Below are 57,671 nucleotides of genomic sequence, written 5' to 3'. Positions count from 1 at the left end.
ATTTCGAAAGGATCCTGCAGGGTGTAACACTGGAAGATGGCATCGCAAATGTGGATGCATTGGGTTATGTGGAAACAGGCGATAAAACCCAGGTCGGTATTGAGATCCATAGTGGTAAGAACCGTATCGTTCGCCGCATTTTCGAACATCTTGAGTATGACGTGGAAAAGCTGGACCGTGTTACTTATGCCGGTCTTACCAAAAAGAATATCAATCGTGGTAAATGGCGTTTCCTGACTGAAAAAGAAATCATTTTGCTGAAGCACTTTAAGTAATCTATGCGCATTAACGACATCATTATAAAAGAAACACCCGATTTTGTTATCCTGAACAAACCGGCCGGCATGCTCACCATTCCGGACAGGCATGACAACCAGCTGCAATCCATCCAGGGACTGCTGAAAAAGCATTACGGCGAGATATTTACCGTACACCGCCTGGATAAGGATACCAGTGGCCTCATCCTGTTTGCAAAGAATGAGGCAGCCCATAAGTACTATTCCCAGTTGTTCGAAAGCCGTAATGTGAAGAAATTCTACCAGGGGCTGGTGAACGGACAGCTGATCCCTCCTACCGGCAGCGTGGATGAGCCCATTATGGAACATCCCGTTGTAAAAGGTAAAATGGTGACAAACAGGAAAGGTAAAAACGCCCTGACGGATTATGAAGTACTGGAAAGCTTCGGACTGTACAGTCTTGTGAAACTACAGATCCATACAGGCCGTACCCACCAGATCCGTGTGCATATGAAACACCTGGGACATCCTATTGCGGTAGATGAGTTATATGGCACCAGTGTGCCGGTATTCCTGTCTGCCATTAAGAAAAATTACAAGCTGGGGAAGAGAACGGAAGAAGAGCGTCCATTACTGAGCAGGCTGGCATTACATGCCTGGCAGCTGCATTTTAAGGACCAACAGGGACAAGAACAGGTTATTGAGGCGCCTTTGCCGAAGGATATACAGGCAGTGGTGACGCAATTGCGTAAGAATAGTGGTCAGAGCTCAGAGCTGGTGTTATAGAATATTATAAATCAATATATTGAGAGGCGATTTCCGGAAACGGGGATCGCCTTTTTCTTTATCCCATTGCCATTCCCGGGTTCCGCATACCATCTGGCATTTCGCCATTTTCATTCCGGGGGTTCACCCGTCCACTGCGATGCGTCCGTCCCTATACCCGTCCCCGGGGTTATCACCCCATTTATGCCGGTTCCCCATATGTTATGAAATAAAAAAAACGGGGAGAAATCCCCGTTTCGTAAAAATCAAAAACCAACCATTAAAAACTCTTATGAATAAAAACCTGACACGCAAATGGTGCAGGTTTTAAACGAAATCTTGTATTTGACTCACTTATAACAGCGACCCGCCTTATTTGTTCGGCTGAGGTGTTGTTCTTAAGTAAGGCTTGATGATTTTGTGGCCTTTCGGGAAACGCGCAGGAATATCCTCGGTTGGTACCGCCATTGTCACAATTACATCTTCCCCGTCTTTCCAGTCAGCTGGCGTAGCAACGCTGTACTTCGCTGTCAGCTGGAGAGAATCAATTACACGCAGTACTTCAACGAAGTTTCTGCCTGTAGAAGCCGGGTAAGTGATCATCAGTTTAACCTTCTTATCTGGTCCGATGATGAACAGTGACCTTACTGTAGCGGTCTCTGATGCATTCGGATGGATCATATCGTAAAGATCGGAAACTTTCCTGTCCTGGTCAGCTATAATCGGGAAATCGACATTAGCGTTCTGTGTTTCGTTTATATCGCTGATCCAGCTGGTGTGTTTATCCAGAGGATCCACACTCAAAGCCAGTACTTTTACGTTACGTTTTGCAAATTCTTCTTTTAACTGCGCTGTCCTGCCTAATTCGGTAGTACAAACCGGCGTAAAGTCTGCCGGATGTGAAAAAAGAACTCCCCAGCCATCGCCCAGGTACTCATAAAAATCAATATCTCCCTGTGATGTCTTTGCCTGAAAGTTCGGTGCTATATCCCCTAATCTTAAGCTCATAAGGTCATGTTTTTTTAGAGTATTCAAAAATAGGATTTTCCTACAAATATTATAGACTTTGCACCTATTTTTTGAAAAAATAATTCCCCGCCTGTAGATCAGGCGGGGCGGAGCTCAAACAAACAACTGGATGTAAGAGGTATCAGGGATAACGCTTACGAAGCACAACACAACACCGTAGGGGTTACCGGGTCGTTTTTCGGGGTTACCAGGGGGCTTTTCAAGGGTACATGAGGATAGTATGTGGGAATAACATTACAATGTCCGTTCTTTCCATGCGTAATATGCCAGGGTATACTTAAGGTCATCTGTCAGATCAGCTTTTTTACGTGCTGCGTCTTCATCAAAGTCAAGTTCTATATATCCCAGGTACAGTTCATAGCTTTTGTGAAGCATGTCCATACAGTGATCTATTTTCCTGACATAAAGGGGCACTTTTGCCGATGGTAATGGGGTTACCTGTTCTATATAGTAACATTCTCCGTCTGTGTATTCAATCCAGTTACCGTCTTCCCTATGTCCGGGGCGGGTTAACCGGAAATGCATGTTATCAAATACGACAGCCTTTCCCAGCTCCAGTTCCAGGTCTATCATGTCCGGGATCTGTTCCATATTCTCCAGCTTCTGCACAATGGTCATCTGCACTGCATCACTTCTGTCCTGTACGTAGCGTAACATAGTGTTCAGCACTTCGTAGGTAGTGATAAAGTCACAACGTTGCCAGGTATCGTCCTTCCGGATATGGCCCCAGAAGGTTAAATAATTGGTATCATCCAGGATGATCTGGCCAACCGAGATGGCCTGCGAGCTGGTTACTGTAGCGGTATTTGTCTGTTTCATAACCGATTCGTTGTTGATAACAATACAAAGATAGCAGGCCAAAACGCAGAGAATTTGCGTAGCGAATTTTAACTACTTTTATCCTCTAAATATTTCTATGCATGCCTAAAAACAAGGATGCTGTTTCGCGTTATCGCTGGATCGACGAGCGTTTACGCAACAAGCGTTTGAGAAAACCCACCCTGGAAGATCTTATTGAATTCGTATCCGCGAAAATGGGGGCTACCATTTCCGTACGCACTATTCAAAAAGATATCCAGGATATGCGTCATGACCCCGAATTGAATTACCAGGCCCCCATCCTGTACGATCGTAGTACAGGGACCTATCGTTATGAAGATGACACCTATTCCATCAATAGCCTGCCGATAGATGAAGCTGACCTGCAGGGACTTGAGATTGCCATCGGTATACTGGAACAATTCCGCAGCCTGCCGGTTATTGTACAGTTTGAGGACGCTATTCTGAAAATAGCCGCCAGCCTGAAAAAGAACAGGGAAGTACTGGAACACAAAGGATTGATCAAATTTTCCCGCGCCACACAATACAAAGGCGCATCCCATATTCCATTCATCGTGGATGCTATCAAAGGCAGGGAGGTAATACGTATTGCGTACCAGAGCTTCGACAGGAATGAGCCCAAGGAACACTGGGTGGAACCCTATCACCTGCGTGAATACCAGTACCGCTTTTACCTGATCGGTAAAAGCCAGAAAGCTAAAGGTGGCACCCTCCTTACGTTTGCGCTGGACAGGATAGTGGATATCTGGCCTACCAACAAAACATTCGATGAGAAGAATTTTGATGACGCCAGTTATTATCAGCACGCCATTGGCGTAACAGTGCCTCAGGGCGCCCCAGAAAAAGTGGAGCTTGCCTTTACACCTTTACAGGGGAAATATATCAAGTCGCAGCCTATCCATCCTTCCCAGCAGATTGAAAAGGACAACGACAAAGAATGCCGGATCTCACTCAACGTGGTGATCAATCATGAATTACAGATGTTACTGCTTAGTTATGGGGCCAATGTAAAAATATTACAGCCTGCACACCTGGCAGAAAAGATGGCAGCAGAAGCCAAAGCGATGCTGCAAAATTATTCATCATAAACGCTTTCTTGCATGACAAACTCATTCCGGATCTCCGGCAACCTGATAGACATCTTACAACAGAAGATATATCCCGCCACCGTTATCGTTGAAAACGGTGTTATAGCCCGTATTACGGAAGATGCGACCACATATGAGCAATACCTCTTACCGGGATTTATTGATGCGCACGTGCACGTGGAAAGTTCTATGCTGACGCCTTCACAGTTTGCCAGGCTGGCAGTGGTGCATGGTACTGTGGCTACAGTATCCGATCCGCATGAGATTGCAAACGTACTGGGTGTAGAAGGTGTAGAATATATGCTGGAAAATGGAAAAGCCGTTCCCTTTAAATTCTGCTTTGGCGCCCCTTCCTGCGTGCCTGCCACCATCTTTGAAACTGCCGGTGCTGAAGTAACGGTTGCAGACGTGGAAGCGTTGTTGCAGAAGCCGGAGGTGTTGTATCTCACTGAGATGATGAACTTTCCCGGTGTGCTGCATGAGCAAGCGGATGTAATGGCGAAGATAGCTGCGGCAAAACGTATCGGCAAGCCTGTAGATGGCCATGCGCCGGGCCTGCGTGGTGAAGATGCGAAGAAATACATCGCGGCCGGTATCAGCACAGATCACGAATGTTTTACAGCTGAAGAAGCGCTTGATAAATTACATTACGGCATGCATATCCTCATCCGTGAAGGAAGCGCTGCACGTAACTTTGATGCGTTGATACACCTGCTGAATGATTATCCGGAGAAGATCATGTTCTGTAGCGATGACAAACATCCTGACAACCTGGTGGAAGGCCACATCAACGTATTGGTGAAAAGGGCGCTGGCACTGAAGATCGATCTTTTCAAGGTATTACGCGCTGCCTGTGTGAATCCTGTTCTTCATTACCGGATCCCATCCGGACTACTGCGTGTAGGCGATCCTGCAGATTTTATTGTTGCAGATAATCTTGACAAATTCAATATCGTAGCTACTTACATCAATGGCATAGCTGTGGCCCAGCATGGTGAAACCCGCATCCCTTCTGTCATTGCTCCTGTCATTAACAACTTTGATTGTGCACCTAAATCCAGCAGTGATTTTCGTATTACTGCCAGTGGTGTTACAGCGAATGTAAGAGTGATTGAAGCATTGGGTGGTCAACTGATCACTAACAGTTTCACAGAGACATTGCCTGTTGTAGATAATCAGTTATTTTCTTCTACTGAGAAAGATATCCTGAAACTTGCTGTGGTGAACAGGTATAATCCTGCTCCTGTGGCGCTGGGTTTCATCAGGAACTTTGGCTTTAAACAGGGAGCGATTGCTTCATCTGTGGCGCATGATAGTCACAACATCATTGCTGTAGGTGTGGATGATGAGAGTATTGCACAGGCGATAAATGCTGTGATCGCGCATAAAGGTGGTGTGAGCGTAGTGGATAACGGTGATGTGTCTGTGCTGGCTTTACCCGTTGCAGGGTTGATGAGCAATCTTGATGGTTATGAAGTAGCTGCCCGGTATAGTGAATTAGATAAAGCGGCGAAGGCACTGGGAAGTAAACTGGATGCACCTTTTATGACCTTGTCATTCATGGCGCTGTTGGTAATCCCTCATCTGAAGCTGAGTGATAAAGGATTGTTTGATGGGGATACATTTAGCTTCACAGCCGCTGTATTGTAAGATTGATCTTTGACTAATGATATGCTTTGATTGCAGGATTAACATGGCTTGTGCATTTTAAACCCTGCAATCAAAGCTATGTTTAACCCCTACACCGCCCAAAGCGCACCACCTACACTGTCTTTCTCAGCGCCTGTTATGGAAGCCAGGGCATTTGTTTCCTGCCTCCAGCGTAAGGCGCCCAGTAATGCGATCATGAGTGCATTACGGAAAGGTTCCTCTTGTACTGTGACGGTAATATTCAATGGCTGTAGCGCTTCCTGTATCACTTTTACCAGGTAAGTGTTTGCCGTACCACCGCCTGTGAGCAATAAGTTGTTTGATCCCTCCTCTCCTTCCTGTGGCTGGAAGTCTTTTACTACATTCCCGATCTGTGCAGCAATATGATGGGTATAGGTATTCAGTTTCCCCTGTGTTGACAACTGATGTTGCTGGATCATTGGCATTATTACACCGGTACCGAACTTTGATGCCAGTGCTCTCGGATAGCTTTCATTGTAGAATGCCAATCCATTCAGTGCTTGCAGCAGTGGCTGATCTGTCACACCACCTGCTGCCAGTTTTCCCTCATCGTCATAGCTACGGCCCAGTGTTTCTGCCAGGGCATCCAGTACATAGTTGCATGGACAAATATCAAATGCCAGGAACTGACCATCTTTCTGCACTGCCATTGTCGCATTCTCGCTCAGGTTGATCCGGTAGCGGTAATCGGGGAATAGCAACTGCTCAGCTATTGGAAGAATAGGCGCTCCTTTTCCTCCCAGGGCAATATCCATAGCACGCAAGTCGCTGATGACAGGCAAACCGGTTACTGCTGCGATGGCGGCCCCATCGCCCAGCTGGGCTGTCATTTTCTGCGCGGGCACATGAAATACAGTGTGACCATGGGCTACAATGAAATGTACCTGGTGGTCCAGCTGGTGCTGCGATATGAACTGATTTACAGTATGTCCTATATAATGCCCGTATTCACTATTCAGCAACAGGTAATCCCTGGCAGGCAGATTCGCTGCTCCCCCCAGTTTTTCCTCCCATTCCGGGGTATATGCCAGGCGTTCTGCCGCCTTTATCTCATATGTCCATTTTCCCCTTACTTCCGTCAGGGCTGCAAAAACAACATCCAATCCAGCAAGCGAAGTACCTGAGGTTACACCTATTACATTATAAACCATGCACTAAAATTTGTGCAAAAGTAAATAATGTGCTGTTTACATACTTTTTTTTCATGTTTTATGGAATCGGGTGGATACGCTGCATCTTATTAGCAGACTAAAAAATTGTGCTATGCAAAGACATCTCTTCCTCCTGCTGACAGGACTCATCATCCTCGGTATATCAAGCATATCTGCTCCCGGACTGGCGCAATCCCAACATAAAATAGAGGGGACTGTCACCGATCATAATACCAAAACACCACTGGCAGGCGCCATGGTGCAACTAACAACTTCAGCTACCAACAAGGCAAAGGTAACTACCAATAAAAAAGGCCAGTTCAGTATTTCCTTTGATGGAAAACAGGCTACTATTTATGTCGCGTTTACAGGTTACAAAACAGATACACTGCTTGTCTCTGCTGACCAGAAAGCTAAACTCAATATCCGCTTAAAACCGGTTCCAGCTACTGCGGATGATATTAAGATCAAAAACCTCAAACAGCGGGTAGTCATGGACAAATCGGTACCGGCGCCAGCACCGGTAATGAATGAAGTAGTGGTGACAGGCTATGCGTCGAGAAAGGACGTGAAGATGATCAGTGGTAACATGTATGGTGCAACGACTGCCTCTACCGGGTATTACGACCATCAGACAGAAGATTACAGCCCTGTGAATGAGAACATCTTCCATACCGTCACAGATCAACCGCTCAGCACTTTCTCCATTGATGTGGACCGCGCTTCCTACTCCAATATCAGGCGTTTCCTGAACAATGGGGATATGCCTCCTGCTGATGCAGTAAGAGTAGAAGAAATGATCAATTATTTCGATTACAAATACGGTAATCCTACCGGCGAAGCTCCGGTTGCCATACATACCGATATGGCTGTTTGTCCCTGGAATACAGATCACCAGCTGGTGCGTATTGCGCTGAAAGGTAAAGACATGTCAAAAGACAATCTTCCTCCTTCCAACCTCGTCTTCCTGATAGATGTATCCGGCTCTATGTCCGGCCCACAAAGATTACCACTGGTAAAACAGGCCTTCAAAGCACTGACAGGCCAGTTAAGGCCAGTTGACAAAGTAGCGATAGTGGTATATGCAGGCGCGGCGGGACTGGTGCTGCCTTCTACCTCCGGAGAAAATAAAACTGCTATTCTCGATGCGCTCGACAAACTGGAAGCCGGTGGCTCTACTGCCGGTGGAGAAGGCATCCTGCTGGCATACAAAACAGCAGCAGAGCACCTGTTGCAGAACGGCAATAACCGCGTGATCATCGCTACTGATGGCGACTTTAACGTAGGCCCTTCCAGCGATGGAGAACTGCAACGCATTATTGAGAGGGAACGTGAAAAAGGTATTTTCCTCTCCGTACTGGGTTTTGGAATGGGCAACTATAAGGACAATAAACTGGAAATACTGGCAGACAAAGGAAATGGCAACTATGCTTACATCGATAACTTCGAAGAGGCCCGCCGCACGTTCGTTACAGAGTTTGGCGGTACATTGTTCACCATTGCGAAAGATGTTAAGCTACAGATAGAATTCAATCCTAAGTATGTACAATCGTACAGGCTGGTAGGTTATGAAAACAGAATGCTGCAGAACGAGGATTTTAACAACGATAAAAAAGATGCGGGAGATATGGGTGCAGGCCATACTGTGACTGCCCTGTACGAGATCGTTACTGCAAGTAAAGGGAGCAATCAACCGCTGGCGGTAGATCCGTTGAAATACCAGCTGGCAAAACAACCCGCAGGAAACAGTTCAGAAGTGCTCACCGTGAAACTGCGCTATAAAGAGCCTAAAGCCAGTACCAGTCAGCTGATCACACAGGTATTATACTGGAAACAGCAGGATATAACAGCAGCTCCCGAAGATTTCCGTATGGCCACTGCAGTTGCCGACTTCGGACTGCTGCTGCGTAATTCAGAACATAAAGGAAACGCTACCTGGGACCAGGTTCTGAAACTGGCCGGAAATGCCCGTGGTACGGACGAAGAAGGATATCGTGCAGAATTCATTCAATTGGTTAAAAAAGCACAATTACTTAGTAACAATCATGGTACGAAATAGTTCTGTACACCGGTCTTAATTCATTGTTTGTGTCAGACCGGTCATGGGTTTCAAGCCCGTGACCGGTCTTTTCGTTACTTTATTGTTATTTACATTTCCAGGCTCTGAAAATTTTGGTATTTTGCATACATGATAGTGAATCTAAGTAGTACCAATTCGTTAGTAGGAAACTGGTTAAGTGAGATCAGAAGCGTGGAAGTACAGACAGACCGCATGCGCTTCAGGCGCAATATGGAAAGACTCGGAGAAATAGCCGCTTACGAGATCAGTAAAACGTTGGAATACGAAGAGAAGGAAGTTCAGACACCACTGGGTATTGCCAATTGCAGGGTGTTGAAACAACAACCCGTTCTGGCTACCATCCTGAGGGCAGGATTAGCGCTCCATCAGGGCTTGCTTCACTACTTTGACAAAGCTGATCATGCCTTCATTTCTGCTTACCGTAAGCATAAACACGACGGCACCTTCGATATCAACCTGGAATACGTGTCCAGCCCTTCCATTGACGGTCAGGTAGTTATATTATCCGATCCCATGCTGGCAACGGGCGCGTCCCTGGTGAAAACCATCGAACACCTGCAAAGTCTGGGTAAACCCAAACATATTCACCTCGTCGTAGCCATAGCCTGTACCGTGGGAATAGAATATGTTCAGAGACATGCCGATAGTAACCTGAGCATTTGGGCCGGTGATATTGATGATGAACTGACAGCCAAAGGATACATTGTACCAGGGCTTGGAGATGCCGGAGACCTCGCATTTGGAAATAAACTACAGCAGTAAGAACCAGGATACCAACAGATAGGATCTTCTTTAGAGGAAATGAGTAGTCAACCAAAGAAAAACTCTTTCGTTTAGTCATTCATTAATAACACTTTAGGGCTTTCTCATAAGCAATGTTATATATTTTTAATTTGAAATATGAGTAGCATTGTGTACCTTCACATGGAACCATGAGAAAACCCTATACTATTAAGTATTGTTTTATGAAAAAAGTGTTGCTGTTTTTCACGATTGCCCTTTATCTGATGAACCCGGCCAGGGCGCAGGACCCGCATTTTTCGCAGTTCTTTGCCTCCCCACTCACTCTTAATCCGGCATTTACAGGCCTGTTTTCAGGCGACTTTCGTGTTTCAGGGAACTATCGTTCACAGTGGAGAAGTATCTCGACTCCATTCACCACCGGTACTGCAGCAGTAGACTTCGGAATCCTGAAGAATGTGCTGTCCTATACCGACATCTGGGGTGTAGGGGTAATGGCTATGTACGACAGGACCGGCGGCGGTGCACTGACCTCTACCTATCTCAGCTTTAGTACGGCTTACCATAAAGGTCTGGACCCGGAAGGAAACCATACCCTGGCTGTAGGCTTACAGGCTACTTACGTACAAAAGCGACTCGATCAGACAAAACTGGTATTTGAAAACCAGATAGACAATAACGGTTACAATCCTGCCATCCCAAGTGGTGAAACTTTTGTAAACCCGACTGTCACCTATCTCGATCCTAATATCGGTATCCTCTATAACGGTCTGGTGGGAGAATCATCCAACATCTACCTGGGTGCTTCCTATTATCACATCACGCAGCCTACGGAAACGTTCATGGCGCAGAACAACAATCGACTGACTGCCCGCTGGACAGCTCACGGTGGTGGTTCCGTTCCGGTAAATGGTACTAATCGTCTGCACTTCAGCGCCCTCTATATGAAACAAAGTACGGCTTCCGAATTCGCTTTCGGCGGTGCTTACGGTTTCAACCTGAATGGCGATGACGAAAACCCGACTACCTTCTACCTCGGTAGCTGGTACCGTCTGAAAGATGCGATCAACCCATATGTAGGTCTGGAGATCAACGGTTTCACCATCGGCGCTTCTTACGATATGAACGTATCTACGCTGAAACCGGCATCTAACTATCGTGGTGGCATGGAGCTTTCCATCATTTACGTACACAGACGCAATGAAGGAAGTAAGTACAGAACCTTGTGTCCAAGGTTCTGATCTGATAAATCATTTCAAAAAAGCCTGCCAGTTGCATAAGCTGGCAGGTTTTTTATTGCCGCCCTATATTTTTTACCATTGTTCCACTGATTTTTAGTTATTTACAACCGGATCAATGCTTATAGCGAATAACTAACACTAAAATTCCAGGAATTTGTTTTCATTCAGAGAAGTGCTGGCCGCCATTCAGGCCTACGGGAAAGCACATCAGTTTATCATGCAGCACAAGTTATGGAAATGGATACTCGTACCCGGTATCCTGTACTGCATATTGTTCATGACAGGAAGTTATTTCGTCTGGGGATATTCGGGAGATTTTGTCGAATACCTGTTTAACCTGCTTCCATTGAAAATATGGATCCAGGACCTTGAGAGCAGCTGGGTCAGCTTCTTCTTTATCCTGCTGGCGTTCTCCATCAGGATCATGATCCTGCTACTGTATTTTTCCTACTATAAGTACCTTTTCCTCATTCTGGGATCTCCCCTGTTTGCCTATCTCTCAGAGAAAACAGAGGCCATCCTGGAGCGCCGGGAATTCCCCTTCAGCATGCAGCAGTTCCTGAAAGATATGGCCAGGGGGATATCTATTTCGCTGCGCAATATGCTGTATCAGACCGTTGCCGTTCTGTTACTGATCGTATTGTCGTTCATACCGGTAGTCGGCTGGATCACACCGTTGTTTGCCTTCTTCATAGAGTGCTATTTCTATGGTTTTTCCATGGTCGATTACAGTTGTGAGCGGCATCAGATGAGCACCAGGCAGAGTATCAGGTTTATCAAAGATCATAGGGGTATAGCGCTGGGAAATGGTATCGTGTTTTATATCCTGATGTTCATCCCGATCCTCGGTTGGGTACTGGCGCCTTCCTATGCGGTGATAGCTGCCACCATCCATTTATCAGACAAAAAATTACTTCATGGCGCAACCTGGTAAAGTATACCTGATCCCTACTGTACTCAGCCCGGATACCCTCCATACTATTCCGGCCTATGTTACACCTGTAATACAGCAGATCAGCGTATTCTTCGTGGAGAATGAACGTACCGCCCGGCGGTACCTGAAGGCGCTGGATAAAAGTATCAACATAGATGCCCTGCAGTTACTGCTGATGCATGAAAATCATCCGCCGGATACTGCATTGGCCAAACAAATATTACTCTCAGGAAAGGATATCGGGGTGATCAGTGAAGCGGGCTGTCCGGCTATTGCCGATCCGGGACATCTTGTAGTACAGGTGGCTCATGCCATTAATGCGCAGGTCATTCCCATGGTCGGCCCTAACTCCATGCTGCTGGCCCTGATGGCCTCAGGCATGAACGGACAGAACTTCCAGTTCGTGGGCTACCTGCCGGTAAAACCGCCGGAAAGAATAAAGGCGATACGCGACCTTGAAATGCAATCGCAAAAGAAACAACAGACCCAGCTTTTTATAGAAACGCCCTACCGTAATAATCAGCTGCTGAAAGATATACTGGATAACTGTAAAGAAACTACGCAGGTGTGCGTAGCAGCTGATATAACCGGACCCGAAGAATTTATCCGGACAAAATCTGTAAAGGCGTGGAAACAGCAATTGCCGGAGCTGCATAAGAAACCGGCCATATTTCTACTGCTGGCACAATAGAAAATCAGGAATGAATTATATCTCCATTCCTGATCTCTTTTCTAATTACCTACTTCTTTCACCGTAATCACACTGTCCACAACGAAGTTGCTGACCCCGCGCCAGGGAAGTGCAGCCAGGTATTCCTTGTAGTGCAGCTCTACGAACTTTCCGCTGCAGGTCATGAGACGTTCGGCAATACGTTTATCTGTCACAGAGAACTGAAATTCATTTGACTGCAGTGCACCGGGCTGTTTAGAGCGGTAGCCGCTCTGGATAAGGCGGCCTTCAAATGTCTTGAAGACATATCCCTTCTCTACGAAATAATTCAGCTCACCGGCTTTTACCCCGCGACCAAATACGAAATAGTATCTATACATGAAAAAAAGGGCCAACACCACAAGTACGCCACCCACCACCATAAAAAGGAATCTGCGCATATTGTTTATTTGATACAGGTAAGGATTAAAGTCCGTATTTATCGATCAGATAGATCAACCCTGCCATACTGAAAGCGCCCAGTTCCAGCTCTCTCTTGTTCACGGCTTCAAAGGTATCATTGGCAGCATGATGCAGATCAAAATAACGCTGGGAGTCTGGCATTAGTTCACCCATTGGGGTACCTATTGCTTCGTACAGTTCTCCTACGTCCACGCCTCCGCCGGCAGATGTAAAGTCATATACGTCATAAGGGCGGAATAAAGGGGCCCAGGAGATGATCTTAGCCTGTTTTTCCGCCGGCATTGTGAATGAAAAGCCACGGGGTGTAAAACCGCCTGCATCGCTTTCCAATGCGAATATATGGTGCTCTCCTTTCGCTTTCGCCTCTGCCGCATATTTCTTACCTCCGCGGGAACCATTCTCTTCATTGGCAAACAGCACTATACGGATGGTACGTTTAGGTTTAATGCCCGCCGCCTTGAAAGCACGTAGCAACTCAACAGACTGTACACAGCCGGTACCGTCGTCATGCGCTCCCTGGTTTACATCCCAGGAATCCAGGTGTCCGCCTACGGTAATGATCTGGTCGGGGAATTCTGTACCGCGGATTTCACCGATTACGTTGTGCCCTGTGGTATCAGGCAGCATTTTACAATTGGTTTTCAGGTACAGTTTCATGTCTGACTCTCCTTTCAGCCTGTTGCTTAACAGCTCAGCATCTTCCAGACCGATGGCCACAGCGGGGATCTTAGGGAAGGAGTCATTATAGTGCATGGCGCCTGTATGCGGTAAGTTGTTGGCTCCATGGGTCATAGACCGTACCACTACTGCCAGTGCACCGTATTTGGCCGCACGGCTCGCGCCCTGTCCGCGGTATCTCACAGCGTCTCCGTAAGACTCGAAAGTGCGGATGAACTCGGGTTTAAAGGCGTAATTATAAAACACGATCTTGCCTTTTACCTGGTCCTTTTTTGCTTCCAGGTCTTCGAAAGAGGATACTTCCAGCACAGGGGCGGTGATCCCTGAAGGGGCACTACCAACAGAGTTACCCAGTGCCAGCACATTCAGCGGTGGAATAAAGTCGCGACGGCGGGAGATGATACGCACCTCTTCCTTAGCGCCTCTTACCCAATGAGGTACCTGGCAGGCCTGCATATAAACAGTGTCTGCGCCGGCATCCTTCAATACCTTTTCACCCCATTTTTCAGCTTTCACCATTTGTGGAGAGCCGGCAAGACGGCCCCCTACCTGCTGGGTAAGATCTCTCAAATTTGAGTATGCCTTACTATGTGTCAGGACTTCGGTTGCCAGTTGTCTTAAAACCAGGGAATCGCTCTCCTGCTGTTGTGCACATACCGGAATGGTAAAGGCCAACAGCGCAGGCAGCAGGTAATTTCTCATAAGCACATCGATTTTGGGACTAAAACTAATTAAATAACATTGTTATTCAAATGGGTTTATCATACATATATTTTACATGACAGGCTTAACACGCCGCTAATACCATTTACCGGCAATGTCAGCTTAAAATGTTATAATTTTGTACCCTGTATTAACGTAAACTGTGTTCTGCGTGAGGCGTTCTGCATTCTGTGCTAAACGTTGGCACTAAGCGTTTGGCTATAAAGTTTTAAACAACAACACATGCGAATTGGAATAGTATGTTACCCAACTTATGGGGGTAGCGGCGTACTGGCAACGGAATTGGGTAAGGCGCTGGCAGATAAAGGGCATATGGTCCATTTTATTACCTATCAGCAACCCGTGCGACTGAATGCCTTTCATGCCAACATATATTATCATGAAGTGCAAGTCCCTACTTACCCGCTTTTCGATTTTCCTCCTTATGAGTCTGCATTGAGCAGCACCATGGTGGATGTTATACTTAACCAGCAATTAGACCTGCTGCACGTACATTATGCTATTCCGCATGCATCTACCGCCTACCTGGCAAAACAGATTGTCAGCAAACAAGGCAGGATTGTACCTTTTATCACAACCCTCCATGGTACAGATATTACCCTGGTAGGTAAGGATAAGACCTATGCCCCGGTGGTGACCTTCTCTATCAACGAGTCGGACGCTATTACCGCAGTATCCAATAATCTCCGGGAAGAAACATACAAATCCTTTCAGATCGAGAAAGACATCGAAGTGATCTACAACTTCGTGGATACCGATCGCTTTAAACGCCGGGAAAAGGAATTGCTGCATTTCAGGAACGCCATTGCTCCCAACGGAGAAAAGATCCTGCTGCACGTGTCCAACTTCCGTAAGGTGAAACGCGTTCCCGACGTAGTAAAGATCTTCCAGAAGGTAAGGGAAAAAGTACCTGCCAAACTGCTGCTGGTCGGCGATGGTCCTGACAGGCCAGCTATTGAAGCTATGTGCCGGGACTTGCATCTTTGCGGGGATATCCGCTTTGTGGGTAAACAGGAGCAGCTGGAAGATGTGATGTCAATTGCTGACCTATTTGTACTGCCTTCTGAGTATGAAAGTTTCGGTCTTGCGGCCCTGGAAGCCATGGCTGCAGAAGTGCCGGTGATCTCTTCCAATGCCGGTGGGCTGCCGGAGGTGAACATTCACGGGAAGACCGGTTACCTAAGCCCTGTCGGCGATGTGGACAGTATGGCGGAGCATGCTACCAGGCTGCTGATGGATGAAGAGCTGCTGGCCACCATGCGTAAGGGGGCCCTGGAACAGGCACAGCGTTTTCATATCGATAATATCATCCCGCAATATGAAGCCCTGTATGAAGAGGTGTTGAACAGGGCGCTGGAGTCGATAGATAAGTGATTTTTATAAAAAAAGGCTGTCCGCGGTGGACAGCCTTTTTCTTTATAGCTTCTTAAGTTATTTCTTCCTGATCCAGAACTCGGGGTTTTGCTTTTGTATTCCCCTATAGATCTGCAGTTCAACCTCTCCCAGGTTCTCCAGTTCATTGGTACCAGCAGTACCGATCACCTGACCTGTACTCACCCTGTCTCCTGTTCTTACACTTACTGTCTGCAAACGGGCATAGTTGGTAAAATACTGTCCATGCCTGATAATCACCAGGGAACCACCTCCCGGAATAACAGCCACAGTCCTTACTTCCCCCTGGAAAATCGCTCTAACGGTGGCTCCACGGCTGGTACCGATAATCACACCATCATTCTCTACAGTAATACGGTCGATCACCGCATGCTGCTGGCGGCCGAAGTGCCCGATGATATGACCGGAGCCTACCGGCCATGGCAGTTTACCACGATTATTTTCAAAGCTTTCTGACAATGCCAGGGCTTCCGGTGTTGCTTCCAGTACGTTCTCTGTACGCACCGGTTTTTCTGCTTCTGGTGCAGGGGCCGGTGGTTTCGGAGCCGGAGCTGGTTCTGCCGGCTTCGTTTCAGGTTTATTTTCGGCTATAGCATTGTTATTCTTAGCAGCGTTGGCAGCGGCATTGGCGGCTGCAAGAGCAGCAGCTTTCCTCGCCGCCTCATCCCGTTTCCGTTTCTCTTCAGCAGCAGCCTTACGTTTGGCAACCGCTTCCTCTTCCGCCTGCCGGCGGGCCATTTCGATCTCACGACGAATTACCGCCTGGATAGCTGCCTGTACTTTCTGCGCGTCTTTTTTGTTCTTGTTGATATCTGCCAGCAGCTCTTTCTCACGCCCTTTCAGGTTAGTAAGTACTTTGTCTTTCTCTTTCTTGTCCACCTCCAGTATACTCCGTTGCTCCTGCTCCACCTTCAATGTACCGGAACGTTTCTCCTTCTGTTCCTGCAGGCTCTCGATTTTCTTACTCAGCAGCACACGTGTTTCAAGAATGTTATCTGCTTGTCTGCGACGATAATCCCTATACTGTTTGAGGTACTGGTATCTTTTTATGGCATCATTGAAAGACTCTGCAGAAAAAATGAAGTTCAGCATATCGTAGGTACTGCGGTTCTTATACGCATATACGACCAGCTGTGCATATTGTGACTTCAGGGTATCAAGGTCTTTCTCGAGGGTCTTAATGTCTCTGTAGGCAGAATTGATATCACCGTTAATGAAGTTGATCTCTTCGTTGATATTGTTGATAAGACGGGTACGCAGCGTAATCTTATCCCGCAGTGCCCGTAGCTGGCTCAGACTTTCTTTTGTTGATTTCTTGGTAGTTTTGAGTGCTTCGTTAGCCTCGTCGATCTCACGTTGCAACTCTTTCTTTCTATGCTCCAATTCTTCCCGCGACAATTGGGGAGCCTGTGCATGCAGCAAGGCCGGTAGTAAACCTAAGATTATTATAAACGGGAAAAACTTCTTCAGATTCAGCATGATGGTTTTAAAGATAGCTGCAAAATAGCAATTTACAAATTTCAGATACATTCCGGAGCACTCCTACTCCTTAGAATAACTGGAAGGAATAGTGAACGGAAAGCTCACTGGCTGATCAAAATCTATTTTGTTAAAATCCATGTTGATCTTCGTATAACTTTTCTCTTCCACAAAAACCCTGCGGCGGGTAGCAAATTTAATCTTATCCAACGACTTGTACTCACCATATGTCAGCTCAACCGAACGCTTACGCGTACTGTCTTTATCCATCACCTTGCTTTGCTGCAGGATATAGTCATCTGCAAAAACGTTGAACAGGCTGGTGAATATTGTGCTGTCGCAGGTAAAAGAAATCACTGCCGGTGTCTTCACTACCTGGTATACTGAATCTGTCAGGTATACCGGATTACCAATAATGAGGTCCTGCAATGTTTTGAAATCGAACGGAATGTTCAGAACGTCCTGTGCATTTCTGAGATCACGGAGATAAGCTATTTTATGAAATTTGTCGATTGCCTTCAGGCTGTCGGGTGTAATGATAGCCCTGGCTACTTCCCCGATAATAGGCGCTGACACTGATATCCAGATGAAACTGTCTTTCTGCATCCGCATGTTTGCGTTGATACCTGACATTTGTTTGGATTCTGTTTCAAAGTCGATTTTTAATTTTGCGGAGAAGGTGTTAAAGGATATGCAGTTGCTGCGTAGTTTTGAGAGCAGCTCTCTATTATAAGTACTGGCAGCTGTCACAGATGCGCTGTCTGTCGTTGTTATAATGTTATGCTGGGTAGTATCCGTTACAGGAAAAGAAGTGCCTGCAATCTGTCGGCTATGCCTGCATGAAAAGAGTCCCGTGCTTACAATACCTAATACTATCAGTGCTAATGTTTGCTTCATCATGATCTTTAATTCAATACATTCCCATTCCCCCCGGGAAGTTCGCTACTCCCTTTCGGTTGCAAGTATATACCGTTTTTCTGCAATTTTACGGGCTAATCCTACTGAATTAGCACCCTTTTGTTTGGCTAACTGCCAATATTCCAGGGCCTTATCTACTTCATGGAGGTTAAACAATATATCTCCGTAGTGCTCCAGCATATTAGGATTCTCACGTGCGTCCTGTGACCGCAGGGCTTTTTCCATCCATTCCCTGGCCTGTTCATAACGGGCCATGCGGAACAGGATCCAGGCGTATGTATCCATGAAATTGGTACTTTCCGGTTCCAGTTCCAGTGAACGTTTGGACATGCTTTCTGCTTTGTTCAGCTGCTCTCCGCGAAGGGAGAGGTAGTAACTGAAATTGTTCAGTACCAATGCATCATCCGGCTTTAAAGCCAGCGCCCGGTCATAACTGCTGTCTGACAACTGATGCTGACCTGTTGCGTGATAAGCATCGCCCAACAGGGAATAGACATCTGCCCGCATATTCTTGTCTCCATTACCATTCCCTATCTGTAATGCAATATTTAAGGCATCTATGGATGCAGGATAATTCTGTAGCAAAAAGTTCGCCACCCCCTTGAAATAATGACCCATAAATTCTTTGGGGAACTTATCTGTCACAATTGAGCTCACTTTCAGCAGTTTATTGGAATCTTCCTTGCGGGAGTAGATCCACATCAGCTGGTACCATACGGTAAAACGTGTGGAATCCAGGGTCACCGCTTTATTGTAATCTATCAATGCACTATCCAGCATACCCGCCTGTGAGTACATATCTGCCTGCAGCGCGTAGGCCTTAGCTTCTTCCGGATGTGCCTCGATGACCAACTGCGCCAACTGCAGCCCTTCCCTCAGTTTACTGCTGTCCACTCCCTGCATTTGCAGGTAGGGATAGACATACGCTACCTTTTCATCAATGTTATAGTCCGGATTGGCAAAAGCACGGGTCAGATAAGCCCAATAGTCGTCGTATTTACCTTCTTTCTTGGCATAACCTGACAACGCTATCAGCGCTCTCGGATTAGACGGATCCCGCTGAAGTACCTCTTTGTAGATGGCTGAGGCTTCCTCAGTACGGTCATTAGAGTTATAAATATCTCCCAGGATGAGATAATACCTGACATCATCCGGGTTCTGATTAATCAACTTGTGTACCTCCGCTGCGGCATCGTCCATTTTGTTCAGCTTGAGATAAAGCCGCTGCTTCTGGAAGGCCAGTTCTTCTATCAACCCTACTTTCACTTCCAGTGAATCAAACACCTCCAGTGCTTCTTCAGATTTATCTGCTTTTGCGAGGAACATTCCTTTGTTATACAGATATTCATCATTGTCAGGATAGGTGACGGCCAGCCGGCTATATACGGCAGCAGCACTGTCAAACTGGGCATTTACCCCAAAAGCGTCTGCCAGTGTGATCTGGAACCACTTGTTGGAACCGTCCAGGCTTACTGCCTTGCGGGCAAAGCCCAATGCATACCCGGGGTTGCGCACCTCGATGAACAGGCGGGCCAGTTCATAATAAGCGGTAGGATTGTTCCTTCTGAGGCGAAGATAATCTGAGAACTGTGTAATAGCCGTGCGGTAGTCGCCCAGCATCTTAGACCTTTCGGCTGAGTAAAAGAGGCTATCCGCACGCTGCTCCAGCAAGGTGGAATCCTTGATGGAATATACCTGGCGGGAAGACGCGCGGGTTGCAACGGGTTTGGAAGAATTACAGGCAGTTCCCACCAGACAACAAAAACCCGCCACTAAAAGAGGTAAGCGGCCTACCAGTCGGTTTAAAGCCGGCAGACCATTCTTTCCAGGCAAGGTCCTATTGTTATTCCGGATTGTGAACATTTATTAAGATTTACCGGTGTGGCCAAAACCGCCGGCACCACGTTCTGTTTCTGTCAGCAGTTCCACCGCTTCAAGCTTAGCTTGTACGAAAGGCGCGATTACCATCTGAGCGATCCTTTCACCGGGAGCTATAGCCTGCGGCTCATTTGACAGGTTGATCATTATGATCTTGATCTCTCCCCTGTAGTCGGCATCGATTGTACCAGGGGTATTCAGCAGGGTAAGTCCCTGTTTGATGGCCAGACCGCTGCGTGGTCTGATCTGGGCTTCATACCCGGTAGGCAGCTCTATGAACAGGCCGGTGGGTATCAGCATCCTTTCCAGAGGCTGTAAGGTAATAGCTGTCTCCAGACTGGCCCTGAGGTCCATCCCGGCCGCTTCTGCAGTGGCATAGGCCGGTAGCGGATTAGCGGATTTATTGATGATCTTTACTGTAATAGCTGCCATTGTTGCAAAGGTATTTTAAATAGTCCATAGTCCGCAGATTATGAACATTTGATTCATTTTTGCCGGGCATCCCGGCACAATCATTTGATTCTTAAACGAATAAGCCATCAGAGATCCGGCAACTTAATTTTTCTCAAGCAGGACGGTCGCATAAGCCACCACTCCCTCTTCACGACCCACAAATCCCAGTTTTTCTGTTGTGGTAGCCTTTATAGATACTTCCTCTGTGGATATATTCAGTATACCGGCGATGGTTTCCTGCATTTGCACTACGTATGGTTTGATCTTGGGCGCCTGCAGGCAAAGTGTGCTATCGATGTTCACCACCTGGTAACCCTTAGCGGTGATCAGCTCCTGCGTACGCTTCAGCAATATCTTGCTGTCAATATTCTTATAAGTATTATCAGTATCGGGGAAATGCATGCCGATATCGCCCAGACTGGCGGCTCCCAGCATAGCATCACAAATGGCGTGCAGCAGCACATCGGCGTCACTATGTCCCAGGGCTCCTTTATGGTGCGGTACCAATACTCCTCCCAGCCAGAAATCCCGTCCCTCTGTTAACTGATGAAAATCTACTCCAAGCCCAATGCGCAATTTAGTCATGACAGATGTATAAACTTTGAAATATAAGCTTTTAACCGCTCAAAATTATCGCAAATTAAAAATCCTCCGGGTATTTCCGGAGGATTCTTATATTTTAAAAAAACATTAACTATTTCAGATCCAGCTATTACCAGGTGTTGCCGCCCTCTTCATCTTTATGACCAAGGTCGAAGACCAGGGAGAAACGCAGGGTATTGGATAATGGGTTACGCTGGATACCATTGCCGGAAGGTACCAGGTAAGAGAAGTTCAGGCCGAACATGTTGTATTTAACACCCAGACCAGCTGTTACATACTTACGGTTACCCTTGTTCTTGTTTTCGTAGAAATAACCGGCACGTACAAAGAACTGATCACTGTAGCTATATTCACCACCCAGGGAAACTGTTACTTCCTGCAGTTCTTCCTTCATACCTCCCGGAGCATCACCAAAAGAGGAGAACATGCCTGAGAGGGTTGACTTTTCGCGGTAAAGTCCAGCGCTATCAGGAGTAGGCACCAACAGTTTATTCAGGTCGAGTGTGAACATCAATTTGTTGGTCTCGTCCATTCCTATGGTGTAGGCGGTGCCCAATCCCAGGTTGGTAGGCAGAAAGTCTTTATTGGTGGCAGATTCTGTATAGGAGATTTTGGTACCAATGTTAGTGAGCGCCAGACCAACGTTCCAGGTATTTACAGCGTTATTGTCTTTCTCGTAATCTTTTGTGTAGAACAGGGACAGGTCAGTCGCAAATGCTTTACCTGGTCTGATCACACGGCCGTTGATATCACCACTGGCCAGGTTGGAGTAAATAAAACGTCCAGCCAGGGCAACAGAGAAGTTATCTGATAATTTACGGGCATAACCTGCATCAAATGCAAATTCACGCGGACGGTAGTCGTAGGTAGGCATACCGGTAACATCCGTAAAGTTGATAGTACCTAAAGAGAAGTAACGCAATGAGCTGGAGATTGTCTGAAACTCATCCAGCTGATAATAACCTGACAGGTTAGCAAGAAACACGTCATTCACGAGTTCTTTCAACCAGGGGGTATAAGTCACTGAAATTGCGGAGCGGGTTGTTGCAAACGGGATCTTGGCAAGGTTCCAGTAGATGGAATTTGCGTCGGGAGAGGTGGCTACGCCGGCGTCTCCCATAGCTCCTGCCCTTGCATCAGGAGAAATACGTAGAAAAGGTACCGCGGTGTTAATGGTATTCGTACGTCCGTCCAGATCACCTGTGGAAATCTGAGCGGAGACAGACAGAGAGAATAGGATGCAACAAATTAAGACAAGGTTTACAGTTGCCTTTCTGATCATGCAATTATACATGCAATAGTGTTTAGAACGAGTTGTAAAAATAGTTCGAAAATCTATATTATCAATAACAGGGGTCTGGTAAGGGACTCGCGAATCAAGTATTTGCTTTTGATGCATAGGTTATAACACAGTTACTTTTCCGCCTAAAACCTTTGTTTTACCATTCGCTGTTACCAAGATACTATATATGTAAATTCCAGGCGACACCCGGGCGCCAGAATCGGCCGTTCCGTTCCAGGATGCCCCTACATAACGGCTACCACCATCATTTATTGTATGATGTATAGTTTTTATTTGTTGACCCATTACCGTAAAAATTCTGACAGTCACATCCAACGCCCGATCTTGCTGATTATGCTCAAAAGTGAACTGTGTCTGGTCATGGAAAGGGTTCGGGAAACAACCGGCCTTTCCTATCGTCATCTCAGATGACTTTACTACCCGGAACTGCAGTGTGGCGGTACCGGAGTTGTTGTGGGTATCCCATGCCTTTATTGTCATAATGTGCATTCCTTCAGACAGGCCATACAGTGGGAAACGGACCGTTCCTTCCTGATAACTGTCTGTTGTGGCCTCAAAGAAGCTGTTCAGGATATAGTATTGACCTTCCTTATTGTCCAGTGTAGCTATCAGATCATGTCCTATGCCATAACCGGAAGTATTGATCCCCTGTTCATCCTTCAATTGCAGCAACAGTACCGGATTTTCTCCTGTGATGCCCCCGTTGCGGAAATATTCATTGTCCAGGTATGCTTTTATAACAGGTCCCAGCTCATCTTGTTCAATATTATCAGCTGTTCCACCTACTTGTACTCCTGCATACACACCTCCCGCCGCCGTAACACCATTGGTTGCATAAAAACCAAGCATCCCCGCGCCCACCTGGTAGTCAATATCTGCGGGCACCACGAAAGTGCATGAGAATCTGCCATTCTCAACGGTCTGCTGGCCGCGATACAGTATATTCTGTTGCTCATAGAAGCCTGCCTTGGTACTACCGGCATCATTCCCACGGGTATATTGCAGAGCAGGTTTATCATACACAGTCGTATACAATGTACCTTTATAGGTGTCCTGCCGGATGCCCTGTTCGTCTTCCAGGTGGCCTTTTACCGTGTATTTACCCATTGCTTTCAATGTATCCGGTATATCATTTACCGCCTTCCCATTAATGGAATCCGTTACCACATGATACCGGGGAAAAGCCAGTGTCAGTGCCGGATCGCCCAATAACTGGAACTTACGGTTATTAGGAATATCGATATAAGTAGCGTATGTCAGGTTCTTGGCCTCCATGGCCGCCTGTCCAAGCGTCAGCATCTGTCCGTCCGCACCGGGTGTCAGGAGCTTCTGCAGGTAATTAGCATTCATCACTTTGTTGGAAGCAGAGAATACTGCCCTGGTAGTTGTCATCAGTGCAATACCGCCGCCATTCTCCTGCAACAATAGCTTCTCACCAAGGGAGACATATGCCGGATTGTCAAACGGCGCAAAGTCGCAGGTGGCTGTGATAAACAATGGCAGTTTACCAGCGTTCTTCCAGGTAGCCAGGGAACTTTCCTCCATGATCACTTCTTCTGCGAGCCGGGAGTAACTTCCATGACCGGTATAGTTCCAGATCAGGGTACCCTCAAACATATCTTCTGCGATGGCGGCATTTACTGCCGGATAACGGCTACCACCTGCATCAGCTATTTTCGGATAGGCATCCAGGTAGATCTTGTCAATATGCCCTGCCGGCCATCGTGCAGCAACGATCTCACTCATACTTTCTGCGTCCTGCAGGTGCAGATTATCATCACCGTCATCTGCCACGACAGTAATATGTTGTTGCCAGCGGCCAAAGTTGGCGGGCACATTATACCCGATGATCTTGTTCACCACCGCATCTGCCTGGGCCGGTTGCTGTACAGGCAGGCGGCCTATCGCTATATCCAACAGGTTTTGCCTGCTGTTGTCATTAATATCGTCTGCATCATCCAGGAAACCGAAAAAGTCGTCTGAGGGGTAGGCATTTACCGGATCTGTGGAGATCGTGCTTTGCCAGGTAGGCACCATATTGGTGTTTCCCGCCACCCTGTTCTTATAGTCATAAGAGGCATCTCCGAACAGTAACAGGTAACGCAGCCCTCCCTTGTCATAACACATCTTCACAAAATCTCTGACAGCAACAGGATCGGCAGTACCTGAGCCAAACTCGTTATAGATCTCATTCACTGTCACCACTTTCACCGTCAGCCCGTCATGTGTGCCGTGCCAGGCAGCCAGCCTGGTGGCAGCAGCCTGTAAAGCAGGGGTAGTCACTATCAGCATGTCTGCAGTACCGATGCCATGCAGATCCTGACTGGTTACAGCGCCAGCAATTACTGGCTGTAAATATCCCTGTCCTGTGAAGGCTGCATATTCATGCAGAATACCACAATCCCTTGTAAAAGAAAGCGTGGAGCCTGCCAGCTGGGTTTTGACCTTCACTGGTTGCTGCGGGTCTGTCACATCGAGGACAACAGTCTGACTACCGGCCTGCTCCAGTCTGAACTGTGCGTTCTGGCCGGGACTTACGGAAACCATATCCCTGAAAAAGAGCGGCTCCCGCGCGGGCAGCTGCAGCGGACACCGGGCCTGTATGGTCAGATAGTCCAACCATCCCTGCGCCCCGCTTCCTCCAGGTGTGAAGCTAAGTGTGACGGGGACTGTTGTGCCTGCAGGCGTTGTAGTATAGTATCCCGTTGCTACTGAAGCAAAAGCCTCAAATATATTTCCGCTCACGGGCGATAATGACAAAGAACCCAGCATATTATTTCCTGCCTGTATGGAGAAACGGCTGGTACCGATCCCCCTGGCGGCCACCCTGGCTCCTATCTTCAGTGAGAAAGGAGTCAGTGGTAATGAAAAGTTGATATTGCGTAACGGCTGCACACTGCTGAATACAGTGCCCCACCATTGTTTGCCGCTGCCCAGGAAGTTGATGCTGTCGTTCTCATAAAAAGCGTGATAGTCAAAGCTGTTGACAATCACACCGGCAGCCGGTGTTGCAGCATCCTGGGCGATCCTTTTCCCCGGAGTACTGCCGGTGGTCAGGAAGTACCAGGCCGTATCCGAGTAAAGATTGGCCGTATGTACGAAATTATTACCGTGGTATTGCCAGCTATGTGGACCCGGCGCATAGAACAGGAGGTAGTCTCCCTCTTCCAACAGCGCCACTTCCGGCAGATCGTCGTGCCTTGATATGGCATTGTTTTCAGGCAGCATACGTCCCCCGGTGCCATATAGTCTGACGCTTTTCAGATCAGTACTCATTCCCATGCTGGTGAGCAGGGCTTTATCTATTTTATAAATGCCTTCCCGGGTAATTGCCAGTTTTTGCCAGCTGCCGGAAGAAAGCACGGAATGTGCGGTGTAGGGGCCTCCTCTCCCGTTACCCCCTGATACCCATTGGCAAAGGAGTAATAAGAAAGAGAAGGGAATAAACTTCATAGCGGGTATTTGCGCAAACATAGCAATTATAAACTATATTTATAGGGCGAAATCGACCATTGCGGCTGTTGTCACGAAATGTCTGCATCTGCCCTTCGGATTGTATTTCAGTTTTTTATAACATGTGAATATACGACAGCGGGACATTTTATGACATACTATTTCAAACACTATAATAAGTAGCCATTATCCGGCGTTTTATTGACGGGAGGACTATTTTTGTTCCTGTTGTCAGTAAAGTATGCTGTATGTCGGAATTAAGAGGGAATAAGCAAGGAAGTAAGAGTATATTTACACAGAACCATACCATGTATCTATGAGTCATCAACCAGAAGCCAGCTACTGCCAACCAGCCACCAGAAAGCACTGACGGTCATTACAGTTAAGATAAACTTAATACGTAGTCCGGACAGACCTCTGAATCGTAAAACACTGATTTTAAATAAGATAAACTCTAATAACCGGTGAATGCTTACAGATTAATTATTTTTACTATAAAATAAATTATACTACATTTGCGTTTACCATAAACATCAAATAAAAAAGCTGAATCGCATGCATAGATTAACCTCTGTCTCAATGCTCTTAGGCGCCAGTATAATTATGTCGATGTCTGCCTGTAAAAACGGTGGCCCTTTCGGCAAAAAGAAGGAGAAATCCACAGCTACTGGCTGGAATTACAATGATCCTAAGATGGGTGGTTTCAGTGTGGCCAAAAGTAAAGACCAGCAGACTGGTCCGGGTCTTGTTTTCGTGCAGGGCGGTACCTTCGCCATGGGAGCGACAGAACAGGACGTTATGGCCGACTGGAATAACATTCCAAGACGTATTACTGTTTCTTCATTCTACATCGATGAAACAGAAGTTGCCAACGTTCACTATCGTGAATATCTGTACTGGCTGCGTCGTATGTACGACGAGTCCTTCCCGGACGTATACCGCAAAGCTTTACCAGATACCCTGGTATGGCGTAGCGAACTGGCGTACAACGAACCGCTGGTAGAATATTACTTCCGTCACCCTGCTTACAACGATTATCCGGTAGTAGGTGTGAACTGGAAACAGGCTGTTGACTATTGTAAATGGCGCTCCAACCGTGTGAACGAAAAGATGCTGATCGACAAAGGGTTGCTGTCCAAAAACGATATGAAGAACCAGGCTGATGATAACACCTTCGATACCAAGTCATATACTGCGGGCCTTTATGAAGGTATCCCTGGTAATATGTCCAAGAGTACCAAGGCACAGTTCAGAAACGCTGATGGTTCTCCACGTACTGCTCAATTCGAAGATGGTGTAATGTTACCAAACTACCGCCTCCCAACAGAAGCTGAATGGGAATATGCGGCACTGGGTTACATCGGTCAGAACCCTGGCCCTTCCAAGAAAGAAGGTAAACGTGGTGAGGAGTTGATCATGAACAAACAGGTTTATTCCTGGGGAACTAACACAAGTGGTCTGAGAGACATCCGCCGTGGTGCATGGCAGGGTCAGTTCCTGGCGAACTTCAAACGTGGTTCCGGTGATAACATGGGTATGGCAGGTGGTCTGAACGACCGTGCGTCTATCCCTGGTCCTGTAATTGCTTTCTTCCCGAACACTTTCGGTATCTATAACATGTCAGGTAACGTGAGCGAGTGGGTACTGGACGTTTACCGTCCGCTGAACCCGATCGACGGTGATGACTTCAACTACTTCCGTGGTAACAAGTTCCAGACTACTTATATGAACGGCGAAAACGAACCTGAAAAGGACAGCCTGGGTCACCTGAAAATGCGTGATGTAACCGACGAAGAAAGTGCTAACCGTCTTAACTACCAGAAAGGTGATGTTATCAACTATCTCGATGGTGACTCCCTCTCTAACGTAGAATACGGTTACGGCATTACCTCTCTGATCAACGACAAATCTCACGTTGTAAAAGGTGGTAGCTGGAACGATCGCGCTTACTGGCTATCTCCAGGTGCACGCCGTTACATGCAGGAAGATATGGCCACCAACACTGTAGGTTTCCGTTGCGCAATGGACCGTGTGGGTAGCCCTGAAGGTAACAAGTTCAAAACTGGTCAGCTGTTCAAGAAACAACGCCAAAAGAGATAGTGCTAATTAGAGCACATAAAAAAATCCCTCCTGTCGACCAGGAGGGATTTTTTTATTGGTAATAGTCTCTTTATTATTTCCAGATCTCCAGGATCTCTTCTGTATGATTTTTGGTATCCGGCTTCACAATAATCTTGTCTATCATACCCGATTCATTGATGAGGAAAGTAGTACGGTGTGTACCGTCATAAATACGCCCCATGAACTTCTTCTCTCCCCATACACCATATTGCGTATGAATGGTACGGTCTTCATCTGCCAGTAAAGGGAAAGGCAGATCATATTTCTCCGTAAACTTCTTATGTCGCTTTTCACTGTCTGTACTCACGCCCACTACTGCATACCCTTTCTTCAGCAACACATGATAGTTGTCCCTCAGGTTACACGCCTGGTTCGTACAACCGGGCGTCATATCCTTCGGATAAAAATATAGTATCACCTTCTTTCCCTTCAGATCGGCCAGCGAAACCTCTTTACCTTCCTGATCTATCCCCTTAAAAACGGGCGCTTTATCTCCTTCTTTCAAATGTGTCATATTCTCTTTCCTCTATCTCGTAAATGTGATCGTCTGTTCTTTGGTGTTACCGGCAATATCTGTCACCAACATGCGCAGGCTGTGTTTACCCGGCTTGCAATGCTCGTCAAAAGTATAAGAGATAACATTACCTCTGCGGGCGAACATCAGCCATTTGCCATCGAGCTCTGCCCGGTAGGCTTTAATACCGCTGTCATCGTTGATAGCGAAAGATAATTTCGCCGCCTTTGACAGGTTAGCTCCGTTCTTCGCTCCCAGCAGAGCAATTTTAGGCGCGATAGTATCCACTTCCAGGTGGAAATTGCCAAACTCACGGAACTGCCCAACATACCAGCCCTTTTCCAGTGTAGTACCAGCAATGGTCTCTCCCAGCCCCTCACGTACCATCACTACCTTATGCTGTTGCGCAGCCGGTATGGGTCTGTCAGGCTTTATATGCAGGGTAAAATTGCTATGCAATGGCACCAATGCTGTATGAAGGCGGAAAATGGAAGACACGGACTTTGACTTTTCTCCTGCCGGAATTTCAGCATAGTTAAAGCAGATCCTGTCGTACAGTGAATTTTCCTCCAGGAAAAATTCCACCTGGTTATTCTCGAAGATATTGCGGGATTCCGCATACATCGTATTGGCGCATTTGGTAGGTTCCGGTGCATCTCCACTCTGCTGCAGGGTGAATTTTACAGTGGAAGAATTACCATAGGCATCCTTCACCAGCAATTTTACCGGATGTGGCGTACCGTCTGACAGATCAATGGTTCCATCTCCCTGTACATCCTTGTAGATCTCCAGCTTATTGCCCGGCACAGAAAACAGCAGTTGCAGCCAGGGGCCACCGCCTTTTCTTATTTTATAGTCCGTATGTGCATTTATATAGCGAGACTCTTCAAAACCGATATTATCGATCTGGAAACCGCTGTTAGGCACATCCCTATCAAACATTACCACTTCATAGATACCGTAATTATTAGGCACATTGCTCATACGGTCCACCGCATTCAGCCCTATTCCGGCCGATGCGCTTTTTACCCTGATCAATGGCGTAGCAGGGACATATTCACCATTCACCTTCTTTACCGGCAGTATGGTAGGTGTCTGGTCATAAATGCTCCTGTCCATATCATAAAGGGCAATCCTGAACACCTCAGGGGCTTTGGTATCGGGGATGTCGAAACCGAAAAGCATGGGGTTCAGCGGATGCTCGGTATGGGTATCCCTGATCTCAAAATGCACGTGTGGCCCGCCTGAAGCACCGGTATTACCGCTCCATGCCACAAAATCGCCTTTCTTTACAGGGAATTTGTCTGCCGGGATCTTCAGGTCTGTCGCCCAACTCTCCGCAGCGTACTGCTGCTGCTTCACATACTGCTCCAGGGCAGGGAAAAAGCGATTCAGGTGGCCATAGGCTGTAGTATACCCATTAAGGTGCGTAATGTACAACACGTTCCCATAACCGGTATGAGATACGCCAATCCTGCTTACATATCCATCTGCGGCTGCATACACAGGCAGATTTTCCTTCTGTTGGGTCTTAATGTCTATGCCCGCGTGAAAATGGTTGGGACGAAGCTCTCCGTAGTTACCCGCAAGTTGGATAGGCACAGCCAGCGGATTGCGGAAATATCCCTGTGGATAGTTCTTTTCCGGTAACTGAGCGTGTAACAGCTGAGGTAATAAGATGCATAACCCGAATATCCGTTTTATCATGACGCAAAAATAAGGGGAAATCAATATCCTCTAAATCCTAATTTTGTGCCTTAACAGCCCATTATGAAAGGTAGACTTAGTCAGGTGCTCATACATATTGCCGGTTGCGTTACTTTTCTGGCGTTGCCGATCGTTTTCTCCCCGGATGCCAGTAACCTGTCTGATCTGTGGAAATATCCTCCTGCCCTGAAAGATTTTCTTGCCTACCTGGCATTGCTGCTGTTCTTTTATTTCAATTATTTCTGGCTGATCCCTAATTACTATTTCAAACGCAAATACGCCGGTCTCTCGCTGATCGCTTCTTTATGCTTTGTGACGATAGTGCTGGTACCTAATCTGCTGATCGGTTTCCAGGGTGGCCCTCCCCGCGCGGGATATGAATGGCCGGCCAACAATCCGATGCCCCAGCCTTCAGATCGCCCGCCGAGACAATTTAATCCGTCACCGACTCCGCCGCCGGCAGACAGTATCCCGCCTTACGGACAGGAATCTCCGCCGCCGGCAGACCGCGCATTCCCTCCACCCGACAAATTTCATGGCCTGGGCCCACATGAGCAGGTATCCCGGTCATTGTTGCTGGACGTAAGTCACCAGATGTTCCTTTTCCTCGCAGTATTCTTTTTCTCCCTTATCCTGAAAATAAACTACCGCTGGCGGCAGACAGAAAAAGAGAAACTGAATGCAGAGCTGTCTTACCTGAAAGCACAGATCAATCCACACTTTCTGTTTAATATTCTGAATACCATCTACTCTCTCGCCATTGATAAGTCGGACCAGACAGGCACTGCGGTCGTCAAACTGTCGCAGATGATGCGTTATGTAATCAGTGATGCCGGCAATCATCTCGTGCCACTATCCAGGGAGATTGATTATCTCGGTAATTATATTGAACTGCAAAAAATGCGTTTCGGAGATTCGGTACCTTTGTCATTTACAGTGACGGGCAAGGCTACCGGGCAACTGATCGCCCCTTTGATCCTGATTTCTTTTGTAGAAAATGCCTTTAAGCATGGTGTGAATGCAGCCGAAAATACGGATATTCGGATTACAGTAAACATTGATGAAAAACAGCTGCATTTTACTGCCTTCAACAATAAAGTGACTGTGCAGGAAATACCAGAAACAACAGGCGGGCTCGGAATAGAAAATACCCGCAAACGCCTGCAGTTATTATATCCCGGCAGTCATACACTATTGATCCGGGATGAGGAACATTATTTTGAAGTATCTCTTTCATTGCAATTAACATGACCTTACAAGCCATTGCAATAGATGATGAATTGCCGGCATTAAAGCTGATACAGAACTTCTGTGCGAAAGTGGATTTCATACAGCTGCAGAAGACATTCAATGTGCCCGAAGATGCATTGAAGTATATCACCCAATATCCGGTAGACCTGCTTTTCCTCGATATCAATATGCCTTCTGTAAGTGGTATTGATTTGTACCGTTCTATACAGCAACAGGCACTGGTGATCTTCACAACAGCTCACAGCGAATATGCGGTGGAGGGATTTAATCTCAATGCTGTGGATTACCTGCTGAAGCCTTTCACCTTTGAGCGCTTCCTGCAGGCCGTACAAAAAGCGCAACACGTGAGGCAATTCAACCAGTCGCATCCTACCACACCACCTCCGCTCATATTCAGGGTGGATTATGGCCTGACAAGAGTACAGATCTCAGATATTCTCTTTGTAGAAGGCCTCGACGATTACCTGAAAATACACCTCTATCAACAGCCCCCGCTGATAGTCAGAATGACAATGAAAGTGCTGCTGGAAAAACTGCCCCCACAGTCATTCATCAGGGTACATCGTTCCTACATTGTAGCCATGGACCGCATAGAACAGGTACGTAATAAAACTATCCTGATAGGTGGTAGTGAAATACCTGTAGGCAGCAGTTATGAAGATGCTTTCTTCAGCCAGTTCCGGCGGCGCTAGCCCATTCACCGCAACATATAGATGCTTGACCGCAATCTTATGGCCATGTCCCGTATTTAAAAAATATTTGTGTTGGTAATACAGTTATATCAGTGAACAAACCAACTCAATATGGAAAGAAAAGATTTTCTCAGGAACGGGATGGGCATACTGGGCCTGGCTTCCATCGTACCTATGCTTAACGCATGCGGCAAAGACGATAATACAACCGGTACAGATACCGACACGTCCACAGGAACTGATACTGAAACTGGTGGAACCTGTACCGTATCTGATACTGAAACAGACGGGCCGTATCCGCTGTATAGCAGCAGAGGGTCTTCCATACAACGTGTGGATATTACAGATGGTAAAACCGGCCTGCCGCTGAGTCTTGTTATCACCGTACGCAATGTGAAAGATAGTTGTAAGGTAGTGAGCAATGCACGTGTGGACATCTGGCATTGTGATAAGGACGGTTACTATTCAGGATACAGCAACACCGGTTATCTGGGCACGCAGGACAATACAGCCCTGGTCTTCTGCCGTGGCCTGCAATATACAGACAGCGCCGGACAGGTAAAGTTCACTTCTATCTACCCAGGTTGGTATACCGGCCGCGTAACACATATCCATGCGCAGATCTATGTGGACAGCTCATTGAAACTGACCACGCAGATCGCCTTTCCAGACGCAATCAATACGGCTGTTTATAAAACATCGCTTTACAGTGCACATGGCCAGAATTCAATCACCAATGCACAGGACAATATCATTATGGATTCACTGGATAATGAACTTGCAACTGTCACAGCGAATAGCACCACAGGAGGGTATGACCTGACACATACCATCTACATTTCTGCTTAAGTAACTTGTGAGCACTTGTTATGAAAGCAAAAAGGACCGGCAATAAACCGGTCCTTTTTTATAAGTAATTGTTACGATCTACATTCATCTATTTCACTTCTGCCTCTGCTTCAGCTTTCGCTTCGACTTTATGCTTTTTGGGATAATTGAACAGTGCACTGGTGATGATCGGGATCAGGAAGATAGACACTGTGATGATGGAAGTAGCCCAGTCTGCCTCATGGCTTTCCAGGAATTTAGCGGCTGTAGTTTCAGGGTAGAAGTGCTCGTAGATGGCCAACATCAGCTTGATACCCAATACACCAATCACCAGGAAGGCTGCAGTTTCCAGGAAAGGATATTTTTCCATCAGTCTTACAAAGCCCTGTGCTACAAAACGCATTGCCAGGATACCGATAAATACACCGGTCCAGATCAGTACGATATTATCGCTGAATGCAACTGCTGCAAATACATTGTCAATAGAGAACGCGAGGTCCATCAGTTCCACCAGTGCCACAGTAGCCCAGAACTGTCCCATCCAGCCAATGGTTGCTTTATATAACCAGTTGCTGCTCTTGTCGATCTCCTCAGCTTCCTGTTCTGCAACACCGGCTTTTTCTGCTTTTGCTTTTTCTGCTTTTCCTTTGAAATAATCATAGGTCAGGTACAGGAGATAAAGTCCACCAACTGGTTTCAGCCACCAAACTTTAATGAGTAGGGATGCGAATAGTAAACAAATACCTCTGAATACATAGGCACCAATAATACCGTACTTCAGCGCTTTGTTACGTTGTTCCTTTGGCAGGTCCATTACCATTGTAGCCAATACGGCCGCATTATCCACCGACAACAGGCTTTCAATAATAATCAGGTTTCCGACGATCAGCAACGCGGGTATCGGGTTGTCCAAGATCTGCTGGAACATTTCAGCGATTTGCATAGTTGTTTGTTATTTTCTTGTTTTTGTTGATAGACGTTAATTGTTTACGAGTTGCACCACTACAAGCCGTCCTCCTTCTTCCTGGGACAGCAATAACTGCTTGTTGTCTGTCAGCTCTACCATAGAGTTTATCGGAATATCCTTCCCCTCCGTGACATCTTTTAAGGACGTAAGCGTTTGATTGACAAGTTGCCACTTATTATTATGAAATACAAAATATCCCACCGGTTTTTTCTGCTGATCTGTTAGTCTTTCGTTTGGATAAATGTTTCTATTCACATGCCATGGATACAAATATTGATTGTGGTATACCATTAACCGGTGATTTTCGGGCGTAAAGCTACCCGGTTTTCTTGACCAATACAAGTTCAATACGGGTAGTTGTCCACGGTAAGGAGTATTACAGAATGGGCAGCAGGGACTGGTTGTGTTGTCAAACACAAACCATTTCTGGTCACAGTTCTTATTCTGACAGGGCTGTAGCAGGTCCACCGTTTTGATCAGTGCCTGTTCCCATTCATCGGCAGTAGGGCGTAATGAAGGGTTATGCAGCCCGTCGATAAATGCTTTCTCAAACAATTCCTTCAGGTAGGGACCGCAGACGGTATAAGGTATCTTATTCACATCAGCCCAGGGCAGGTGGGTAGGTTTCACCTGGTCCAGCCGTGGCCTGTTGGAAGTATCTGTAGGATGTTCTATAAACAATGCCTTCGCCCCCATTGACAGTTCCTCATCTCTTTGAGCATCCGTATCATGGATCTTTCCTCCGCGCAGCGGATGACGGTACAGCAGATACATGTAGATCATGACTGCCAGCGCATGCCTGTCTGTAGCAATGCTTGGCAGCTTACGCGCAGGATCTTCTTTCGGCAGATGTTTCGTAGCCATTACTTCCGGCGCAATGAAATCGGGTGTCCCGATCACATCAGGCGGGAACTTGCCCGGCACTACCAACCCATCAATGTCAATAATCGCGGCGCTGCCGGTAATAGGATCTATCAGTACATTTTTGTAGGAAAGGTCTGAGTGGGCCAGACCGGCAGCATGCATACGCCTTACTGCACGGGCTATCTTGATGCAGATGAGACAGAACTTGAACCAGTCTCCCAGTTCACTTTCATCCAGGTGCAACTTGAACTGGCGGCTCCTGAACTGCGGAGACGCGAACCATCTTCCTTCCTTCTCCTTTCCTGCGATGGAAACGATCTGGGCGGCGCCAGGGTTATATCCTTTGGTAAAAAAGAATTTCTTCTGATATACCGGTACAATGATACCGGTCTTTCCGTCCCGTTCGACAATGTTATTAGGCCAGCAGAAGAGATCTTTCCAGTATTCTCCTCCCGGCTGATTGAAGATCCTGTCCCGGAACGTATTCACAATATTGTTGAGCCGCTCTTTGGAATTGAAGTCCTGCTTATCCCTGAAGAAAGCCACTACATATGACTTATCAGGAGAGAAATAAACATCCTTCATACCTCCCTGCATCGGGTCACCATTATCAACATATTGATAAGATTTCCCGTCCTGCGCTGTTACTGTAATAATGTTGCTCATGTATTCCTTATCAGTATAAAATAGCTATGGTACGATCGTCATGATTACCTGGCGACCAGAAATCCAGCCAATTGAGCAGGCCCTCCTTTACTTCTTCCGGTGTACCGGCAAAGTTCACTCTGGCGCCATCATCGTTGGTTCCGCCAAGGTCCTGCCACAGCTGGCGCCAGTACTCGTTCTTCTGCAAGTTGCCGTCTGTCTGGAATTTAGGATCAGTGAGACCATCCGTCATCAGGAGCAATGCTGTAAAATCGGGCACCACTTTAAAGCGGATGCGGTTCACATATGCGCCGTTGGCAAAGATGTCAGACATTGTCAGAAAGCGGGTCTGACCTGCGAATTCACCACTGTCAGGTGTGCCCATGACAAAAGCTTCACCTGTGGTATCGTGGTAGATGCCGATTCCTCCATCTCCTACCCAGAAAGAACTGATCACATAACCGGCTGCATATTTCTTTACCAGCGCAAAAATAAGCGTGGTCGAGTAATCTTTTATGTCCGCCCCGTTTTCCTGGGCCTCCTGTTTGATCTTCCCCTGGGCAGTAAATGCCAGCTTTCCCAGCTGTTCAATGAACTGAACGCTCACTTTTTTCTGACTGTCCTCACTCGGGTCATTCAGGTAAGCTGTGATCGCTTCTTCCAGCCCTGCCATCTTATCTCCGGCCAGCAGTTCCTGGAAGCTACCAATGGTAGCCTTACAGGCAATATCAGCCCCTTTACGGCTATATTTCGCTGATCCGGCACCATCAGCTACGGCAATAATGCCCCAGCCCTTTTCGGCATTAAAATCACATCCGAAGCTATCATCCCTGAATTTCCCTTCATGTGCGTGGCTGCGTCCTCTTTTGGAGGCAAGGACCAGCTTACGGTCACCAAAAGGCAGAGTTACCGCTGCCTGGTCAGGCTGCCAGTATTTATCCTGCTCATCGGAGGGCAGGTTCTGCCACAATGATTTCGGGTCAGGGTTGATAACGAGTAATATCTTTTTTTCCGTGAATGGTTTATCTGCCGGATGGTGTTTCAAGCGGAAACGCAGGGTCAGCACATACTCCCCCTGTTGCAATGGTATACCGGAAATTGTATTGGCGGTTTCATCAAATGCGATACCCAGTCCGTCCGGGATGCCCCATTCAAAATCTCCCATCTCCTGCAATCCGGTTCCTTCAGGATCAAAGGTGAAGCTGTATGCTTTATTCACCTTTGCATTTGGCAGCACAATATGTTTCTGAAGAATATCATCAATCAGTGATCTTTCTTTCCAGGATTCCACTATATCTTTTTGAGTGTTTATAATCGTTTGCACCGCCTGCTTAATATGCTCTTCTGATACAAATTTGCCAAACAGTGCCTGCTGATTTTCTGATACCGGCCATCCTTTATGCCGCAATAGCGCTTCTATAAAAGCCTGATCTTGTCCGGTCATTATCCCTGCGTTCTGTTTATATCCATATTGCCATCACCAAAGCCATATTTGCCTTGTTTACCACACCAGGAACAGGTACTTACCTCTTCCTGCCCTACACAATGCACTTTACCACAGGAACATACGCTGAACCCATACTGGTTACCACAGCAGGGACAAGTAGGAAAACCTTCCAGCTCGTCTGTATTTACCTTGCTATTAATAACACCACCTTCTGCAGACAATTCAAAATAAGCGTTATCCACGGGGAATGCACCGTTGAGCTTATATCCCATCGACTGCATGTTCATGCCACTGATGTTAACCGGACGTAATCCTTTCTTATACTTAATGAGGTAAGGCTTCTGGGTATTCTGGCATTTTGCCGCAAAGATGGCGTAGTTGGTATCCACAAATCCCGGCTGCACAGGAGGCAGTTTATCAATATCCACTTTTTCTATCACACCGTCGCTCAGCTTTGCGAGTTCCATACCCGAACCATTATTGCTCACACTCACACTGCTGGATTTGATCGATGCGGTGATCCATCTGAAGAACTCTTTATATGACTGCGGTGTTGTATTCCTGAACATCAGCACTGTCTGTGTCAGTTCCTTCAGTACTCCCAGGTTATTTTCATCACCAAATGAGATAGCCACCAGGTTTGTTTTACTCTGCCAGTTCTGCTTCCATTCACGGATGGCAGCACTGCTATCATCTGTTGGCGTACCATCTGTGAAGAGGAATACGATCGGCTTCCAGTCGCCCTTTTGTGTAGCGGTGGTCTGCACTGTATTCTTACGCAGTTCGTACATCAGGTGGCCAAGACCATTGCTCAGGGAAGTACCGGCACCTATCGGGAACTTCGGTGGATAGAAACTGATCACTTCCTGCAATGGCACTATTGTCTTTGCCTGACCGGCAAATACGATGATAGACACCCAGGCAGTTTCCAGTGCATAGGGGTCAGATTTCAACTCTTTAATAATCGTCGCCAATCCTTCCTCTACAAACTGGATCTGTTCTCCCACCATAGATTCTGATACATCTATGAGGAAATAAATAGGTAGTCTTCTCATCAGTAGAAATAATTAAGCACCAGCAAAATGATCAGTAGCAATATCTGTGTCATATCAACGGAAAGACCTGTTCCTACCTGGAATGGTTTGATACCGCTGAACAGACTCAGTACGGGTTTGAAAATACCCTTGAAGAAATTGAAGGTCTGCTTATACTGACCGGTTAAACGGTCTTCATAAGGCAGCAGTTTTGAATATAAAAAGAGTCCTACAATGAGGATGTTAATAATAAGATGGATAATGAAAAACATTGGTATAGTTCTTTGGAAAGGGTATCTGTTGATACCCCGTTAGATAATTACATGTACTTCTGCCGGCGGTGGTGGCAATTGTATTTCTTCTGTAGTGCCCACACTCTTGTTACCTGTACCGATAGATGCAGACACCCATTTGAAGAAAGACATGAGTGTAGAACTATCGGCAGTATCCAGATGGACTACTGTATCTGTCAGTTCTTTCAGGAAGCTGTCCTGCGCTTCCGCACCGGCGGCACAGGCCACTAAAGCGGCAAGGTTTTTATTTTTGATCTTAGGCACCACCTCACGGAAAGCCGCCAGATCTGAGGGCTTACCGTCTGTCATCAGGAACAGCAGCGGACGCCAGTCTCCTTTCTGGGTGTCATTTCCTTTGATCACCTCGTTATCCAGTTTGGTGCATAGCAGTTCCAGTGCAGCCCCCATGTTGGTGGGACCGGATTCCGGGGTAGTGATCTCTGGCAGTTGCAATGACTCTAAAGCGGTCAATGGCAGGAGCTGTTTCACTTCCCTGTCGAAAGTGATAATGCTGATCCACACAGATTCCAGGGCAAAAGGATCCTGCCTTAATTTCGAAACCAATACCTGCAGTCCGTTTTTCACTGCCTCTATCCGCTCGCCTCTCATGGAGCCGGAGGTGTCGAGCAACAGGTATACCGGAAGTCGTCTCATGATGATGATGTGTTAAATTCAATTACGCATATTTCGCCAGGTAGTCTTCCAGACCACCTTTCTGACCAAGCCCCACCGCTTCAAAACGCCACTGGTTGTCACGTTTATAGATGCGGCCAAATTCAACGGCTGTCTCGATGGAGAAATCCTCTCCCAGTTCATATTTTACCAGTTCCACATTTTTAGCCGCATCATAAATACGGATAAAAGAATTGCGGATCTGGCCGAAGTTCTGTTTACGCTGTGCGGCTTCATGTATGGTTACCACTATACAGATCTCTTTTACGGCGGCATTGATCACAGAGAGGTCCACGTGGATCGTCTCGTCATCACCATCGCCTGCACCGGTGCGGTTATCGCCGGAATGTTTCACAGCACCATCCGGAGATTCGAGGTTGTTATAAAACACGAAATACGGATCTGACAGGATCTTTCTGTTCTCTCCCAGGAGGAATACAGAAGCATCCAGGTCGCATTCTCCGCCTGTATGTGATTCATTGATATCCCATCCTAAGCCAATAGTGAATTTTGGTAGCTCAATATTGGCCCGTTCTCCTTTTTGCAAATTGATTGCCATGATGGTATGATTTTTTGAAGATGATCAAATAAAAAAGTTGCGTTCCTTCTGTACTCTTCCATCTGGTAGTAATTATTGCCGATGCAGCAGTCTGCCAGTTCCTGTAAGAAAGCAGGCGTCTGTTTCATCAGCAGTTGTTCATACTCTGCAAAAGGCGCATGAAGTATATATTTTACCACCCTTGTATTGAACCTGAATGAAGGTGAATGTATCACTGCTTCAAGACTCTGTAGGGAATGTACACTATAGTAATTCAGTTTATTTTCTATGTTGGGATGAATATTGCTATTCTGCAGTTGTGCATAGTAGAGGAAATAAGCAGCATTGCCCAGTTCATACCGATGCAGCAGGTTGCGGATGATCAGTTCATGACTTCCCGTAATACGGATATCGTCAGTAAAGATCAGTGTCTTTCCCAGCAGGAAGTCTTTATCCAGATGGTATCTGTCATTGATGATAAGCGCTTTCCTGCTTTCCATATCCAACGCTCCGTAATCAATGCTGTATGTCTTAAAGCGATGGATCTTGGTGCTTTCTGCAGGATTAAATCCATTCATGCAGAGGTACCTGTTCAACACTTTCATAAATGCAACAGTCATATGATAGGAGGCAGTAGGAATACTGGTGTAGGGGCTTGGCAATACTACCAGCTGATCGTTTTCTGACAACCTGTTTCCGTAAGTAGCAATGAAACCTGCAGCCAATGCAGCACCGAATGCCTCAGCAGCTGCCCCGTCCCCGAATTTGAAACGGCTGTAGGCAGCAGGATCAAAAGGGAAATGAGCATCATCTACAATGTTATGTAAGGCATAAACATCTTTCATTTAATAACTTATTTAAGGGGTTATTAACAATGTCTGTCAGCGTTGCGTATATACCAATACGTTGTGCTCCTTCTACATCGGCTACCTGGTTATCGCCCAGGTGCCAGATTTGTGCGGGAGTAATGTCTGTATGCAATAAAGCAACATTTTCCAATAAACGGCTGAACATCTGTACATCCGGCTTGGAGTACCCTGTTTCATCTGAATACAGCTGGAATGCAAAGTGGGCGTCCCATCCCCATCCTGCCATCAGCTTCCGTAAAGTCCGTCCCTGAATCAATCCTGTATTGCTCAGCAGATTTGTGGTAATACCCTGTACCTGCAAAGCGGCTAACAACTGTGTTGTGTCCTCGTACAAAGGCAGGGGAGGATATTCAAAAAAGAGCGCCTCGGACAAACTGTAGAATTCCTCCAGTTTGTCCGGGTGCACACTTTTAATATCAGCACCCAACAGGTGCAGACATAACAGATACATTTCGAATGTATGCACGTTACGTCCTGTTATTTCGTTCATGTTGTTGACAAGTATATCCATCTCCCTGAACACAGCTTCCACTTTTTCCGGCGCATAGTACTCCAGCGAAAAGAAGGAACGGAACAGGTCTGCACGCTTCGTTTTAAAGGAAGGATGAGAACGGATTAACGTCATCCACAGATCGAAAGATACATGTCTGGTTCTCTCCATGTTATACAACGATATTCACTTCCGGTGGAGGTGGCGGCAGTTCATTCAGACCGGCTACTTCTTTGTCACCGCTTTCCACTTTCTGGCTGCCTGTACTTACAGAAGCAGACACCCATTTGAAAAAGGCTTTGATAGTAGCGGCATCTGCCGTATCGAGTGATACCACGGTATTGGTGATCTGTTTCAGGAGGTTTACATCGGCGCCGTTACCTGCGGCACAGGCCACTGTAATACCTATTTTACTATTCTGAAAAGCATTCAATCCACTCTGCCACTGATCGGTTGGAATACCATCCGTCATCAGGAACACCAGCGGTTTCCAATCGCCTTTCACATCGATGGTGGATTTTGCCACCTCCCTGCTGATACTGTCTGCCACGGTCTGCAGAGCAGCTCCCAGTGACGTACCACCTGCAGCCTTCAGTTCCGGCATCTGGAAAGAAGACAGATCTGTCAGCGGTACCAGCTGGCGCGCATCAGTATCAAAAGTGATCAGGCTAAGAAACGCTGTTTCCAATGCATACGGGTCCTGTCTCAAAGTTGAGATCAGCACCTGCACACCATTTTTTACTGCTTCTATGGGCTCACCGCTCATAGAGCCTGAGGTATCCAACACTAAATAAACCGGTAATCTTCTCATGAATGACTCAATAGAAAGGGTTAATTAATAAACATAGTTCCTGAGGATCTCAACAAAGCTGTCTGCCGGCTGAGGATCACCCAGTGCTCTGAATTTCCAGGTACCGTCCTTGCGGTATACTTCTGCAAATACCAAAGAGCACATATTGTTGTATGATGCATCTCCGGAGAGGTTGAATTTAACGATTTCTTTTCCTTTATTATCTACTGCGCGGATGAATGCGTTCTCGATACCACCGAAGTGCTGGTTGCGCTGACGGCCCTGGTAGATAGAAACTACGAACAGGATCTTCTCATATTTCGCATCCAGGCTGTCCAGTTTCACGATGATCTGCTCATCATCACCATCACCAGCTCCTGTACGGTTGTCGCCTGTGAGCCAGATATTACCTGAGGGGTGACGCTGGCTGTTGAAGAAGATCACATCTCCCTGGTAGAGGCTCAGGTTACGGCCGTCATTGGTTTGTACTGTCTTACCCAGGTCAGCTACCTTACCGTTTTTATCCAGCAGGAAGGCGATGGCATCCAGGTCAAATTCCTCTTCCTTGCTGCCCAGCAGCTTACCAAAAAAACCACCGCTTTTTTTACGGACATCCCAGCCCAGACCAATGGTTACTGTAGAAAGATCGTAGGTTTCCCCCTTGTCATTTTTACGGAGGTCAATGGTTTGTCCCTTAACTAAGTTAATTGCCATAAAGTGTATTTCAATAGTGTGTGATAGAATAGACTATTTAATGATCTGTCCTTTGTAGTATTTACCGAGGAAGTAGGCCAGGTCTTCTTTGTAACCGATACCGGAAGCCTCGAAACGCCATTTGCTGTCTTTCAGATACAGACGTCCGAACTCCACTCCGGTCTCTACTGAGAAGTCTTCCCCCAGTTCATATTTTGCTATTTCCTCTCCGTTAGCATCGTTCACGATACGGATATAAGAATTCCTTACCTGCCCGAAGTTCTGTTTACGCGCTGTAGCGTCGTGGATGGTTACTACAAACAGTATTTCCCTGATGTCCTGCTGTACTTTGGACAGATCTACTTTAATTGTTTCATCATCTCCATCAGCACTGTTACCACCGGTGGGATCATCGCCGGTATGCTGTAATGCATTATCGGGAGAGTTGGTATTGCCATAGAAAACAAAAAATCCTTCCGTGGGGATCAACCTGTTGCCATCTATCATGAATGCTGACGCGTCCAGATCAAAATCATTTCCTGTCCCTTCGTTTGGATTCCATCCCAGCCCAACGCTGATATTGGAAAGTCCGATGTCTATTTTTTGTCCCTTCTGTAAATTGATTGCCATGAAATCTTAAATGTTTGCAGGGTTTAAAATGTATTGTGATTATTTGATTAACAATTGTTGCGATCGAGCATTTGACAATGTATGCAGGCTTAAAATTATACCCGGATTATCGGAACCTACTGCCCCACATCAGGTTACAATTTGTGAATATATTTAAAATTATATATTTCCAGCTAATTTTCACCATAAAAGTTTAGTTAAATAATCAGCGTTGCTCTTCAGACTGTCATGGAACCCAGCTATTTATCTTATAGACGATTATAAGCGATTTTTATTCTAGCCCGATTTTCATACTTTAGCCGCGCCAAAGTGGAAAACCTAATGTCAATCACAGTAACACAGTTAAGCAAGGTATACGGGGAGCAGCGGGCGGTCAATGATATTTCCTTTTCGCTCAGCAAAGGGGAAATAGTAGGTTTCCTGGGGCCAAACGGCGCCGGAAAAAGTACTACTATGAAGATGATCACCGGTTACCTGCCACCCAGTGGTGGTTCCGCCAGTGTGTGCGGATACGATGTTGCCACCCAGCCAATGGAGGTAAGGCAGCGCGTTGGGTACCTCCCGGAAGCCAATCCCCTGTATTTCGACATGTACATCCGGGAGTTTCTCGGATTTATTGCACAGGTACACAAACTGGGAAAAAATACTGACAAGCGCATATCCGAGATTATTGCCATGACCGGTTTGCAACCGGAAAGCAAAAAGAAGATCGGCGCCCTGTCCAAAGGGTATAAACAACGTGTGGGACTGGCCCAGGCATTGATCCATGATCCGGAAGTGCTGATCCTGGACGAGCCCACTTCAGGTTTGGATCCAAATCAGCTGGCCGATATCCGTCAGCTCATCGTGGAGCTGGGCAGGAATAAAACCGTTGTGCTGAGCACCCACATCATGCAGGAGGTGGAGGCTATGTGCAGCAGGGTCATTATTATCAACAAAGGCAACATCATTGCAGACGATACTTTGCAGAATCTGCAACAAGGGGGTACAGAAAACGGTTATATCCAGGTATCCTTCGGGGAACCGGTGCCATCAGATACAGACCTTCAGCAGATAGCAGGCGTAACCAGACTAAAGCAACAGGATGCCAATACCTGGCAGTTGTTTGCGGGGAATCTGGAAGACGTACGCAAAAACCTGCTACAATTTGCTTTGATAAATAACCGGAACATCCTTTCTTTGCAAAGCAATTCGCAAAGCCTGGAATCTATCTTCAGGGAATTGACAAAGTAGGGGATGTTCCGGTGGCTAGAATAAGCCGGTAACCAATTAACTTACACATTCTTATATTTAAAACAATTAAACAACAATGAGTACCATTTCATCAATCCATGCAAGGCAGATTCTTGACAGCCGCGGAAATCCTACTGTAGAGGTAGATGTAACCACAGAAGACGGTCACTTCGGCCGTGCAGCCGTTCCATCCGGCGCTTCTACTGGTAAGCATGAAGCAGTTGAGCTGCGTGATAATGACAAAGCCGTGTACATGGGTAAAGGTGTTATCCAGGCAGTGAACAATGTGAACGATATTATTGCTGAAGAACTGATTGGCTGGGATGTGAAAGACCAGGCCGGTATCGATAAATTCCTGATTGAACTGGATGGTACTGAAAACAAAGGTAAACTGGGCGCTAACGCTACCCTGGCTGTGAGCATGGCTGTTGCCAAAGCTGCTGCTGACGAGGCTAACCTGCCACTGTACCGCTACCTGGGTGGTGTAAATGCTACTACCCTGCCTATTCCGCTGATGAACATCATCAACGGTGGTGTGCACGCTGATAACAAAATTGACTTCCAGGAATTTATGATCGTTCCTGTAGGCGCCAGCTCTTTCTCTGAAGGTCTGCGCTGGGGTGTTGAGGTGTTCCATCACCTGAAATCCGTTCTGAAAAAGAAAGGTTACAGCACTAACGTAGGTGACGAAGGTGGTTTCGCTCCTGAAATCCAGAGCAACGAAGAAGCTATCGAAACTGTAATTGCGGCTATCGAAGCAGCAGGCTACAAACCAGGTGAGCAAATCGCTATCGCACTGGATGCTGCAAGCAGCGAAATGTTCAACGACGCTGACAAAACTTACAAATTCTACAAGAGCTCCGGCAAAGTGATCAGCAGCGATGAAATGGTTGCTTTCTGGGCTGAGTGGTGCAAAAAATATCCAATCGTTTCTATCGAAGACGGTATGGCAGAAGACGACTGGGCTGGCTGGAAAAAACTGACCGATGCTGTTGGTTCTACCGTACAGCTGGTAGGTGATGACCTGTTCGTTACCAACGTAAAACGTCTGAAAACCGGTATCGACCAAAACACAGCAAACAGTATCCTGATCAAGGTTAACCAGATCGGTACTGTTACTGAAACGATCGATGCAGTTAACATGGCGCACAAAGCAGGTTATACCTCCATCATGAGCCACCGTTCCGGCGAAACTGAAGATACTACCATTGCTGACCTGGCAGTTGCCCTGAACTGCGGCCAGATCAAGACCGGTTCCGCTTCCCGTACTGACCGTATGGCCAAATACAACCAGTTACTCCGTATCGAGGAAGAATTGGACAATGTGGCATATTATCCGGGAAAATCCGTTAAATTTGGTAAGAAGTAAATAACGCTCGATTGAATCTCGTACGTCGAATTTTGGGATCTGATCTTTGATGACGATAATTTAATTAGTGGTCCATATTGCCGGGTTTTGAGTTACTTCAAAACCCGGCTTTTTAAACAGCCATTTCAAGTTATATATCAATCACATATGCCAGGTTTAAAATCCATCAAAGTGCCAGCTTATATGCGAAACAAATATTTCGTATCTGCCGCCGCATTCCTGATATGGCTGGCATTCATTGACAGTAAGAATTTTATTTCCCAGTACGAATTACAATCCGAGGTTAACAAACTGGAAGCACAAAAAGCCTTCTTCCAGGATGAGATCAGTAAAACCAGGAAAGAACAGCAGGAACTGTTGTCTAGTCCGGAAAAGCTGGAAAAGTTCGCCCGCGAAAAGTACCTGATGAAAAAAGATGATGAGGACCTGTTCATTATCACAGAGAAAGAATAAAAAACGCGCTTTTTCGCCTCTCCACGTTAAGCATTCCCTTTCCTGGCCGGATTTTCAAACAGACCGGCTATCTTTACTTTCGAAATATTTCATTTACGGCTGACAATACATCTTGCACAATCTCCGTTATATAGTTAGGAACGAATCAATTGTATTAAAAAAATATTGCATGGGGAATTCTACACACTCTTTTTTTGCCTTACATTCTGTAACAAGTAGCGCTAATAAACCTAAAAAGATGACAAACCAAGACCCGGAATTATCTCGTGAAGAAGAAATTTGTCTGAATCAAACAAAAAAAGCGCTGGATACTATCCGTTTCTCTCCAAGACCAGAAACTCTGCAGGCTATCGCTGATTATGCAAGGAAGGTCACGACTTCAAAATAGCATAACGGCCATAAGGCTATAGCTGCCACGCCCGTAACATATCCTACGGACGAATGGAATGGCTATCGGTAGTACATCCGGCATATTTGCAGCATATTATCTTTGCCCTATCTTTACAGATATGACAAAGAAAGAACGCTTTGCCTTTGTTCTCAGCTATTTTGAGGAACACGCTCCCAATGCAGAGACTGAACTGATTTACGACAATCCTTATCAATTACTGGTAGCAGTCATCCTGTCTGCACAATGCACAGACAAACGCGTTAACATGACCACGCCTGCTATCTTCCAGGAATACCCGGATGTGGAGGCACTTAGCCATGCCACGTTCGACGAATTATTCCCCCTGATACGCAGCATCAGCTACCCGAACAATAAGACCAAACACCTCATCGGCATGGCGCAGATGGTGATGGAAGACTTCAACGGAGACATCCCCTCCACCGTAGAAGAACTGGTCAAACTACCCGGAGTGGGCCGTAAAACAGCCAATGTTATCACTTCCGTTGTCCACCAGCAGCCCAATATGGCCGTGGATACCCATGTTTTCCGCGTTTCTGCCCGTATAGGACTTACCACCAACGCTACTACTCCCCTTCAGACAGAAAAACAGTTATTGAAATATATTCCAACTGAAAAGGTTCACATTGCTCATCACTGGCTAATATTGCATGGCCGGTATATTTGTGTGGCCCGGACACCAAAATGTGAGCAATGCGGACTAAGACCCGCATGCAAATATTATCAGAGCCTGATCCGGGGTAACTGACCAGCTATGCTGCCGGCCAGCTATCATTGTGATGCTGCCACCCTCTATGGCCCAGCCTTTGCACCGATGTTACGGCAGGCCCCCATCTCCGCATTACTGGCGGAAGGCTCCGACATTAGCGTTATGCCCAAAAAATTGCTGTAAATCATCACCATCCGTACTACTAATTTGGAATTTCGTTTATATTTTACTTATCTTTTGCCGCTAAAGTTTTTTACAGAGCTATAAAGTCTAAAAATCGTTATGAAATCAGGTACTCGCTTACAGTTGTCCGTTATGATGTTCCTTGAGTTCTTTATATGGGGATCATGGTTCGTTACATTGGGAACATTCCTGGCCAAAAACCTTCAGGCATCCGGTCTGGAGACTGCCAGCGTGTTCTCTACACAGTCATACGGCGCCATTATCGCTCCCTTTATCGTAGGGATGATCGCAGACAAATACTTCAATGCTGAAAAGATCCTGGGTATTCTGCACCTGGTTGGTGCGGCACTCATGTTCCAGATGTATCGTGCTGAAAGCGTGAGCGTATTTTATCCCTATGTATTTGCCTACATGGTACTCTACATGCCAACCCTTGCCCTCGTGAACTCTGTATCTTTCCGCCAGATGAACAATCCTGAAAAGGAGTTCTCCACTATCCGTGTATGGGGTACTATCGGCTGGATCGTTGCCGGGCTTACTATCAGTTATGCTTTCCATTGGGATTCAGCAGCCGGTACTGAGGCAGGTGCGTTAAAAAATACTTTTGCTATGGGCGCTGCGGCATCCCTTCTACTGGGCCTGTTCAGCTTCACACTTCCTAAAACGCCTCCTGTAAAAGATAAGTCTCAGAAAGACAGCATAGCAGAAATATTAGGCCTTGACGCCATTAAACTGCTTAGCAACAGAAACTTCCTCGTATTCTTTATATCATCAATCCTGATCTGTATACCATTGGCATTCTACTACCAGAATGCACACCACTTCCTGGAGCAGACAGGCCTGGAAAACCCTACCGGCAAAATGGCTATTGGCCAGGTATCTGAAGCACTGTTCATTTTGCTGATCCCTGTGTTCTTCAGCCGGTTTGGATTCAAAAAGACCATCATGATCGGTATGCTCGCCTGGGCTGTGCGTTACGTGCTCTTCGCCTACGGCAATGCGGGTCCGCTGGCATTCATGCTCATTACGGGTATAGCACTGCATGGCATCTGTTATGACTTCTTCTTTGTATCCGGACAGATATATACCGATCAACAGGCAGGAGAAAAATATAAAAGCGCCGCTCAGGGACTTGTAACACTGGCTACCTATGGTGTTGGAATGCTGATAGGATTCTGGGTTGCCGGTATCATCTCTGACTATTATACTGTACATGCTACTGATAGCTTCTGGCAAAAGGTATGGATGATCCCTTCAGCCATTGCTGCTGTAGTTTGGTTGTTGTTCATGGCAACATTCCGTGACAGCAAAAGAGAAGTAGTAGCATAATCTTCTTTGCACTATATAACCACTCCGCAGTGAACTACCTATGTCAAGCTGGTGTTTTACTGCGGAGTTTTCATTTAGCCCAGATCGTTATCACTTAATTCAATCAGATAATTATGCAACGTATTTCCATGTTAGGCTCAGGCTTCATTGGCCGTTTCTATGCAGACTCATTGCAGGGCCAGAGAAGCCGGGATAAGATTGTCAGCATCTATTCACGTAGAGAAGAAAGTGCAAAGAAATTTGCAGAAGACTACAATGTGGACCACTGGACTACCGATATGGAGGCGTCCATCGCACATCCGGATGTGAATGTGGTTTGTATCTCCCTGCCCAACAACCTGCACGAAGCCGCTGTTGCGCTGTGCTGCAAACACAAGAAAGGCGTGATCTGCACCAAACCTTTGGGCCGCAATGCAGAGGAGGCGAAACGTATGCTGGAAATGGTGGAAGCAGCCGGTATCTTTAACGGCTACCTGGAAGACCTGGTATACACTCCTAAATTCCTCAAAGCGCTGGAAAGTGTAAAGAGCGGCGCCCTGGGCCGCATACTCTGGGCGAAATCACGGGAAACACATCCCGGCCCACACAGCGAATGGTTCTGGGACAAAGAACAGGCAGGCGGAGGTTGTATCCTCGACCTGGGCTGCCATTGTGTAGAGATTGCACGGAGCTTCATTGGTAAAGATATCAAACCGGTAGAAGTAATGTGCTGGGCAGATACACAGGTAAAACCTATTGACGCAGAAGATCATGCCATCGGTCTGGTAAAATATGAGAACGGCGCCATCGGGCAGTTTGAAGTCAGCTGGACATTCCGTGGCGGACTTGACCTGAGAGATGAAGTGATGGGAACTGAAGGTACTATCTGGCTGAACAGCTTCCTGCGTACCGGTTTTGATATGTTCACCACCGGCAAGGGCGCTGACTACGTGGCAGAAAAAGCGGAAAGCAACAGCGGATGGCTGTTCCCCGTGGGCGATGAGCTGAATGAACTAGGCTACAACCACATGTTTGCCGATATGTTCAATGCCATTGAAAATAACAAGCCCGCAAGAGAAACCTTCTACGATGGTTATGTGGTAAATGCTGTACTGGATGCCGCTTATCGCAGCGCTGCCAGCAAACAGTGGGAACCTGTAAAACTGGATGTCTGGCGTGGGCAGACAGGGTTGACCAAACCTCAGACCCTGGTAGATTATGATGCAGACCACTATCTCGTGAAAGAAGAAATGACCCATTTCGGCGCCAGGAAGCTGATCCTCAAAGAAAAGAAGAGCGGTCAGATCATTGAGCGCATAATATAAACTTTCTCCGGCACGCCGGTTAACCGACCGGTGTGCCCGGATTGTTTACACACGGATGATATAAGCTTTCCCTAATGCCTGGGATACCTCCACCTGCACCAATGTCCCTTTTTCGTATTTATAGACGTTCCTTTTCCCTTCCGGTAGCAACAACTCATAGAGTCCATCCCCCAGTGAATTAAGCGTCAGGAAGATGCCTAATGTTTCAGAAAAGATCTTTGTAACCTGCCGGGGCTCTATAAAGTACATCTCTCCTACGGAATGCACAATTTCTGTAGCATTCAGCACTGACCTTTCGCCATTTTGCACAACAGAGTAATTCTTTGCTTCCCGCTGCGTGATAATAGTCTTGTTGTCAGCATCCTTACCTGAGCTCTTTATCACCTTTGACCTGACAAGAACATTGTTGTCAAAATCGCAGGAGATGTCCAGGTTGAATTTGGCCAGCAGTTTCATGTCCACTTTACTTTGGATAGAGATATTCCGGCTAGCCCCATTCACTTTACAATGGGCGGTGACGTTGCCGATAACGTGGTTACTGAAACGTATTTCGTAATTATGCGTTTGGGCGTGTAACAATGCACTGTTCAATGTAAACAGGCAGATAAACAGTGTAGACCAGATGGCGCCTTTCATGATAAAGCTTTTGGCTATGTTGTAGTAATCCGTTCCTATATAGCAAACGTGCCGTGGCCTGTTTTGTTATATAGTATTAAATATAATAAAAATCCTGCCCCGAAAGGCAGGATTCGATATAAAATTATCATGAATCATTGCGTCTATAACTGCATCCGCCTGATCCTGCCATAGTTAGCTGATCACAGCGCATTGCCTGTTACTGCAGCATTTCTTTGATCTTCGTTACCAGTTCTCCTTTAGTGATAGGTACACCCATGATCTTATTATAACCCACGGCATCAATCAGGAATTGTTCCCGGATGATCTTGATGAGCTGACCATTGTTAATCTCAGGGATCAGTACTTTATCGTAACTATGAAGGATCTCTGCCAGGTTCTTAGGGAATGGACGCAGGTACCTGATGTGGGCATGTGCTACAGCATGTCCTTCCGCCAGCAGTTCCAGTACGGCGCTCTTGATAGCTCCGTAGGTAGAACCCCAGCCCAGTACCAGTACTTTACCTTTTTCAGGACCCAGTTCTATCTGCTGAGGTGGAATATGATCGGCTATTTTATCCACCTTTTCCTGACGGATACGCACCATTAACTGGTGGTTTTCCGGATCATAACTTACGTTACCGGTGATGTTCTGTTTTTCGAGACCACCTATACGGTGCTCCAGTCCCGGTGTGCCAGGCACTGCCCATGGACGTACCAGGTTCTCATCGCGGTGATAAGGCAGGAACTGCTCCTCCCCTTCTTCCAGTCCTTTCTTGAACTTCACAGGGATGGCAGGCAGGTCTTTACTCTGTGGGAAACGCCATGGTTCTGCACCATTTGCAATGTAACCATCGCTCAGGAAGATCACCGGCGTCATATGCGCTACGGAAATACGAAAAGCTTCAAATACTGCATTGAAACAATCTGAAGGAGTTGATGCAGATACGATCGGCATCGGACATTCCCCGTTACGGCCATAATAAGCCTGCAGCAGGTCAGATTGTTCCGTTTTGGTAGGTAGACCTGTGGATGGTCCTCCACGCTGAATATTGATGATCAGAAGCGGAATTTCGAGCATTACTGCAAGACCCATTGCTTCACCTTTCAGGGCCATACCGGGACCAGAGGTGGTAGTAACCCCCATATGTCCACCATAGGAAGCACCAATAGCAGAGGTGATACCAGCTATCTCGTCTTCCGCCTGGAAAGTGCGGATGCCAAAATTCTTATAACGGCTCAGTTCATGCAGGATGTCGGAAGCAGGTGTGATGGGATAAGTACCCAGGAAAATGGGCAGATTCGCCTTCTGGCTGGCAGCTATCAGACCATAAGCCAGGGCAGTATTACCTGTAATACTGCGGTAGGTACCTGGCTCCATACGGGCCTTTTCCACATGGAAACGGGTACTGAAAGCCTCTACTGTATCTGCGAAGTTATACCCGGCATGTAATGCCTTCAGGTTACTGTCCAGGATATCCTGTTTCTTACCAAATTTCTCATTCAGGAAGTTCTCAGTGCTTTCCAGGCTACGGTCATATAACCAGTACAGGAAGCCCAGTACGAACATGTTCTTTGCACGGTCTTTCTCCTTCATACCCAGGTTCACGTCCTTCAGCGCTTCACGTGTCATTTTGGTCACGTCCATGGTATGCAGCTGGTAGGGTTGCAGGGAACCGTCTTCCAGCGGATTTACCCCATCAGGGTAGTTGGCCAGACGCAGGTTCTTTGCATCAAAACCATCGGTATTGGCGATAATGATACCGCCTTTCTTAAGGCCTTTCAGGTTGGCTTTCAGGGCAGCAGCGTTCATGGCTACCAGCACGTCGCAGGCATCACCGGGAGTGAATATGCGGTTGGAGGAAAAGTGCAGCTGGAAGCCACTCACGCCTGGCAGGGTTCCCTGCGGGGCGCGTATTTCTGCCGGAAAGTCCGGGAATGTGCTCAAGTCATTGCCAACCAACGCAGTGTTATTAGAAAACTGGGTGCCGGTAAGCTGCATCCCGTCTCCACTGTCGCCGGCAAATTTTATCACTACATCTTCTATCTGTTGAACCGAAATATTTGACATTGAATATCTTATTTAACTGTCCTTTGTTTTTCAGGCTGTAAATTTAATAATTCGCCAGGTAGTAACCAGTGATATATTAAAGGTATCATACTAAGGCCAGCCATGACAAAAGTACACAAACCTTATAGACTTTTGAGCGCTGGAAGGTATAGCTATATGTTATGCTTCATAACTTTAAGTAATTGCCCTTATCCCCGGCGGTATTCAACAGTCTGCTTACATATACAATAACGGTCTGCCTGCCGATACTGCAAAGCTATTCCAGCTTTGTCATTCCTGTTTATGTATTCGGGAATTTGATTTGAGCTACCGTATGACAACTGATTTTCAGCAATTTACCTCTTACATTATAACTACCCCTAATAAATAGCGATTAATTATGATTGAAATTGTAATTTAGTGTTACTAAAAATTTTTTAAATCATGGCATTATTTCAATCCAATAACCCTGTATTTAATGAAAAAGTACTTCAGAAAGTGGGGTCCTCCCAGGCTGAAGGCACTATGACTATCAAAGGGACAATCAACAAAATGGCCTTCCTGTTAGTGCTGGTAATAGCCGCAGCAGTATATGCATGGGGCGCACCTGCAAGGCAACAAGACGTTATGCCATTCCTGTGGGGAGGTGCTATCGGCGGTTTCGTACTGGCGCTCATCATTACCTTTAAGAAAGAATGGGCACAATACCTGGCGCCGGCTTATGCACTGGCAGAAGGTTTGTTCCTGGGTGTAATATCCGTTTTATATAGCAGCTTATACGAGGGCATCGTATTACAGGCTGTAGGTATCACTTTCGCCACTTTCCTGGCTATGCTGATACTTTACAGAGCCCGTATCATCCGCGCTACTGAGAAATTCAAGGCCATCATATTTACTGCTACTGCCGGTATCGCATTGTTCTACGTATTGGCATTTGTACTGAGCTTTTTCAATATCAATATACCTTTCCTGCATGAGGGCAGTACTATAGGTATCATTTTCTCTCTGGTAGTGGTTACTGTTGCTGCGCTGAACCTCATCATCGACTTTGATCTGGTCGAGACTGGTGCTGCTCAGGGTGCTCCTAAATACTTCGAATGGTATGCTTCCTTCGGTATATTAGTGACATTGATTTGGCTGTACCTGGAGATACTCCGTCTCTTATCCAAACTCAACAAAAGATAATATTCTTTCAATAGATAGATAGTCAAAAAGCCCGCACAAATGTGCGGGCTTTTTGTTGGCAGGATGCGCCATTTTGTTGCCCCGTTTCTCCATTCTGACATGACCATTTTGCACCTCTTGTCAGACATTTGTTAAGGCTACGCCCCTTACTGTTAAAGCCTTCGTAAAGGAATGTTAAAAACTGCCACATGGATTTATTACTACGCCGGTGGCATGGTAATTGATTTTTATTAGTCAGTTCTTTAAATCATAATCTCAAGCAATATGCTCACACCACAAGGCAATACTTAATCGTATCCACCCTTTAAAATCTGATAAAAATGAGATCAGTCAAAGTAAGCATATTCGCGCTGGCAACTGCAGCTATAGCAGTGCTTGCCTTCCGTAATCCGGATGGAGGCACGATATCCGGTAAAGTAACTCCTTTAGATGGAGCCAGTATGGTCTGGGCCATTTCAGGTACAGACACACTGAAAACGGACATAGCTGATGGAACATTCAGCCTGCAGGGCGCTGGGGAAGGTACTTATACAGTGATCATTGATGCGAAACAGCCTTTTAAGAATGTGACCATCTCTGATGTAAGAGTAGATGAAGGAAAAGTGACCGACCTGGGCGAGATAAGATTAGAACAATAAATAACGAAAAGCAATAGTTGGTTTTCATAGGGGTTAATCAAAAAGCCGGTTCCATACGTCTGTATGGCCGGCTCTTTTTTTTGTGCCATATCTCACCCTTCTAGGGGTAGTTGTTCCCTCTGCCGTTATAGAATAAAGCCCCTTTGACATATGAAAAAGGCCAATAATAGAAGAAACGTTCTCTATAACAGATGGAAAACAATCGGGTGGGAATTACTGTTACTGGTAATTTTTAATATCATGCTGGCATCCTGCGATAAAGAGAGATTGTCCGGCTCCGGTTATGTGATCAGTGAAACCCGGGAAACAGGCGTGTTCACCGACGTGGATATTGATGGTCCTATGCGTATACACCTGCAGCAGGGAACTCCTGCCCCGGTACAGATCACGGCAGAAGACAACCTGATGCGCGTCATCGATACCTATGTGAGTGGTACTACGCTGCATGTGCGTATTAAGAGTGGTATAAGCCTGCATAACACGAGGGATATTGACATTTATCTTAAATCCGCCACCTACAATTCTGTATTCTTCGCCGGCTCCGGCAGCGTAGAAAGCCTGGATACCATCAGAACAAACAGATTTGAATATAGATTGGATGGTAGTGGTAACGCCCGGTTCCCGATCGTGACTGACAGACTGGAAACAGAGATCAACGGAAGCGGCAATATTCAGTTAAACGGCCGTGCCGGCACTTTTCACAGCAGTATCGACGGCAGCGGGAATGTACGGGGAATGGACTTCTATTGTGAGGATGCCGATATATCTGTCGAAGGTTCCGGCGGACATACACTGAATGTATCCCACTCTCTGGATGTCAGCATACGTGGCAGCGGAGAAGTAAGGTATAGAGGAACGGCAGTTGTCAGGACAGATATTTCCGGATCAGGAAAAGTCATTAAATTATAATTTTCGAAAGCGTCACACATGCAGGCTAGCTACATAGCAGCATTTTCAGGTACTGCCAGCAGTTTTGTGAGCAGGAATAAGGACAAAACCTATTTTTGTACTATGCCGGAAAATGCACAACTACAGAAACTTTTACAGGAGAATGAAGAGGCCTTTATGGAAGCTCTCTTCAGGACCTATTTTTCCTTTGTCTGTAAGACAATTTACCGCATTGTTCAGGACAATGCGACCGCTGAAGATCTTGCACAGGATGTGTTCATCAAGATCTGGAACCGCCGCTCGGAGCTTCAGCAGGTTTATTTTAAAGCTTATTTGCATAGAGCAGGTATTAATATGGCACTGGATTATATTGATAAGAACAAACGCAGAGGGGTTCATATGCCTATAGAGGACTATATGGAACCTGTTCAGGCGGCCCCGCAGGGTGGCAGTCTGCAGCAAACCACCCGGCATATACAACAGGCTATTGACAAACTCCCGGAGAAATGCCGGGAAATATTCATACTCAGCCGTTATGAAGAGCTTTCCTACAAGGAAATTGCGAGCACGCTCAATATATCAGTTAAAACAGTGGAAAACCAGATGATCACCGCTTTAAAAAAACTCAGGGTATCCTTACAGGACTATCTGCAGGTGATCGTGCTATTCCTGGCAGGCGCCGCTATTTATCCTTTACTTTTACAATTTTAACAGCATGTCGTACACCTTTGACCATATAGAAACGTTGATTGCGCGCTCGCTGGAAGGCAATCTTAGCCCGGCAGAGCAGGAAGAGCTGAAAAGCTGGCTGGAGGAGGATGACGCAAACCGCCGGTATTACGGGGAACTGCAAAAGACCTGGGACCTGACCGGCACTGCTGATGCGGACATAACACCGGATATCGAAATGAACTGGGCCAGCTTCAACAGGAAGCTACAGGCCACCAGCGAACCTACCGGCATTGTACGCAGTTTCCGCTGGTACGCTTTCCGTGCCGCCGCCGCTGTTCTCCTGCTGGGAGGCGCTGCCACCACCTGGTACATGCTGAACGCGCCTAAGCAGATCACGGTGCAGACGGCAGCTAATGAGACCAATATCATTGCCCTGCCCGACGGCACCAAAGCATTCATCAATAAGAATAGCAGCCTGCGTTACGCCAGCAACTTTAAAGATGGAGAAAGAGCCATCCACCTGGAAGGGGAAGCATTTTTTGATGTAGTGAAAGACGAGGCCCATCCGTTTGTAGTGTATACTTCCATGACAAAAACACAGGTATTGGGCACTACCTTCGATGTAAAAGCTTATGCAGTGCAGCCAGTGGAAGTATTTGTGCTGACGGGGAAAGTGGCTGTATCAGGCCAGGAAAAACAATCAAAAGAAGTAGTACTGACAGAAGGCAGGAAAGTAATGCTGGGGAAAGACCAGCAGCTGGCAGAAGATGCTATTTCCAACCACGACTTTATAGCCTGGAAGGATAACATTATGGTCTTTAATGATGAGCCTATCCGTAATGTGATCAGAAAAGTAGAAGCCTTATATGGGGTTAAGATCGTTGCTGAAGAAAGTGTAGCAGATTACTCTATCAAAACAAGGATAACCCCTGATCAGCCGCTGGAACAGGTATTGGATGTGATTGCGGCAAGCGCTACAGCCAGTTGGGAAAAAGAAGGAAATGTATATAAGCTGAACAGGAAATAACAGAAAAGTAGATAAATAAAAAAAGGTGGTCTGTCAAACAGACCACCTTTTTTATTATCAGGCTCCTCCCAGTTTGCATTTCTGCAAAACTTCCCAGGATTTACCATTATGACGGAGGAAGTACAGGTTATTCACCTTGAAGGTTGCTTTATACTCCTGATTTTCGTACTCAGGCCATGCTTTTTCAAACTGCGCATCTTCCAGGTCTTTAAAGGCCACGGTCACATGCGGAGTGAAGCCGGTACGTGCCAGCATAGTACTGAAACCAAATTCCTTACGCAGGAAGTTGATCAGCTGTCTGTGCAGGGCGCTCATTGTTTCGCTCTTTTCCACGTTGATGAACAGAACGCGGTTCTGTTTATTCGGGAAGGTACCGAAACCATTGAGGGAAACCTCAAACGGAGCCTGTGATTTGGCGAATTCAGCCAGTTCATCACAGAAAGCTTTTTCCAGTGCCGGATCTGCTGTGAAAGGCACCTGAAGGGTGATATGCGGCAGTACTTTCAGCGCATATAGCGGTCCGTATTTCTCAGCAAATTCCTGCTTTATTTTAATGATCTCCTTACCTACTTCAGCAGTAGGGAGTAAGGCGATAAAGTAGATCTTGTTATCAGGTTTTGGTGTAAATGGTTTTCTACCGCCACCAAAGCTCGGACGGCCGCCACCACGGTTGTAGCCACCGCCACCACCGCCGCCGCGATTGTAACCACCGCCGCCGCCGCCACGATTGTAGCCGCCACCACCGCCACCGCGGTCGTAACCACCACCACCGCC

General features: G+C 46.6%; 55 protein-coding genes (1 of these 55 running past the window's edge). 26 read left to right on the top strand and 29 right to left on the bottom strand.

What is annotated here, in order from left to right; all coding sequences use genetic code 11:
• Positions 1 to 275: the end of a pseudouridine synthase gene (locus tag F3I09_RS34490; protein ID WP_223233414.1), read on the top strand. The gene continues 1,336 nt to the left of window position 1, outside the view; only the last 275 of its 1,611 coding nucleotides appear in the window; its start codon lies beyond the left edge, outside the window; the stop codon is at positions 273 to 275.
• Positions 276 to 278: 3 nt separating this feature from the next.
• Positions 279 to 1,022 carry an RluA family pseudouridine synthase gene (locus F3I09_RS28000; protein WP_149698370.1) on the top strand — a complete coding sequence of 248 codons (744 nt, stop codon included), beginning with the start codon at positions 279 to 281 and terminating at the stop codon, positions 1,020 to 1,022.
• A gap of 351 nt (positions 1,023 to 1,373) precedes the next feature.
• Here the strand turns inward: F3I09_RS28000 and F3I09_RS27995 are convergent, their stop codons facing one another.
• Both F3I09_RS27995 and F3I09_RS27990 read right to left on the bottom strand, forming a co-directional pair.
• Positions 1,374 to 2,009, bottom strand: coding sequence for a peroxiredoxin (locus tag F3I09_RS27995; protein ID WP_149698369.1), 636 nt, complete (start codon positions 2,007 to 2,009; stop codon positions 1,374 to 1,376).
• 255 nt (positions 2,010 to 2,264) lie between these two features.
• Entirely contained in the window at positions 2,265 to 2,849 is a 585-nt protein-coding gene (locus tag F3I09_RS27990) for a hypothetical protein (RefSeq protein WP_149698368.1), read from the bottom strand.
• 101 nt (positions 2,850 to 2,950) lie between these two features.
• Between F3I09_RS27990 and F3I09_RS27985 the strand changes: the two genes are divergently transcribed.
• Complete coding sequence (locus tag F3I09_RS27985) at positions 2,951 to 3,958, top strand: YafY family protein (protein ID WP_149698367.1); 1,008 nt, start codon at positions 2,951 to 2,953, stop codon at positions 3,956 to 3,958.
• Between the two features lie 12 nt (positions 3,959 to 3,970).
• The gene (gene ade, locus F3I09_RS27980; protein ID WP_149698366.1) at positions 3,971 to 5,608 is read left to right on the top strand and encodes an adenine deaminase; all 1,638 of its coding nucleotides are present in this window, start codon (positions 3,971 to 3,973) and stop codon (positions 5,606 to 5,608) included.
• 89 nt (positions 5,609 to 5,697) lie between these two features.
• Here the strand turns inward: ade and F3I09_RS27975 are convergent, their stop codons facing one another.
• Entirely contained in the window at positions 5,698 to 6,780 is a 1,083-nt protein-coding gene (locus tag F3I09_RS27975; protein WP_149698365.1) for an anhydro-N-acetylmuramic acid kinase, read from the bottom strand.
• 112 nt (positions 6,781 to 6,892) lie between these two features.
• Between F3I09_RS27975 and F3I09_RS27970 the strand changes: the two genes are divergently transcribed.
• The 5 genes from F3I09_RS27970 to F3I09_RS27950 all read left to right on the top strand — a co-directional run bounded on the left by F3I09_RS27970 (position 6,893) and on the right by F3I09_RS27950 (position 12,467).
• Positions 6,893 to 8,839 (top strand): von Willebrand factor type A domain-containing protein, encoded by a 1,947-nt coding sequence (locus F3I09_RS27970; protein ID WP_149698364.1) that lies wholly within the window; start codon positions 6,893 to 6,895, stop codon positions 8,837 to 8,839.
• 129 nt (positions 8,840 to 8,968) lie between these two features.
• Positions 8,969 to 9,622 carry a uracil phosphoribosyltransferase gene (upp, locus tag F3I09_RS27965; protein WP_149698363.1) on the top strand — a complete coding sequence of 218 codons (654 nt, stop codon included), beginning with the start codon at positions 8,969 to 8,971 and terminating at the stop codon, positions 9,620 to 9,622.
• Between the two features lie 203 nt (positions 9,623 to 9,825).
• Positions 9,826 to 10,842: a PorP/SprF family type IX secretion system membrane protein gene (locus F3I09_RS27960; protein ID WP_149698362.1), complete on the top strand. Its 1,017-nt coding sequence runs from the start codon at positions 9,826 to 9,828 to the stop codon at positions 10,840 to 10,842.
• A 154-nt stretch (positions 10,843 to 10,996) separates the two neighbouring features.
• Positions 10,997 to 11,776 carry an EI24 domain-containing protein gene (locus F3I09_RS27955; RefSeq protein ID WP_149698361.1) on the top strand — a complete coding sequence of 260 codons (780 nt, stop codon included), beginning with the start codon at positions 10,997 to 10,999 and terminating at the stop codon, positions 11,774 to 11,776.
• On the top strand, positions 11,760 to 12,467 hold the full coding sequence (locus F3I09_RS27950) for an SAM-dependent methyltransferase (RefSeq protein ID WP_149698360.1): 708 nt from the start codon (positions 11,760 to 11,762) through the stop codon (positions 12,465 to 12,467). Before F3I09_RS27955 ends, F3I09_RS27950 begins: the two co-directional genes overlap by 17 nt.
• 41 nt (positions 12,468 to 12,508) lie before the next feature.
• Here the strand turns inward: F3I09_RS27950 and F3I09_RS27945 are convergent, their stop codons facing one another.
• Together F3I09_RS27945 and F3I09_RS27940 are read right to left on the bottom strand one after the other, a co-directional pair.
• The gene (locus tag F3I09_RS27945) at positions 12,509 to 12,886 is read right to left on the bottom strand and encodes a hypothetical protein (protein ID WP_149698359.1); all 378 of its coding nucleotides are present in this window, start codon (positions 12,884 to 12,886) and stop codon (positions 12,509 to 12,511) included.
• Positions 12,887 to 12,911: 25 nt separating this feature from the next.
• Entirely contained in the window at positions 12,912 to 14,288 is a 1,377-nt protein-coding gene (locus F3I09_RS27940; protein WP_149698358.1) for a M20/M25/M40 family metallo-hydrolase, read from the bottom strand.
• 243 nt (positions 14,289 to 14,531) lie between these two features.
• On the opposite strand from F3I09_RS27940, the gene bshA reads away from it, so the two are divergent.
• Positions 14,532 to 15,683, top strand: coding sequence for an N-acetyl-alpha-D-glucosaminyl L-malate synthase BshA (gene bshA / locus F3I09_RS27935; protein WP_149698357.1), 1,152 nt, complete (start codon positions 14,532 to 14,534; stop codon positions 15,681 to 15,683).
• Positions 15,684 to 15,740: 57 nt separating this feature from the next.
• Here bshA and F3I09_RS27930 read toward each other — a convergent pair whose 3' ends face one another.
• The 7 genes from F3I09_RS27930 to porU all read right to left on the bottom strand — a co-directional run bounded on the left by F3I09_RS27930 (position 15,741) and on the right by porU (position 25,788).
• Positions 15,741 to 17,180 carry a murein hydrolase activator EnvC gene (locus tag F3I09_RS27930; RefSeq protein ID WP_188133982.1) on the bottom strand — a complete coding sequence of 480 codons (1,440 nt, stop codon included), beginning with the start codon at positions 17,178 to 17,180 and terminating at the stop codon, positions 15,741 to 15,743.
• Positions 17,181 to 17,243: 63 nt separating this feature from the next.
• Positions 17,244 to 18,080, bottom strand: a complete 837-nt coding sequence (locus F3I09_RS27925) for a DUF4292 domain-containing protein (protein WP_149698355.1) — start codon at positions 18,078 to 18,080, stop codon at positions 17,244 to 17,246.
• 42 nt (positions 18,081 to 18,122) lie between these two features.
• The gene (locus tag F3I09_RS27920; RefSeq protein WP_149698354.1) at positions 18,123 to 19,961 is read right to left on the bottom strand and encodes a tetratricopeptide repeat protein; all 1,839 of its coding nucleotides are present in this window, start codon (positions 19,959 to 19,961) and stop codon (positions 18,123 to 18,125) included.
• A 3-nt stretch (positions 19,962 to 19,964) separates the two neighbouring features.
• Positions 19,965 to 20,408: a dUTP diphosphatase gene (gene dut / locus F3I09_RS27915; protein ID WP_149698353.1), complete on the bottom strand. Its 444-nt coding sequence runs from the start codon at positions 20,406 to 20,408 to the stop codon at positions 19,965 to 19,967.
• A 123-nt stretch (positions 20,409 to 20,531) separates the two neighbouring features.
• On the bottom strand, positions 20,532 to 21,014 hold the full coding sequence (gene ispF / locus F3I09_RS27910; protein ID WP_149698352.1) for a 2-C-methyl-D-erythritol 2,4-cyclodiphosphate synthase: 483 nt from the start codon (positions 21,012 to 21,014) through the stop codon (positions 20,532 to 20,534).
• A gap of 127 nt (positions 21,015 to 21,141) precedes the next feature.
• Complete coding sequence (gene porV / locus F3I09_RS27905; protein ID WP_149698351.1) at positions 21,142 to 22,326, bottom strand: type IX secretion system outer membrane channel protein PorV; 1,185 nt, start codon at positions 22,324 to 22,326, stop codon at positions 21,142 to 21,144.
• A 108-nt stretch (positions 22,327 to 22,434) separates the two neighbouring features.
• Positions 22,435 to 25,788: a type IX secretion system sortase PorU gene (porU, locus tag F3I09_RS27900; protein ID WP_188133981.1), complete on the bottom strand. Its 3,354-nt coding sequence runs from the start codon at positions 25,786 to 25,788 to the stop codon at positions 22,435 to 22,437.
• Between the two features lie 555 nt (positions 25,789 to 26,343).
• On the opposite strand from porU, the gene F3I09_RS27895 reads away from it, so the two are divergent.
• Positions 26,344 to 27,888 carry an SUMF1/EgtB/PvdO family nonheme iron enzyme gene (locus F3I09_RS27895; RefSeq protein ID WP_149698349.1) on the top strand — a complete coding sequence of 515 codons (1,545 nt, stop codon included), beginning with the start codon at positions 26,344 to 26,346 and terminating at the stop codon, positions 27,886 to 27,888.
• Between the two features lie 73 nt (positions 27,889 to 27,961).
• Here the strand turns inward: F3I09_RS27895 and bcp are convergent, their stop codons facing one another.
• Together bcp and F3I09_RS27885 are read right to left on the bottom strand one after the other, a co-directional pair.
• Positions 27,962 to 28,423: a thioredoxin-dependent thiol peroxidase gene (bcp, locus tag F3I09_RS27890; protein WP_149698348.1), complete on the bottom strand. Its 462-nt coding sequence runs from the start codon at positions 28,421 to 28,423 to the stop codon at positions 27,962 to 27,964.
• A 12-nt stretch (positions 28,424 to 28,435) separates the two neighbouring features.
• Positions 28,436 to 30,130, bottom strand: coding sequence for a peptidoglycan DD-metalloendopeptidase family protein (locus F3I09_RS27885; RefSeq protein ID WP_149698347.1), 1,695 nt, complete (start codon positions 30,128 to 30,130; stop codon positions 28,436 to 28,438).
• Positions 30,131 to 30,193: 63 nt separating this feature from the next.
• Between F3I09_RS27885 and F3I09_RS27880 the strand changes: the two genes are divergently transcribed.
• From F3I09_RS27880 to F3I09_RS27870, 3 genes are all read left to right on the top strand, one after another.
• A complete protein-coding gene (locus F3I09_RS27880) occupies positions 30,194 to 31,381 on the top strand; it encodes a sensor histidine kinase (RefSeq protein ID WP_149698346.1) in 1,188 nt (395 codons plus the stop codon).
• Positions 31,378 to 32,073, top strand: a complete 696-nt coding sequence (locus F3I09_RS27875) for a LytTR family DNA-binding domain-containing protein (RefSeq protein WP_149698345.1) — start codon at positions 31,378 to 31,380, stop codon at positions 32,071 to 32,073. Before F3I09_RS27880 ends, F3I09_RS27875 begins: the two co-directional genes overlap by 4 nt.
• Before the next feature lie 111 nt (positions 32,074 to 32,184).
• The gene (locus F3I09_RS27870; RefSeq protein WP_149698344.1) at positions 32,185 to 32,922 is read left to right on the top strand and encodes an intradiol ring-cleavage dioxygenase; all 738 of its coding nucleotides are present in this window, start codon (positions 32,185 to 32,187) and stop codon (positions 32,920 to 32,922) included.
• An 88-nt stretch (positions 32,923 to 33,010) separates the two neighbouring features.
• Here the strand turns inward: F3I09_RS27870 and F3I09_RS27865 are convergent, their stop codons facing one another.
• Genes F3I09_RS27865 through F3I09_RS27810 form a run of 12 tightly spaced genes read right to left on the bottom strand, consistent with a single transcriptional unit; the run spans position 33,011 to position 42,833 of the window.
• Positions 33,011 to 33,844: a DUF475 domain-containing protein gene (locus F3I09_RS27865; protein WP_149698343.1), complete on the bottom strand. Its 834-nt coding sequence runs from the start codon at positions 33,842 to 33,844 to the stop codon at positions 33,011 to 33,013.
• A gap of 36 nt (positions 33,845 to 33,880) precedes the next feature.
• A complete protein-coding gene (locus F3I09_RS27860) occupies positions 33,881 to 35,398 on the bottom strand; it encodes a helix-hairpin-helix domain-containing protein (RefSeq protein WP_149698342.1) in 1,518 nt (505 codons plus the stop codon).
• 10 nt (positions 35,399 to 35,408) lie between these two features.
• A complete protein-coding gene (locus F3I09_RS27855) occupies positions 35,409 to 36,821 on the bottom strand; it encodes a PP2C family serine/threonine-protein phosphatase (RefSeq protein WP_149698341.1) in 1,413 nt (470 codons plus the stop codon).
• Positions 36,821 to 37,879: a TerY-C metal binding domain-containing protein gene (locus F3I09_RS27850; protein ID WP_149698340.1), complete on the bottom strand. Its 1,059-nt coding sequence runs from the start codon at positions 37,877 to 37,879 to the stop codon at positions 36,821 to 36,823. The genes F3I09_RS27855 and F3I09_RS27850 overlap by 1 nt, the downstream gene beginning before the upstream one ends.
• Positions 37,879 to 38,130 (bottom strand): hypothetical protein, encoded by a 252-nt coding sequence (locus F3I09_RS27845; RefSeq protein WP_149698339.1) that lies wholly within the window; start codon positions 38,128 to 38,130, stop codon positions 37,879 to 37,881. The genes F3I09_RS27850 and F3I09_RS27845 overlap by 1 nt, the downstream gene beginning before the upstream one ends.
• A 39-nt stretch (positions 38,131 to 38,169) precedes the next feature.
• Positions 38,170 to 38,805 (bottom strand): VWA domain-containing protein, encoded by a 636-nt coding sequence (locus F3I09_RS27840; RefSeq protein WP_149698338.1) that lies wholly within the window; start codon positions 38,803 to 38,805, stop codon positions 38,170 to 38,172.
• 22 nt (positions 38,806 to 38,827) lie between these two features.
• Positions 38,828 to 39,385 (bottom strand): TerD family protein, encoded by a 558-nt coding sequence (locus F3I09_RS27835; RefSeq protein ID WP_370512672.1) that lies wholly within the window; start codon positions 39,383 to 39,385, stop codon positions 38,828 to 38,830.
• Positions 39,316 to 40,206 carry a phosphoribosyltransferase family protein gene (locus F3I09_RS27830; RefSeq protein WP_149698336.1) on the bottom strand — a complete coding sequence of 297 codons (891 nt, stop codon included), beginning with the start codon at positions 40,204 to 40,206 and terminating at the stop codon, positions 39,316 to 39,318. Before F3I09_RS27830 ends, F3I09_RS27835 begins: the two co-directional genes overlap by 70 nt.
• Complete coding sequence (locus F3I09_RS27825; protein ID WP_149698335.1) at positions 40,181 to 40,891, bottom strand: HAD family hydrolase; 711 nt, start codon at positions 40,889 to 40,891, stop codon at positions 40,181 to 40,183. The genes F3I09_RS27830 and F3I09_RS27825 overlap by 26 nt, the downstream gene beginning before the upstream one ends.
• Before the next feature lies 1 nt (position 40,892).
• A complete protein-coding gene (locus F3I09_RS27820; protein ID WP_149698334.1) occupies positions 40,893 to 41,531 on the bottom strand; it encodes a VWA domain-containing protein in 639 nt (212 codons plus the stop codon).
• Between the two features lie 24 nt (positions 41,532 to 41,555).
• A complete protein-coding gene (locus F3I09_RS27815) occupies positions 41,556 to 42,224 on the bottom strand; it encodes a TerD family protein (protein ID WP_149698333.1) in 669 nt (222 codons plus the stop codon).
• 33 nt (positions 42,225 to 42,257) lie between these two features.
• Positions 42,258 to 42,833 carry a TerD family protein gene (locus F3I09_RS27810; RefSeq protein ID WP_149698332.1) on the bottom strand — a complete coding sequence of 192 codons (576 nt, stop codon included), beginning with the start codon at positions 42,831 to 42,833 and terminating at the stop codon, positions 42,258 to 42,260.
• Between the two features lie 321 nt (positions 42,834 to 43,154).
• On the opposite strand from F3I09_RS27810, the gene gldA reads away from it, so the two are divergent.
• The 7 genes from gldA to F3I09_RS27770 all read left to right on the top strand — a co-directional run bounded on the left by gldA (position 43,155) and on the right by F3I09_RS27770 (position 49,822).
• Positions 43,155 to 44,066 carry a gliding motility-associated ABC transporter ATP-binding subunit GldA gene (gene gldA, locus F3I09_RS27805; protein ID WP_149698331.1) on the top strand — a complete coding sequence of 304 codons (912 nt, stop codon included), beginning with the start codon at positions 43,155 to 43,157 and terminating at the stop codon, positions 44,064 to 44,066.
• A gap of 76 nt (positions 44,067 to 44,142) precedes the next feature.
• A complete protein-coding gene (gene eno, locus F3I09_RS27800; RefSeq protein WP_149698330.1) occupies positions 44,143 to 45,435 on the top strand; it encodes a phosphopyruvate hydratase in 1,293 nt (430 codons plus the stop codon).
• Between the two features lie 183 nt (positions 45,436 to 45,618).
• Positions 45,619 to 45,888: a septum formation initiator family protein gene (locus F3I09_RS27795; RefSeq protein ID WP_223233413.1), complete on the top strand. Its 270-nt coding sequence runs from the start codon at positions 45,619 to 45,621 to the stop codon at positions 45,886 to 45,888.
• A 169-nt stretch (positions 45,889 to 46,057) separates the two neighbouring features.
• On the top strand, positions 46,058 to 46,276 hold the full coding sequence (locus F3I09_RS27790) for a hypothetical protein (RefSeq protein WP_149698328.1): 219 nt from the start codon (positions 46,058 to 46,060) through the stop codon (positions 46,274 to 46,276).
• 121 nt (positions 46,277 to 46,397) lie between these two features.
• The gene (nth, locus tag F3I09_RS27785) at positions 46,398 to 47,045 is read left to right on the top strand and encodes an endonuclease III (protein ID WP_149698327.1); all 648 of its coding nucleotides are present in this window, start codon (positions 46,398 to 46,400) and stop codon (positions 47,043 to 47,045) included.
• A gap of 243 nt (positions 47,046 to 47,288) precedes the next feature.
• On the top strand, positions 47,289 to 48,518 hold the full coding sequence (locus tag F3I09_RS27775) for a nucleoside permease (RefSeq protein WP_149698326.1): 1,230 nt from the start codon (positions 47,289 to 47,291) through the stop codon (positions 48,516 to 48,518).
• Positions 48,519 to 48,631: 113 nt separating this feature from the next.
• Positions 48,632 to 49,822, top strand: a complete 1,191-nt coding sequence (locus tag F3I09_RS27770) for a Gfo/Idh/MocA family protein (RefSeq protein WP_149698325.1) — start codon at positions 48,632 to 48,634, stop codon at positions 49,820 to 49,822.
• Positions 49,823 to 49,867: 45 nt separating this feature from the next.
• Here F3I09_RS27770 and F3I09_RS27765 read toward each other — a convergent pair whose 3' ends face one another.
• Positions 49,868 to 50,458: a DUF6134 family protein gene (locus tag F3I09_RS27765; protein ID WP_149698324.1), complete on the bottom strand. Its 591-nt coding sequence runs from the start codon at positions 50,456 to 50,458 to the stop codon at positions 49,868 to 49,870.
• 199 nt (positions 50,459 to 50,657) lie between these two features.
• Positions 50,658 to 52,508, bottom strand: a complete 1,851-nt coding sequence (locus F3I09_RS27760; RefSeq protein WP_149698323.1) for a 2-oxoacid:acceptor oxidoreductase subunit alpha — start codon at positions 52,506 to 52,508, stop codon at positions 50,658 to 50,660.
• 423 nt (positions 52,509 to 52,931) lie between these two features.
• Between F3I09_RS27760 and F3I09_RS27755 the strand changes: the two genes are divergently transcribed.
• The 5 genes from F3I09_RS27755 to F3I09_RS27735 all read left to right on the top strand — a co-directional run bounded on the left by F3I09_RS27755 (position 52,932) and on the right by F3I09_RS27735 (position 56,897).
• On the top strand, positions 52,932 to 53,672 hold the full coding sequence (locus F3I09_RS27755) for a Bax inhibitor-1/YccA family protein (RefSeq protein ID WP_149698322.1): 741 nt from the start codon (positions 52,932 to 52,934) through the stop codon (positions 53,670 to 53,672).
• A gap of 320 nt (positions 53,673 to 53,992) precedes the next feature.
• A complete protein-coding gene (locus tag F3I09_RS27750; protein ID WP_149698321.1) occupies positions 53,993 to 54,310 on the top strand; it encodes a carboxypeptidase-like regulatory domain-containing protein in 318 nt (105 codons plus the stop codon).
• 150 nt (positions 54,311 to 54,460) lie between these two features.
• Positions 54,461 to 55,219: a head GIN domain-containing protein gene (locus tag F3I09_RS27745; protein ID WP_149698320.1), complete on the top strand. Its 759-nt coding sequence runs from the start codon at positions 54,461 to 54,463 to the stop codon at positions 55,217 to 55,219.
• 18 nt (positions 55,220 to 55,237) lie between these two features.
• A complete protein-coding gene (locus F3I09_RS27740; protein WP_149698319.1) occupies positions 55,238 to 55,909 on the top strand; it encodes an RNA polymerase sigma factor in 672 nt (223 codons plus the stop codon).
• 4 nt (positions 55,910 to 55,913) lie between these two features.
• Positions 55,914 to 56,897 carry a FecR family protein gene (locus F3I09_RS27735; protein WP_149698318.1) on the top strand — a complete coding sequence of 328 codons (984 nt, stop codon included), beginning with the start codon at positions 55,914 to 55,916 and terminating at the stop codon, positions 56,895 to 56,897.
• A 57-nt stretch (positions 56,898 to 56,954) separates the two neighbouring features.
• On the opposite strand, the gene F3I09_RS27730 is transcribed toward F3I09_RS27735, so the two are convergent.
• On the bottom strand, positions 56,955 to 57,671 hold a 717-nt coding region (locus F3I09_RS27730; RefSeq protein WP_223233412.1), incomplete at its 5' end, for a 2'-5' RNA ligase family protein.

Source organism: Chitinophaga sp. CF418 (assembly GCF_900142925.1).
Classification (GTDB): domain Bacteria; phylum Bacteroidota; class Bacteroidia; order Chitinophagales; family Chitinophagaceae; genus Chitinophaga.
The sequence above is the reverse complement of the archived record's forward strand: the minus strand, read 5'-3'. Positions and strand labels throughout refer to the sequence as shown.

Bases quoted from the DNA above. Each gene is read 5' to 3' on its own strand.
- F3I09_RS28000 (WP_149698370.1), top strand. From the start codon at position 279: ATGCGCATTAACGACATCATTATAAAAGAAACACCCGATTTTGTTATC.
- F3I09_RS27995 (WP_149698369.1), bottom strand. From the start codon at position 2,009: ATGAGCTTAAGATTAGGGGATATAGCACCGAACTTTCAGGCAAAGACA.
- F3I09_RS27990 (WP_149698368.1), bottom strand. From the start codon at position 2,849: ATGAAACAGACAAATACCGCTACAGTAACCAGCTCGCAGGCCATCTCG.
- F3I09_RS27985 (WP_149698367.1), top strand. From the start codon at position 2,951: ATGCCTAAAAACAAGGATGCTGTTTCGCGTTATCGCTGGATCGACGAG.
- ade (WP_149698366.1), top strand. From the start codon at position 3,971: ATGACAAACTCATTCCGGATCTCCGGCAACCTGATAGACATCTTACAA.
- F3I09_RS27975 (WP_149698365.1), bottom strand. From the start codon at position 6,780: ATGGTTTATAATGTAATAGGTGTAACCTCAGGTACTTCGCTTGCTGGA.
- F3I09_RS27970 (WP_149698364.1), top strand. From the start codon at position 6,893: ATGCAAAGACATCTCTTCCTCCTGCTGACAGGACTCATCATCCTCGGT.
- upp (WP_149698363.1), top strand. From the start codon at position 8,969: ATGATAGTGAATCTAAGTAGTACCAATTCGTTAGTAGGAAACTGGTTA.
- F3I09_RS27960 (WP_149698362.1), top strand. From the start codon at position 9,826: ATGAAAAAAGTGTTGCTGTTTTTCACGATTGCCCTTTATCTGATGAAC.
- F3I09_RS27950 (WP_149698360.1), top strand. From the start codon at position 11,760: ATGGCGCAACCTGGTAAAGTATACCTGATCCCTACTGTACTCAGCCCG.
- F3I09_RS27945 (WP_149698359.1), bottom strand. From the start codon at position 12,886: ATGCGCAGATTCCTTTTTATGGTGGTGGGTGGCGTACTTGTGGTGTTG.
- F3I09_RS27940 (WP_149698358.1), bottom strand. From the start codon at position 14,288: ATGAGAAATTACCTGCTGCCTGCGCTGTTGGCCTTTACCATTCCGGTA.
- bshA (WP_149698357.1), top strand. From the start codon at position 14,532: ATGCGAATTGGAATAGTATGTTACCCAACTTATGGGGGTAGCGGCGTA.
- F3I09_RS27930 (WP_188133982.1), bottom strand. From the start codon at position 17,180: ATGCTGAATCTGAAGAAGTTTTTCCCGTTTATAATAATCTTAGGTTTA.
- F3I09_RS27925 (WP_149698355.1), bottom strand. From the start codon at position 18,080: ATGATGAAGCAAACATTAGCACTGATAGTATTAGGTATTGTAAGCACG.
- F3I09_RS27920 (WP_149698354.1), bottom strand. From the start codon at position 19,961: ATGTTCACAATCCGGAATAACAATAGGACCTTGCCTGGAAAGAATGGT.
- dut (WP_149698353.1), bottom strand. From the start codon at position 20,408: ATGGCAGCTATTACAGTAAAGATCATCAATAAATCCGCTAATCCGCTA.
- ispF (WP_149698352.1), bottom strand. From the start codon at position 21,014: ATGACTAAATTGCGCATTGGGCTTGGAGTAGATTTTCATCAGTTAACA.
- porV (WP_149698351.1), bottom strand. From the start codon at position 22,326: ATGTATAATTGCATGATCAGAAAGGCAACTGTAAACCTTGTCTTAATT.
- porU (WP_188133981.1), bottom strand. From the start codon at position 25,788: ATGAAGTTTATTCCCTTCTCTTTCTTATTACTCCTTTGCCAATGGGTA.
- F3I09_RS27895 (WP_149698349.1), top strand. From the start codon at position 26,344: ATGCATAGATTAACCTCTGTCTCAATGCTCTTAGGCGCCAGTATAATT.
- bcp (WP_149698348.1), bottom strand. From the start codon at position 28,423: ATGACACATTTGAAAGAAGGAGATAAAGCGCCCGTTTTTAAGGGGATA.
- F3I09_RS27885 (WP_149698347.1), bottom strand. From the start codon at position 30,130: ATGATAAAACGGATATTCGGGTTATGCATCTTATTACCTCAGCTGTTA.
- F3I09_RS27880 (WP_149698346.1), top strand. From the start codon at position 30,194: ATGAAAGGTAGACTTAGTCAGGTGCTCATACATATTGCCGGTTGCGTT.
- F3I09_RS27875 (WP_149698345.1), top strand. From the start codon at position 31,378: ATGACCTTACAAGCCATTGCAATAGATGATGAATTGCCGGCATTAAAG.
- F3I09_RS27870 (WP_149698344.1), top strand. From the start codon at position 32,185: ATGGAAAGAAAAGATTTTCTCAGGAACGGGATGGGCATACTGGGCCTG.
- F3I09_RS27865 (WP_149698343.1), bottom strand. From the start codon at position 33,844: ATGCAAATCGCTGAAATGTTCCAGCAGATCTTGGACAACCCGATACCC.
- F3I09_RS27860 (WP_149698342.1), bottom strand. From the start codon at position 35,398: ATGAGCAACATTATTACAGTAACAGCGCAGGACGGGAAATCTTATCAA.
- F3I09_RS27855 (WP_149698341.1), bottom strand. From the start codon at position 36,821: ATGACCGGACAAGATCAGGCTTTTATAGAAGCGCTATTGCGGCATAAA.
- F3I09_RS27850 (WP_149698340.1), bottom strand. From the start codon at position 37,879: ATGAGAAGACTACCTATTTATTTCCTCATAGATGTATCAGAATCTATG.
- F3I09_RS27845 (WP_149698339.1), bottom strand. From the start codon at position 38,130: ATGTTTTTCATTATCCATCTTATTATTAACATCCTCATTGTAGGACTC.
- F3I09_RS27840 (WP_149698338.1), bottom strand. From the start codon at position 38,805: ATGAGACGACTTCCGGTATACCTGTTGCTCGACACCTCCGGCTCCATG.
- F3I09_RS27830 (WP_149698336.1), bottom strand. From the start codon at position 40,206: ATGAAAGATGTTTATGCCTTACATAACATTGTAGATGATGCTCATTTC.
- F3I09_RS27825 (WP_149698335.1), bottom strand. From the start codon at position 40,891: ATGGAGAGAACCAGACATGTATCTTTCGATCTGTGGATGACGTTAATC.
- F3I09_RS27820 (WP_149698334.1), bottom strand. From the start codon at position 41,531: ATGAGAAGATTACCGGTTTATTTAGTGTTGGATACCTCAGGCTCTATG.
- F3I09_RS27815 (WP_149698333.1), bottom strand. From the start codon at position 42,224: ATGGCAATTAACTTAGTTAAGGGACAAACCATTGACCTCCGTAAAAAT.
- F3I09_RS27810 (WP_149698332.1), bottom strand. From the start codon at position 42,833: ATGGCAATCAATTTACAGAAGGGACAAAAAATAGACATCGGACTTTCC.
- gldA (WP_149698331.1), top strand. From the start codon at position 43,155: ATGTCAATCACAGTAACACAGTTAAGCAAGGTATACGGGGAGCAGCGG.
- eno (WP_149698330.1), top strand. From the start codon at position 44,143: ATGAGTACCATTTCATCAATCCATGCAAGGCAGATTCTTGACAGCCGC.
- F3I09_RS27795 (WP_223233413.1), top strand. From the start codon at position 45,619: ATGCGAAACAAATATTTCGTATCTGCCGCCGCATTCCTGATATGGCTG.
- F3I09_RS27790 (WP_149698328.1), top strand. From the start codon at position 46,058: ATGGGGAATTCTACACACTCTTTTTTTGCCTTACATTCTGTAACAAGT.
- nth (WP_149698327.1), top strand. From the start codon at position 46,398: ATGACAAAGAAAGAACGCTTTGCCTTTGTTCTCAGCTATTTTGAGGAA.
- F3I09_RS27775 (WP_149698326.1), top strand. From the start codon at position 47,289: ATGAAATCAGGTACTCGCTTACAGTTGTCCGTTATGATGTTCCTTGAG.
- F3I09_RS27770 (WP_149698325.1), top strand. From the start codon at position 48,632: ATGCAACGTATTTCCATGTTAGGCTCAGGCTTCATTGGCCGTTTCTAT.
- F3I09_RS27765 (WP_149698324.1), bottom strand. From the start codon at position 50,458: ATGAAAGGCGCCATCTGGTCTACACTGTTTATCTGCCTGTTTACATTG.
- F3I09_RS27760 (WP_149698323.1), bottom strand. From the start codon at position 52,508: ATGTCAAATATTTCGGTTCAACAGATAGAAGATGTAGTGATAAAATTT.
- F3I09_RS27755 (WP_149698322.1), top strand. From the start codon at position 52,932: ATGGCATTATTTCAATCCAATAACCCTGTATTTAATGAAAAAGTACTT.
- F3I09_RS27750 (WP_149698321.1), top strand. From the start codon at position 53,993: ATGAGATCAGTCAAAGTAAGCATATTCGCGCTGGCAACTGCAGCTATA.
- F3I09_RS27745 (WP_149698320.1), top strand. From the start codon at position 54,461: ATGAAAAAGGCCAATAATAGAAGAAACGTTCTCTATAACAGATGGAAA.
- F3I09_RS27740 (WP_149698319.1), top strand. From the start codon at position 55,238: ATGCAGGCTAGCTACATAGCAGCATTTTCAGGTACTGCCAGCAGTTTT.
- F3I09_RS27735 (WP_149698318.1), top strand. From the start codon at position 55,914: ATGTCGTACACCTTTGACCATATAGAAACGTTGATTGCGCGCTCGCTG.